This window comes from Corynebacterium sp. HMSC056F09 (genome assembly GCF_001815785.1).
Taxonomy (GTDB): domain Bacteria; phylum Actinomycetota; class Actinomycetes; order Mycobacteriales; family Mycobacteriaceae; genus Corynebacterium; species Corynebacterium hiratae.
Genome location: NZ_KV821968.1, coordinates 24,234 through 80,003, shown reverse-complemented (window position 1 = coordinate 80,003; position 55,770 = coordinate 24,234). Strand labels below are relative to the sequence as shown.

The following is a 55,770-nucleotide window of genomic DNA, read 5'->3' as shown; positions in this document are numbered from 1 at the left end:
GAAGGTCCCCGTTATCTTCCAAGATAACCAGGCGAACCCACAGGCCATCACTTCTCTCAAGGAAGCCGTAGAAACCCGCAACTGGACAGTCACCATCTCGGATGAAGAGCTCTTTGCCGATACCCTCGGCCCGGAAGCCCCAACCGATACCTACCTCGGAGCCTTCGAACATAACGCTAGCGCCGTGGCGAAAGCACTAAGCTAATGCTCAGCGTAGGAAACCTCACCGCCGGCTATCCCCGCACGCCGGTGCTTCACGACGCCTCCTTCACCCTCACCCCCGCGACTATCACCGGGCTGGTGGGTGCGAACGGGTCGGGAAAGTCTACTCTGGTCCGCACGCTGGTAGGGCTCCTTCCGCCTCTAGCCTGCGGGTCGATGACCTTCGATGGCGTCGATCTGGCACATTTTCGGCAGCGTCTCGGATATATGCCACAACATGCGGATATCGACTGGAATTACCCTGCCACCGCCTTCGACATCGCCCTGATGGGCCGCACCGCCGGGCTGCGCTGGTGGCAGTGGCCCAGCCGCGCTGACAAAGACGCCGCTCACGCCGCGCTTTCCCGCACCGGAATGCAGGCACACGCGCAGCTGCCGATTTCCGCCCTGTCTGGTGGTCAGCGCCAGCGCGTGTTGTTGGCGCGCACGCTCGTTAGCGAGCCGGAATTCATCATCCTCGACGAGCCCTTCGCTGGTGTCGATGCCGCGAGTCAGCGCGCCATCATGGATGTACTCAAGGAACTGCGCGAGAACGGCGTGACCATCCTGCTGGTGCATCACAACCTGGCGGAGGTCGCCGACTTTTGCGATGAGGTCCTCATGGTCGGCCACGGCCGGCTCATTGCTGCTGGCCCCACCGAGCAGGTACTTACCGAGTCCGCCATTGCCGACATGTTTTCCCTGCCATCATGAACCCACTCGAGCTTCTTCAGAACTACACCTATACCCAGGCACTCCTGGGCACCGTGCTCATCGGTGGCTGCGCTGGCGCGCTAGGCCCACTGGTATATGTTCGCCGCACCAGCCTGCTGGCCGATGCCATCTCGCATTCTTCCCTGCCTGGACTGCTCACCGCCTTCCTCGTGGCCACCGCCATTGGCTGGGACGGGCGAAATGTCTGGCTTCTTTCTTGCGGCGCCCTGCTCACCGGAACCCTCGCGGTGGGGTGCATTCACCTCATCCCGCGGTTAACTCCCCTGGGGCAAACCACTGCGATGGCGGCCACGCTAACCACATTTTTCTCGGTCGGAATGCTGCTCATGCAGTATATTTCCCGCCGACCATTGCCTGGCAAGGCCGGAATCCAGGATTATTTGCTGGGAAATGCCTCCACGCTCACTCGCGCGGATGTACGGTCCACACTCATCATCGGTGGCTGCGTGCTGCTTTTTCTTTTCCTCATTCACACCCGGCAGGCCGCAGTCACTTTTGATTCAAGTTTTGCCCAGGTAGCCGGCATCCGCACCTCGTTCCTCAACGCGGCTAGTTTCTTCGCCCTCACCGCCATCACGGTGCTCGGCGTCAAAGTCGTCGGCGTAGTGCTCATGGTCGCCGTGGTCATCAGCCCTGCCGCCGCTGCCCGCCCCTGGACCACGCGCTTGCTACCTTTCATCGCGCTCTCCGGGTTCTTCGGCGCGGCCACCGCTGCTCTCGGCTGCTATGTCTCCATTGCGCACGGCCCGCTGCCCACCGGTCCGGTCATCGTCCTGGCTCAGGCGGCGCTCGTCACTATCAGCCTCACCAGTAGAAAGCTAGCCTCATGACCCTCGCCGCGACCGCTTGTCTCCTTGCCGTTCTGACGGCCTTGGCCTGTGCTATCCCCGGCACCTTTGTTGTCCTCAAAGGCCAGGCCATGCTTATCGACGGCATCGGCCATGCCGTCCTTCCCGGAATTGCCGTCGGCTACCTCTTTACCGCAGATCTAGATTCACCCATCTTGCTCGTTACCGCGGCCGCTGGCGCCTTGGTGGTGGCGTTGGGAACTGACGCACTACAGCGCAGCCCGCTGGTGACTGCTGATTCCGCCCTCGGATTGGTCTTTCCCGCCCTGTTTGCCGCCGGAGTCATCCTGATTTCTACGCACATGAGCCACGTGCACCTTGATGTCCACGCCGTTCTCGTCGGTGATCTCAACCTCGCGGCCTTCTCCAATCCCAACTATTGCTACATCATGGCCGCAGTGCTGGGTATCAATGCTCTCTTCCTCGCCCTTACACTGCCGCGTTTATCCGCCACGACTTTTGACGCCGATTTTTGTGCCGCACGCGGGGTGCCCACGCGCGTTCTTCACATCATATTTATGACCGTGGTTGCCTGCACCGCCACCGCCGCCTTTCACGCTGCCGGTGCCATGCTGGTCATCGCTCTCATGGTATTCCCGACGATGACCGCGCGGCTGCTTACTCAGCGCGTGCCCACGCTGGTGTTGACCGCCTGTGGCGTTGCCGCTATCAGCGCGGTCGTGGGATTTTGGGTTGCCTATGTCCTTGACGCGGCTACCTCTGCCGCAATGACAGTCACCAATGCCGTTATTTTCGTTGCAGTGCTCATCATCTACCGCTTTCGCCAACGCACCAGCTCATTGCCGCAGCACACCACACCAGTGGCACAATAGTGAGCATGTCTGCCTATTCCGCCACTCCTGCCGATTGGCTCCAGGGTGCTCGCCCGCACACCTGGGCCAATGCCTTTGCTCCCGTTATCGCTGGTACCGGTGCCGCTGCCGCGGCCCACGGCCTGCACTGGGGCCGGGCGTTGCTGGCGCTCATCGTGGCCTGGGCGCTTATCATCGGCGTGAACTACGCCAACGATTACTCCGATGGCATCCGCGGCACCGATGATGACCGCACCGGCCCCCAGCGGCTTACCGGCGGCGGGCTGGCTAAGCCGCAGCACGTCAAATTCGCCGCCTTCGCTTGCTTCGGCGTGGCCGCCATTGCGGGAATTTCGCTCTCCCTGGCTGCCAACGCCGCCTGGTTCATCCTCGTCGGCGCCGTGTGTATCGCCGGCGCGTGGTTCTATACCGGTGGCAAGAACCCCTACGGCTACCGTGGATTTGGGGAAATCGCCGTCTTCGTTTTCTTCGGGCTCGTCGCTGTCCTAGGTACCGAGTACACGCAGGCCGGCCGCATCACGTGGACGGGCCTTGCCTTGGCCGTGGGTGTCGGCGGTATGAGTGCGGCGGTAAACCTGGCCAATAACATCCGGGACATCCCCTCCGATAAGTCCACCGGCAAGATCACTTTGGCGGTGCGCCTGGGTGATAAAAAGTCCCGCACGCTATTCATGACCCTCTTGCTGCTGCCGGTACTACTCACCATCGGCCTAGCCTTCGATTCCTGGGCCGCGCTCGCTTCGCTGCTCTACTTCCCCCTCGCGCTGGGTGCTATCCGCACCGTCAACCGCGGCGCACGCGGCCCGAAACTCATCCCAGTACTTGGCATGGCCGGCCGCGCGATGCTGGTGTGGGCGGTTATCAACGCTGTAGCGCTGGCTCTGGTTTAACCACCGATTTAGCGGCCAGCCAGCTCCTCTTGGACCCACTTCTTGTGGGCCTTGCGCTGCGCGGAGTACTCCGCCAGCGTCTGAGTGGCTTCCATGCGCCACGTGGAGAAGATCAGCATGGACAGCGGCAGCGCCACAAACAACGCCAACAGGGCGGAGACCAGCAGCGGAAAGGTCCCGAGAACCGCCATGGCCAGCAGCTGAATCACCGCGGTGAGCACAATGAACAGCACCACGCGGGCAGCCCCGTACTTCCACAAAGCGACGCGGGAGCGGCGCTTGAGGGCCGGATCCGGCTGGGGTGGTTCGGGGTTCTGCGAGGTGTTGATGGTGTTTTCTGTCTGACTCATAATTCTCACTTTTGCTTTGCGGGCATTCCGTAGAATACAACGCATGGGTCGATTGATACTACTACTCTTGTTTGTCCTCGCGGCGGTCCTCGTATGGAAGGCCTTTGGTCCGTCGAGTTGGAATAAGAAGGTGCAGCAGACACAGCAGCCGCAGCGCCCCGCAATCAAGGGCCCAGACGATGACGAAGAGTTCCTGTGGAACCTAGAGAAGCAGCGCTTCAAAGAGCGCCGCGCCAGGGAGCGGGAGGCAGAGCGCCAAGAAGAAGAGCGCCGCCGTCGCTCACAGGGTTCACAAGGTTCCCAGAAACCCAAGGCCCCCGAGGACAAAGACAATAAAGCCGACGAAGCCTAAGCCTTCGGCTCGAAGGTCATCTCAAGGCCGAGGGCCTCAGCCACCGCAATCACCTTTTCCCAGCGCACGCCAGAGCCGCCGTGCTCGATGGTGTGCAGCGTGGAGCGCGAAATCCCGGCCTTCTCAGCCAGCTCCTGCTGCAAGATACCGAGTTCTCGGCGGCGCTGCGCAAAGCCCTCACCGAGAGCGATGAGCTGCGGGTTATCGCCCGCCGGCTTGCCCTGTTTGTGCCGCGGCTTAGGGGTATCCGCCATTTAGTTCAGCCCCGCATAGGAGTGCAGGCCGGAGACAACCATGTTGATGAAGAACAGGTTGAAGATCATGAGCAGCATCGCCGCGATGTTGATATACGGCGCGGCCTTGCGGAAGGCCGGCGTCGCGCGGGCGTGCAGGTAGGCGGCGTAGAGGATCCAGGTGGCGAAGGATACGGTCTCCTTCGGGTCCCAGCCCCAGTAGCGTCCCCATGTGGACTCGGCCCAAATAGCGCCCAGTACAATACCCAGGCCCAGAGTCGGCAGCGTCACCACGCCCAAGCGGTAGGCCAAGCGGTCCAACTTCTTAGCAGAAGGAAGCGGGCGGGCAAGCGCACCAAAGAAACCGGACTCACTGCCCTTCGGCTGGAACTCACGCAGCACGCTGAGCAAAGAAGCGATACCGGAGACCACGCCGATGGACGCACCCAACGAGACCACAGTGACGTGGATGGGCAGCCAGTGAGACTGGAGTGCCGGAACCACCGGAGCGGATTCCGCATAGAGCTTGGTGGAGCCGTAGAACATCAGCGCCAGAATCGGCGTGAGCAGCCACGGCCACAGAGTGCGCCATTCCTTGCGCTGCATGGCGATGGTCGCCACCACCATGGCGCCGGCGGTCACCATGAGCACGTACTCGTAGAGGTTGCCAAACGGGAAACGCCCCGTGGCCAGGCCGCGCAGCACAATGGCCGCCAAGTGTAAGGCGATACCCAACCACAGGAGCATCTGCGTCATGCCGCCGAGCTTGTCGGCGTTCTCCCGCTTCTTCGACAGATCCGCGTCTAGGTCAGCATCGGGGCCAGTGCTGGCTGTCGGGGGGACGTCGCCAAGCGCGGCACTGTCTGCCGAGGCCCCCACGCTAGCGAGTTCGCGCTGCTGCGCCACAGCAGTCGTGCGGGAGCGCATCGCCTCGATGATGCTGTGCATCCGGCCGTAGTAGACCAGGGACAACACCAAGGCGAGAGCATAAACGACGAACGCGGTTTGCACCGCGATGTCGGAAAAGTTGGACAGATTTTGATCAACCTGCATGAGTGGGAAACCTTGCCTTCACAATCGTGCCTACACCGTGCTTCACGCACGAGGCTGCATGAGCGGAGAGATTTATGGTGCTCATCAGAGTACCCCCCTTCAGCGGGAGTATCCAACTTTTGACGGATAGCTTTCTCACCTTTAGTCGGCGGAGTAGAGTTCGTCCTCCTCCACCTCATCGGGATCCGGCAGTTCCAGGAGCTCGCGGTGCAGCTTGTGGAATTCCTCAGACCAGCCCGCGCGGTCGGTGCGGGCAAGACCGCCCATCTCAATATCGGTGCCACCATTGGCCCCCGGCCGGATGCGCACCCACACGCGGCGGCGCTTGATCACCAGCGAGCCAACCAGGGATACCAGCATGACCAGCGCGGACACGAGAACCCAGCTCTGGAAGGGGTCATAGGAAACCTGGTAGTTCGCAAACTCGGAGGCACCGTCGAAGGTGATCTTCGTGCCGTCGTCCAGCGTGACCGATTCACCCTGGTTCAGGTTGACGCGGTCGATCTTCTGCAGCTGGCCCGTGTGGACCAGGTTGGAATCGAGGGAGAAGAGGGACTGCGGGGTACCCGTGTCCAGGCCGGCATCGCCGCGGTAGATATCGATAGCCACGGCCGGATCCAGCATCGCCGGGTAGGAAGACTGCAACAGCTTGCCGCTCTCGCCGGACCACTCGGCGGTCGGGGCAAACAGGCCCTGGATGGCGATCTGGTTCTGGCGGCGCTCAAACAGGTCCGGGTACATGCCCGCCGGCGGGTCGAAGCGCATCACTCCCGACGAGAGGAAGAACGTGGTGTCAGTGGGCTGAAATTGGATGGTCTGCGTGCGCTTCTCACCGTTAGGCCACTCCACCGTCATGGTCGGCGCAAAACCGTGGCCCTGCAGGTAAACGCGGTTTTTGTCAATGCGCAGCGGGTGATTGACCTGCAGCTGGTAGTCCTCCCAGGTCTCCGGGTCCGTGAAGATGTCGTCGCCGGCGGCATAGGACACGTTCGAGGTGAACATCTCCGCCTGGCCATTGGGCAGGTAGTCCGCGGTGAAGTCGTGGGCCAAGAAGCAGAAGGGGTGCAGGCCGGTGCCGTCGAATAGCGGGCCGGCGCGGAAGGAGTCATAGACGGAGGTGGAGGTGTTGCAGAACTCCGTGGATTGCGCCTGCTCTTGGGTCTGCCCCTGGGAGTTCTTCTCCGTGACCACGATGACCTGTCCCTCGTAGTGCACCAGGCGCCCGGCTGCCATGGTGAGCAAGATTGCCACCAACGCGATGTGGAAGATGAGGTTGCACAGCTCGCGGGCATAGCCGCGCTCCGCGGAGAAGGATTGCGCACCCGCGCGGTCCTTCTCGGGCGAGACCTCGGAGACCCGCCACTTCTTCAGCATGGTTGTGGTGGCCGCTGCGATCTCCTCCGGGGACTTTTCCGAATGCCCGGTGGCGTTGAGCGGCATCTTTTCCAGATACTTCGGCGCGCGCGTCGGCGGTGTGCGGTAGGCCTTGTAGTGATCCCAGGAGCGCGGGATGATGCAGCCCACCAAAGAAATCATGAGCAGGACGTAGATGGCCTGGAACCAGACGGAGGAGAAGACGTCAAAAAGCTGCAGCTTGTCGTAGATCTCCGCCACCTTGCCATTGGTCTCAATGAAGTCATTGACGTTGGATTCATTGAGCGAGCGCTGCGGCAAAAGTGATCCGGGGATGGCGGCGATGGCCAGCAAGAAGAGCAGCGCCAGCGCGGTGCGCATGCTGGTCAGCCAGTGCCAGGCCTTGCGGATATATCTCACGAAAAATCTCCTTTACAGCAGCGTCGCGCCATAGGACACGGTCCACTGGCGGATGGCGTTGATGAAATCTCCCCACAGCCCGGTCAGCAGCGCCAGGCCGACGAGGATCATGGCGATGCCCCCGAGAATCTGGATGGTCCGGGAGTGCTCCCGCATCCAGGTCACGGTGCGCATGGCCTTAGCGGAGCCCAGTGCCACGAGCAAGAAGGGCAGGCCCAGGCCCAGGCAGTAGCCAATAATGAGGATGGTGCCGCGCAGCGCGGTGGTTCCCTCGGTGCCGGCGGAGACAGACAGGATGGCAGCCAGCGTGGGGCCCAAGCACGGGGTCCAGCCCAGGGCGAAAACCCCGCCGAGCAGCGGCGCGCCCAGCCACGTGGTCCAGCGCCGCGGCGCCATGCGCGTGTCCTTCTGTAGTACCGGCACCACGCCCATGAACACCACACCCATGAGGATGGTGATGACACCGCCGGCGCGCATGAGGGTATCCGCGTTGAGCGTCAGCGCCGAAATGGCGCCGAAGACTGACACGGTGGCTAGGACGAAAACGACGGTAAAGCCCAGCACGAAGAGTGCTGCGGCACCGACGACGGCCCAACGCCGGCGCTTGCCGACGCCCACCCCCAACTCCTCGTCATAGCTCACCTCACCGCCGACCACGGAGGCGAGGTAAGAGATATAGCCAGGAACCAGTGGAACCACACAGGGTGAGGCGAAGGAGACCAATCCGGCCACGGCCGCGGCGAGCACTCCGATCAGGAGCGGGCCGGACACGGCGGCATCGGCAAAGCTTTGCCCCATACCGGCAGCGGCAAGGATCACTGTTCTTTCTCCAGCTCGTCGACGACCTCGAGGACATCCTTCTCCGTGATCTCCGTCAGGAAGACCGCGGCGGGGCGGTGCTGCTTATCCAGCACGATGGTGGTGGGCACCACCGAGGTAGGCACGCCACCGAGGGCCGCAGCCGTCTTGAAGGGCGGGTCGTAGATGGAAGGGTACTCCAGGCCATTATCGGCCATGAAGTCCCGGGAGATCTCCGGGTTGAAGTCCTTGACGTTGATGCCAAGCACGGTGCCTACCTTGCGCTTCTGCAACTCCGCGTGGATGGCCTGGAGGTCATCCGATTCAGAGCGGCACGGCGCGCACCACTGGCCCCAGGAGTTGAGGACAACGATCTGGTCTTTGAAATCCGAAAGCTTGATCGTCGTGGACTCATCCCGCAGGTCCTCACCGGAGAAATCCTTGAGCGGCTTGCGGTCCTCCTCCGCATAGCGGATGGTGGTCTGCCCGCCGGGCGAGATGAACTCGAAGGTGCCGCCGGAAGCCACGGCGTTCTGCGCGTTTTCCTCGCTTTGCGCACAGCCTGCCAAGGCAAACACAGCAAGGACACCGGCCGCGGCGGCGCGGATAGTTCTGCGTCCCATTAGATGTCCTGCGCCGGTTCGGAGTAGAAGATATCGATGATCTCGCGGTCGCGGTAGACCAGCGAGGTCACCGAGGCCAGGTCGCATTCGCGGTCCCACGGCGCGTGGGCCAGGCGCTTGCCCAACACGGTGCGCTGCACCATGACGATAGGCAGCTGGTGGGACACCACGATGGCCTCGTGTCCCTCAGCCTTGGAACGGGCACGCTCGGCGGCATCCATCATGCGCGCGGCGATCTCCTCGAAAGGCTCGCCCCACGAGGGCTCAAGCGGGTTGACCATGAGCGGCCAGCGCTGCGGGTTCCACAGCTGCGAGTTCCAGCCCTTGGTGCGCAGGCCCTCGAAGCGGTTACCGGACTCGATGACGCCCTTGTCGACGTCCACCTCCAAGCCCGTCACCTTCGCAATCGGCATCGCGGTTTCCTGCGCGCGCTGCAACGGCGAGGCCGCCAGGTAGGTCACGTCATGGCCTTCGAAGGCTTTCGCCGTGCGTGCGGCCATGGAATGCCCACGGGAGGACAAGTGATAGCCCGGGATGCGCCCGTAGAGGATCTTATCCGGGTTATAAACCTCGCCGTGGCGGACGAAGTGGACGATGGTGGTGGACATATGCCTGTGTCTATCCCCTCAACATGGTTGGTTTATTGCGGGCGCTGCGCGCTGGCAGCGGCCTGGGCGGCAGGCTTGAGAGCTGCCTCGATTACCTCAAAATCATTGTCCGTGAGCGCGTCAGAGACAAACCAGGTCTCGAAGGCTGACGGCGGAACGTACACGCCGCCTTCCAGCAGTGCGTGGAAGAAGGGAGCGAAACGCCAGGTATCGGCTGCCTGCATATCGGCGAAGTTACGGCCCTGGCCCTCGGCGAAGCGGATGGAGAACATCGTCTCCGCGCGCTGGATGTGGTGTGCCACTCCGGCGGCGCTCAGTGCCTCGGTGATGAGGCCGGTCAGGCGGTCCGCGTTGGCCTGCAGGCGCGGGTACAGCTCTTCGTTGGCCAGCTCCAGGGATGCCAGGCCAGAAGCCATCGCCACCGGGTTACCGGACAGCGTGCCTGCCTGATAGACGGGACCGGCAGGTGCCAGCGAGGCCATGACGTCGGCGCGGCCGCCAAAGGCGGCTGCGGGCAGGCCACCGGAGACCACCTTGCCGAAGGTCACCAGGTCACCCGCTACCCCATCGACGCCGAACCAGCCCTTGTAGGAGGTGCGGAAGCCGGTCATGACTTCATCGAGGATGAGCAGGGCGCCGTCGGCATGCGCGATCTCCTTGAGCGCCGCGTTGAAGCCCTCCTCCGGGGCCACGGTGCCCATGTTGCCGGCGGCTGCTTCCGCAATAATGCAGGCGATCTCTCCCGGGTGCGCGGCAAAGGCCTCGCGGACGGCGTCGAGATCGTTGTAAGGGACAACGATGGTATCTGCGGCCGAAGCGCCGGTCACGCCCGGGGAATCCGGGAGCGCGAAAGTGGCTACGCCGGAGCCAGCCGACGCCAACAGCGCATCCACGTGGCCGTGGTAGCAGCCTTCAAACTTCAGGACCTTGGCGCGGCCGGTGAAACCGCGGGCCAAGCGCACGGCGGACATGGTGGCCTCGGTACCGGAGTTAACCAGGCGCACCTGCTCCACGGCGGTGCGCTTGACGATGTGCTCCGCCAGCAGCGTCTCGCCCTCGGTCGGGGCGCCGAAAGACAGACCGTCGGCAGCCGCCTTCTGCACTGCCTCCACGATGGCCGGGTGGGCATTGCCGTGAATCATCGGGCCATAAGAGCTGACCAGGTCGACGTACTCATTGCCGTCGATATCCCAAAGGCGGGAGCCCTCACCGCGAGCGATAACGCGGGCTTGGCCGCCCACGGATCCGAAGGCGCGGACCGGGGAATTCACACCGCCCGGGGTGACCTTGGTGGCGCGCTCGAACCACTCGGCGGACTGGGACGTATTCTGCTGGTTTAGCTGGCTGGAGTTAGGCATAGCCCACATTGTATCGGTTTTAGCCCTATACAAAAGTTGGAGTCCCCTCGTGTCTTGCAGCCTCCTCTCCACCACCTCGCGAGCACCCTGAGCGCGCTCGCGCTGCGCACCCGCCATGGGAACGCTATGCTGGCAGCACACTGTTGATTCTGCCTTTCTTTAATTAAGCGCTGGGGTGCGCTGTGGGAGGCACTACTTAAGGGGGATTCCCATGGCATCGCGCCGTATTCTTGTCATTTTTGCTTGCCTTCCGCTTTCTGCCTGCGCTGCCACGCAGGCAGAACCTGCTCCGCGAGCCGAGCCCAACCCCACCACCTCGGCCCAGCTGCCTTCCTGGAAGCCTGATGCGGTACCCCAGCCGGTCAACCGCTTGGGTGACACCACCTCCATCGCGCCAGCTCCGGCTGAACCGGAACCTACGGCCGAAGCACCAGCTCCCGCACCCGTAGTAGCCGAAACACCCACGCCACGCGTCGAAGTAGAAACCGTCACCGTCCGCGCGCCAGCGCCCGCACCAGCACCGGCGCCACGCCCGGCCCCACCGCAGCGGCCCAAACCCAAGCTAGAACTGCCCGAGCCTCCGCAGATTCCCCTCCCGCCGGAAGTCCAGGAGGGTCTCGATCAGCTACCCAAACTGCCGCCTTTGCCGAAGGCGGAGGAGATCTACATCGATGTGCCCTTCTAAAAGTCAGATGCCACATACGTTTCGATCAAATAGTGGCAGAAAATCACCCATTTTCGGGACCTTAATTGATCGAAACGTCACCAGACCTCATAGCCTCGCACCATCTAAGGGTAGACCCTGATCTACCTCCTATATTCCCCCCACTGCGCATGACAAGACACATGCCCGAGAGTTAATCTGAACCCGATTTCAATGACGGCGTTAACCTGACAGTAAGGGATTCATGAATAAGAAAGCTCTCGGCATCACTGCTGGCGCTATCGCTGCGGTTCTCCTCGCAGGCGGCGGTGGAATGTACGCACTAACCAGTGGGTCTTCCGATATTCAGCTCACCGCAACCGATGTCACGAAAACCACCAAAGAAGACCTGATCAGTTCCGTCTCCGCCTCCGGAACGGTTTCTGCCGAGCGCGAACTCTCACTGACCACCTCGCTGACCGGCCCCATCCAGTCTTTAGACGCGAAGGTGGGCGATCGCGTCGAAGCCCAACAGTTGCTCGGCCGCATGGACACCACCGAAACCGAGCGCGAGCTCGAGGCCCAGCGCACCTCCCAGGAGGCCAGCAAGCTCGAGGCCGTCCACCAAATCGAGGATGCCCAGCTCCAGCTGCGCCAGCTTCAGGATTCCCTCGACCAAGGCCTCAACCCCGAGGTCAACAGCGCCCAGTCCGCCGTGAACTCGGCGCAGACCGAGTACGCCGAGGCACAGCGCAAGCTCGATGATGCCCTCGCTGCCAAGGGCGACCGCCCCGAGATTGCCGAAGCCCGCGCCGCCGTCGAGCAAGCACGCTCCGGGGTGCGCGATGCTGAGTCCAAGTCTTTCCAGTCCGCACTGGCCTCCCTCGGCACCGCCACCGAAGATCCTTCCGGAATCAACACTGCCAGCGCTTTCTTGAGCTACCTCGATTCTGACGAGGCCGTGCAGGACTCCGAGCGCCAGCTCAAGCAGTCCGAGGAATCCTATGGTCGCGTCCTCCGCGGCATCGACCGCGAGCTAGGCGAACAACAGCGCGCCACCGCCGCCTCCTACCAAGCGGTTGCCGATGCCGAACGCGCGCTGCAAGCCAGCAACCTCGCCATCGAACAGCAGATTTCCTCCCAGTCCCAAGCGGTGAACCACGCGGTGGAATCGGCGGCGTCGGCAAGCGCGAACAACGCCAAGGAAAATGGGCCACTGGAGTACCGGCTCTCCCAGGCCGACCTGCGCTCCCCACTGGCGGGAGTCATCACCGCCGTCAATGGCGAAGCCGGTATGCCCGCCGAAGGCCCCATCCTCACCGTGGCGGATGACTCCTCCCTGTTGGTGAAGTCCACGGTCAAGGAGGGCGATATCGCCCGTATCAAGGTCGGCGATGAAGTTTCGTTCACCTCGCCGTCGAGCCCCGGCAAGGAGTTCAAAGGCAAGGTCACGTTCATCTCCCCCACCGCTGAGCAGCCCGACGCCGAGGCTGGCGCAGGCGGCGGGTCCGGCAAACCAACTGGCTCCTCCAAGCCCGAATTCCCAGTGCACATCCGTGTCGATGGCAACCGCGAGGGGCTGCGCCTCGGTTCCACCACGAAGGTAAAGATCATTACGAAGAAGGACAAGAACGTCATCACCGTGCCGCTCTCCGCCATCTATGAAGAAGGCGGCAAGAAGAACGTCCTCGTCGTCGACAACGGCACGATCCAGGCGCGCGAGGTCAAGGTCGCCAGCGAATCTGATTTCTCCGCCGCCATCTCCTCCGGCCTCAAGGAGGGCGAGACCGTCATCAGCCAGGCGGATACGCACAAGGACATGGTCGGCATGTCCGCCTCCGTCGATGGATCCGATGCTGCGGAAGAGAACGCATGAGCCGCCTCATTGAGATGCGGGGAATCGTCAAACGCTTCAACGAGGGCCTCGACAGCGAGCTGACCGTCATCCCGGGCCTCGACTTCAGCGTGGAGGAGGGCGAGTTCGTGGCCGTCGTTGGCCAGTCCGGATCCGGCAAATCCACGCTGATGAACATCATCGGCTTGCTCGACCGTCCCACCTCCGGCGAATACCAGCTGGCAGGCGTGGATGCGCTGGCGCTTGGCGACGACAAACTAGCCTCCTTCCGCGGCCAAAAAATTGGTTTCATCTTCCAGAACTTCAACCTGATCGGCCGCATGTCCGCGCTGAAGAACGTGGAGATGCCCATGGTCTATGCGGGCGTTTCGGCCCACGAGCGCACCCAGCGCGCGGAAGAGCTTCTGGAGATGGTCGGTATGAGCGACCGCATGAACCACCTGCCCAATGAGCTCTCCGGTGGTCAGAAGCAGCGCGTGGCGGTGGCCCGCGCCTTGGCCAACCAGCCGGAGATTCTCCTAGCGGACGAGCCCACCGGCGCGCTGGATTCGCAGACCGGCCGCATGGTCATGGACCTCTTCCACGAACTGCACCGCACGCATGGAAAGACCATTTTGTTTATTACCCACAACCCGGAATTGGCTGATGAGTGCAGCCGCACCGTCACGATGAAGGACGGTGTGCTGTCATGAATTTCGCTGAATCCACCAAGATGGCGCTGACCAGCCTGCGCACCAACAAGATGCGCTCGGCGCTGACGCTCTTGGGCGTCATCATCGGCATCGCCGCGGTCATCGCCATCGTCACGCTCGGCCACTCCTTGCAGGCTTCCGTGCAGAAAGACTTGGACAAGGTCGGCGCCAATAACTTCACCGTCCAGGTCAAGGAGCGCCCTGAGGAGGGCGAAGAGGAAGAAGCCGATGATCCCTTCATGGGCGGCGGCTTTGTCGAGGACGAGTCCTCGATGCTCACCCCGGACATGCTGGACCGCGCCAAGGAGGTCTTGGGAGATCAGATCGCCGGCATCAATATCGGCGAGTACAGCTCCTATTCCGGTGCCCTCGTGGTCGAGGGCACGTCCGGGGAGGAGACCGCCAACCTCCTCGTCCGCCCGACCAACCCGGACTATGTCTCAGGCTCGTCCTATTCCATCGTGGCCGGGCGCTTCCTCAGCGAGGATGATATCGACTCCAGCCGGGCAGTAACGATGCTGGATAAGGAAACAGCCACCAAGCTTTTCGGCGCCCCTGAAGACGCCATTGGCCAATACGTAAGCTTTGAAAGCCAGGAGGCCTCCCCGATTGAGCTCGCCGTTGTCGGCGTTTTTGAAGAGCCCCAAACCGGACCTCTGGTGGGCGGTGGTCCCAGCCAAACCGCCTTCGTTCCTTACCCGCTGGAGGCCGAGTTCTCCGATTCCCCGGGTGCTGGCACCGCGTTCAGCGAAGTCACCGTTCGCGGCAACCCGGATTTGGACAAGGCCGCGGTGGCTAGCAACCTGCAGCGCGTCTTCGATAGCTACTACGAGGACAACCCTGACTACATGGTGAAGGTGTCTGACTTCAGCGATGACCTCGCATCCTTGAACCAGATCTTCACCACGATGAGCTTGGTGCTCGCGGCTATCGGTGGCATCTCGCTGCTCGTCGGCGGCATCGGCGTGATGAACATTATGCTCATCACCGTCACGGAGCGCACCCGCGAGATTGGCATCCGTAAGGCGCTTGGCGCACGCCGCCGCGATATCCGTATCCAGTTCATCACGGAGGCCATCGTGGTCTGCCTCATCGGCGGTCTCATCGGCATCGCCATCGGCACCGCCGCCGGCATGGCGGGCGCGGCCGCCATCGGCTCACTCGTAGCGCCGCCGCTGTGGGCGGTCATCCTCTCACTGCTCTTCTCGCTGGCTATTGGCCTCTTCTTTGGCTACTACCCCGCGGGCAAGGCCGCGAAGCTGGACCCGATTGAGGCGCTGCGCTACGAATAAGTGTCGCGTCGTCGTTTCAAACGACGGCGCCCCCTAATGCACCACCTTCAGCCCCACGATCCCACCAATAATCATGGCGAGGAATAGCACCTTCCATACCGTGGCCGCCTCGTGCCCGGCGGCGAAGGAATAGATGACGGTGACCACCGCGCCCACGCCGGCCCACACCGCGTAGGCCGTGCCCACGGGGATAGACTTCATGGCCCAGCCCAACCCGCCCATCGAAATGGCGCAGGCAACGAAAAAGACCACCGAGGGCCACAGCCGGCTGAAGCCCTCCGACTTATCCAGCGCCGCCGCCCACACGGCCTCGAAAGCACCAGAGAAAATCAACACGAACCACGACATGGCCAGCCCTTTCTGGCCGTCTTGTCGCGTCACCGGGTACGGCTCCCTCGTCCGGGGCTCGCATAAATCGCGGCGAGCCTGCCCACAATAATGGCACACTGGGCGGCATGAAGATTGCATTTCTAGGTACTGGCCGCATGGGCACTGAACTCGCCCGACACCTCCTCAAGAACCATGAGCTCACCGTGTGGAACCGCACCGCCGAGCGCGCGCAGCCGCTGGTCGATGCCGGCGCTACCCTCGCCGATTCCCCCACCGCCGCCGTAGAAGGCGCAGAGGTCATCATTACCTCGCTCTTTGGCCCCGATGACATCCGTGAGCGAGTCATCGAGACCAATCTCATCCCGGACGGCGTGACCTGGATCGATACCACCACCGTCTCCCCTGACGCCGCTCGCGAATTCGCCGCCGCGGTCGACTCTTATGTCCACGCGCCCGTCGTTGGCTCTCTGGGCCCGGCGCGCGAGGGCAAGCTCGGCGTCTATGTGGGCACGCCTGACGACGACCGCCGCGAACTCGCCATGACCATCGCCGAGTCCTGGGCCGATGAGAACAAGCTCATCGGCGTGGAATCCGCCGCCACCGCGGCGATTGGAAAGCTCCTGGCCAACCTAGCCCTCGCCGTTACCGCCGAGGGCGTACTGGAAGCACTGCACCTCGGCGAGTCTGAGGGCCTCGATTCCGAGGTCATCCTCGAGATGCTCGACATCACTGGCCTGGCCTTTATGAAGAATATGAAGGGGCCGTTCATCACCGGCGAGCGCAACACCACTCCGGGTGACTTCACCGTGGATGCCCTGTGCAAGGACGCCAAGCTCATGGAGATGACCGCCAACAAGCCGCTGCCTGCAGTGGCCGCCGCCATCGAGCGCTTTGAGGAGCAGCAGGCCATGGGCCACGGCGACCAGGACTTCTCCTCCATCTTCGTCTTCCGCAACAAGGGCTAGGCCCGAGCGTTTAGACGGCCCGCTTTCCGACGAGCCCGCGCAGCACCTCCTCCAGCTGCGTGTTATCCCCCGTGTCCTGGCTGTGAAAGCGCGCGGCAATAAACTCCGCGCGTACGCGGCTATCACTCGCTAGCCGCTCCACATTAAGTTGGTATCCTGCCGCCGTAACCAGCGCGTCAAAGAACACCGTCTGTGTGCGGGTGTTGCCTTCTCTAAAGCTGTGCACCACATTGAGCTCGCCCCACAGCTCCGCCAGCTTGGCCACAAACTCATCAATCTCTAGGCCGCGCAGAAAATCATCCTTCGCCAGCCCCGCAAACAACTTCTCTGCTGCCTTCGTCATTTCCGGCCCCGCCGGATAGTAGGCATGCCCAGCCTTAATCATGAACTGGTCTGTAGGGGCAGTCCGCTCTTCACCCGCCCATTCATACACATCCTGAAAAAGATGTCGATGTATGTCCTTGAAGTGCGCGTAGTCAAAAGCACCTTCCAGAGGAACTATGTAAAGCTGAGCAATTCGAGCGTTGACGGCAACGGTTTCAAGATGATTCAGTCGTTCTAAGTCTGGCTCCCCAAAGGGATGTTCCTCACTTAAGAAGAGATTGCGCAGAGTCCTCGTACCTGGAATGTAGTAGTCATCCCAATTCTTTTGTCTCATCCCCCGATTCCTCCCATAACTTAATTGAGCTGGGACTTAGCCTTCGTGATAGCTTCATCGACCGTCATCTCTCCTGAAGCGACGGCACGGACAAGCGCTTCCTGCTCCGCATCCATATCGTGCCCAGCCAACAGCGATACCCCCTTGGCAAACGTCACGCTATCTTCAACGCTCTTCCCTGTTCCTACTGTGCTTGTCATGTGGGTATCCTCCCGAGTTTTCAACTACATTTTCTCTCATTTTAGCAGCTCACAACACCAATCCCAAGGGCGCTTCCCATCTCGAGAACAACGTTCAGGGCGTGCATTTTGCTAAACTTCATCAATAAGTTTTGACTATTGTCAGCCGCCCAATGCAAGGAGTTCGCCGCCCACCAATGCTTTCCATCGACGCCGATTATGGGCATTCCACGCCCCTTGGACATCTTGAGAAGGACTTCGCCCCAGGCCGCATCTATGGCCTCGCTGGGCCCAACGGTTCAGGTAAATCCACGTTACTTGCCACGCTCGGCGGTGAGCTTGCGCCTCTCGAAGGCTCAGTGGAGTGCGACGGCCGTCCCGTCGGCACGAAGGAGCAGCCGGGTGCTGTGATTACGGTAGCCGAGCCGGTTTTTCTCCCCGACCTCACCGTGGGCGAGCACCTGGACTTGATAGGAAAGGCGGCAGGGGTGGACGTCGCCAAGCTCTGCGAGCTCTGGGCGCTTGAGCCTCTCCTTCCACACCCTGCCTCGCGCCTGTCCTCGGGCCAGCGCCAGCGCGTGTTTCTGGCTGCCCAGCTGTACCAGCCGGCGCGTGCTTTGCTTATCGACGAGCCCGAGCGCCACCTCGACGCCACCTGGACCGAGTTCCTCGCAAGCGAATTGCGCTACCTAGCCGACGAGGAGAATCGCTGCATCGTCGTGGCCTCGCATTCCGACACCATCACCCAGGCCTGCGACGAGGTGGTGCAGCTGTGATGCGCGTGCTATCGCGGCTAGGTGATGGCATTTGGTACCTCATCCTCGCCGGCATCGTCTTCGGCTTCGGTTATACAGTCTGGCAAGAAGTCGGCGCAGTCCTGCCTATCATCCCGGCGCGAATCACGCTGACTGGTGTCGCTCCTATTGCCGGCATCGTGGGACTGCTCGCTCTCATCGTGTTCGCCGAGACTCTTTATCCCCTACGGGCGCTATCCCGGGAACGTTGGGTGTACGTTGATCGCCCGCGCGGCAGGCTCCGCGGCACGGACTGGATCACGTGGGCGCAGCTGATCAGCTTCGGGGTGTTGGGGCTCGGCATCTGCGTGTCCACCGGGCTATCCCCGTGGTTCGCGCTGGCAGTCCCAGCCCTGCGTTTCGTCGTGGGGTGGCGCTCGTTCACGCTGGCTTCGCTTCTCAGCGCTGGGCGCACGCGCCTGGTCGGTGGATCTGGCCTTGGCCTGCTTGATTCGGAGGTCACCTCCGATGCCATTGCGAGCCAGTCCGCCTGGATTCCTCGTCGCGCCCATGCGCCCTCCACGTTGACGGGTCTCTTCTTCCGTCGTCTGGGACGACGGTGGTACATCGGCGTCGGTGCGCTCGCGGCCCTCGGCTTGACATTGGGGTTCGCCCCACAGCTCGGGGCGCTGGCTATCGTCGGATTCATGTCCGCGTGGAGCATCGTCGGCGCGGCGGTTGGGCGCGCCGCCTCCTTCGGCCGCGTCAGCGACGATGCATGGCCAGACTGGGGCCTTCCCCTTATCGCTTCTGTGGGCACGGCGCTTCTTGGTGCCGGTGTCCTCCTCTTGGTGTGGAAGCTCTCCGCCATCGCAGTGGCGCTCATTGTTGCGGGCCTTAGCTGGGCGTCGTTTAAGCGTTCCCGCCCGGCACAGGTAGACAGCATGTCCATGCTGGACAGCGGCGGCTTCGGCGTCTCTTTCTCCCCCGAGGTGCTGCACTACATTGCCCGCGGCACTCTCGGCCTTGGCGTGGCGGCCCTTGCGCTGGGGTATTAGCCGGGGCTAGTCTTTCGGACATGAAGATTTTTTCCTAATTCGACGTCACTCTTTTACGCGACTTACTCGAAGGTGGATTTCTTCATGCCTATTTCTTTTTCTCATCTCACCGTCATCTGGCCCGACGGCACCCCTTGTTTCACGGATCTCACCGGAACGTTTTCTTCCCACTTCACGGGCTTGGTGGGGGCGAATGGTTCCGGAAAATCAACGCTAACCAAGGTGCTTGCTGGCCTCGTTGCCCCGACTTCGGGAACGGTATCCGCGGATTCAGTCCTCTATGTCGACCAGGATCTAGGCCTCCATACGTCTGACACCATCGCCGATGTCTTTGGCGCAACAGATGTCCTCAGCGCCATTGCCCGTATTGAGGCTGGCGAATACTCGGAAGAGCTCGCTGCCGCTGTTGGTGAGCAGTGGGACTTAGCAGAGCGTATTGAAGCAGCTCTCGACGCTGCGGGTATCCCCTTCCCGCTGGATCGCACTATCGGCACATTGTCGGGTGGTGAAGCCGTGACTGTGGCGCTGACCGCCGCCTTCTTCCGCAAACCGGATTTCCTGATCCTCGACGAGCCCACCAACAACCTGGACTCCGAATCGCGCCAGCGCCTGCTCGAGCTCATTCGCACCGCGCCGATGCCGGTTCTCCTCGTCTCACACGACCGCGAGCTCCTCGAGTACGCGGACAGCATTGCGGAGCTCTACCACGGAACGCTGCGCGAGTTCGAGGGAAACTACTCCTCTTACCGCGCAGCGATTGATGCCGAGCAGGATTCCGCACAGGCCAAGGTCAGGGAAACCAAGGCCAACCACCGCAAACAGATCCGCGAGCGCGCCGCTATGCAGACCCGCATCGCCCGCGATGCCCGCCGCGGCAAGAACTTCGCCGCCTCGAAGCGCAAACCCGGCATGGCCATGGGCTTGGACAAGAACCGTTCCGAGCGCTCCGCCGCTGGGCGTTCTCAACAGGCCAACGATGCAGTGTCTGCCGCCCAGTCGGCGCACGACAAGGCACAGCGCGCGCTTCGTGACGACACCCATGTCCACATCGACCTCCCCGGCACAGAGCTGCCCGCGGGCACCCGAGTGCTCGTCAGCGATCTGCTCAGCATCACTGGCCCCGAACGCGTTCGCCTCGCCGGGCCCAACGGCAGCGGCAAGACCACCTTCCTCAACCGCATTGTCCGCGGCGACGTCGAATACGCGCTGCCCTGTGGATACATCCGCCAGCGCATCGTCTTGCCTGAAGAGAAATCGGTGTTCGACATCGTGCGAGAGGCCAACCCCAGCGCCGACCCCCAGTTCCTGCGCGACCAGCTGGCCCAGATGCTCTTCATCAACGACAAGATCCACCAGCCCGTGGGACAGCTTTCTGGTGGCGAGCGCTTCCGCGTCGAAATCGCCCGCGTCCTGCTCAGCGATCCAGCCCCGCGCTTCCTGCTTCTCGACGAACCGACAAACAACCTCGATATCCCCACCACCGACTGGCTGATTGAGGTGCTCACGAGCTACCGCGGGGCATTCATCCTGGTCAGCCACGACGAGCACGTATGCGAGCGGCTAAACCTAACGCGCACTGTTCACGTGGCCTCATAAACTGAAACCTCTCTAGCGCTCATCCCCTTTTCGTTGTACAGTTTCTTGTACAAGAAGGGAGATAGCTTATGAAAACCATGTCTTACTCGGAATCGCGAGCAAGATACGCCGAGGTCCTACAGTCGGTCGTTGATGACCGTGAGGAAGTCATCATCACTCGCAATGGTCATGAGTCTGCAGTCATCGTTTCCTTAGATGACTACAACTCTCTTCGCGAAACCGCATACCTTCTGCGTTCCCCTCGCAATGCCCAGCGCCTGCTTGACTCCATCGAGAGTCTCAACGCCGGGGAAGCAACGGAGCACGAGCTCGTTGAGGAAGATTAAGCTTCATGATTCTTTCGTGGACAGAGGAAGCATGGGAGGACTACCTCTGGTGGCAAGCTCACAACAAGAAGATCCTCAAGAGAATCAATAGCCTCATTAAAGACATTGCACGAAACGGCAATGAAGGGATAGGAAAGCCCGAACCACTCAAGTTCGAGTTGGCCGGGTTCTGGTCTCGGCGAATTACCGAAGAGCACCGACTGATCTATCGCATTAAGGGCGCGACCATCGAGATTGCTGGGTGCAGATACCACTACTAGCTAGTTGACGAGCGCCTGCGCGGCAGCGCGGGCACCCGCGATGACGGCGGGCACGCCGACTCCATCAGCCCAGGCGCCGGCGGTGGCGATACCGGGGACGTCGGCAAGCTTGGCGCGGACCGCGGCAACGGTGGCCAGATGCTTTTCGTCATAGCGGGGGATGCCGCCGAACCAGCGCTGCGTGTAGATCTCCTCCACGCCGGCGGCGCGGCCGTCGAAGCCTGTGATCTTCTGCAGGTCATCGAGGGCGTAGTCCACCAGGTCATCCTCCTCCGCGCGCACGAGGGCGTCATCGCCGAAGCGGCCGAAGGAGGCGCGCACGAGGAAGCCCTCGCGCTCGTTCAGGTGCGGCCACTTATTAGAGGAGAGAGTGAAGGCCTTGGCGCGCAGGTCAGGCTCATCGGAGGCGACGAGGATGCCGGTGGCCTCCGGAAGGGAGTTGCCCTCCGGATCCGTGGCGGAGGCGAAATTGAAGCCGACAACCACAGAGGAAGCCAGCTGGACGGTGGACAGCTCCTGGGCGGCCTCGGGGGCTACGGCCTTGAGCAGGCGCGCGGTGGTCGGTGCCGGGGTGGCAAAGAGCACGCGGTCGAAGGGGCCGATAGCCCCCGGCGCGCCCTTGACCTCGAAGGCATCGCCCTTGCGCGTCACGCCGGAGACGAAGGTGTCCAGGTGGATCTGCGCACCGGACTTGTCAGCCAGGGCCTCGTAAAGCTCGGCGTAGCCGCCCTTGAAGGTTCCAAAGACGGAGCCTTCGGCCGGGCTGCGGCCGGACTCGATCTGCTTGATTGCGGCCGACAGCGTGACGGGGCCGTCCTTCGCCAGTGTGTCCAGCGTGGCCGCCAGGTGCGGAACCGTGGCGCGCAGGCCTAGGTCGTCGGCCGTACAGGAGTACACACCGCCGAGCAGCGCGGAGACCACGTGGTCCACCACGTCATCGCCGTACTGCTGGCGAACGAGCTGACCCACAGAGACATCCCCGCCGATCTCCCACTCGAAGGGCTGCTCGTTGGTGATGCGCTCGTTGGTCGCCTCGGAGAAGAAGTCCTGCGGCTCGGAAGGAATACCCATGACCCCGCCCTGCGGCAGGAAGTGCAGCTCGCCGCCGGTGTACACGCGCGGGCGCAACTCCGGATTGGGCTCCACAAAGGAATCCTGCAGGCCGAGCTCCGTGAAGAAGTCCACGGCGTCCTGGCGGCGGCGGATGAAGGCCTCCGCGCCCATGTCCGTCGGACCGCCGTTGAAGGCCACGGTGTGCAGCTTGCCGCCGATGCGATCCGCTGCTTCAAAGACGAAGATGTCGTGGGAGCCCTCAGTGTTCTGCTTGATTTCCCATGCCGCGGTGAGGCCCGCGAGGCCCGCACCGATGATCGCGATCTTCATTTAGCCCTCCTCGTGGATGATGGCGACGGCACGGGTAATGGCCTCCGCCTCCGTGGTCGGCAGCACGCCGTGGCCAAGGTTCCAGATGTGTCCACGCAGGTTGCCTGCCGCGCGGGCGGCATCTATTTCTGCCTTGATGGCGCGTACTTCCTTGCGCACCGCATCCTCGCCGGCGAACAGCAGGGCTGGGTCGAGGTTGCCCTGGAGAATGTCCGCGTTGACGCGGGCCGCGGCGGCATCCATGCTCACGCGGTAGTCCACGCCCATGACCTCAGAACCGGCCTCCGACATCGCGCCGAGCAGCTCGCCAGTCCCCACGCCGAAGTGAATGCGCGGCACGCGGCCTTCTGCGACCTTAAGGATCTGCTCCGAATAAGGCAGCACGAACTCGCGGTAATCGCGCTCATTGAGGTAACCCGCCCAGGAATCGAAGAGCTGCATGGCGTCGATGCCGGCATCCAGCTGGAGCTCCAAGAAAGAAATGATCGTCGGGGTCAGGCGCTCCATGAGCTGGTGCCAGGTCTCCGGATCGGAATGCATGAGTGCCTTGGTACGCTCGTGGTTCTTCGAGGGGCCGCCCTCAATGAGGTAGCTGGCCAAGGTGAAGGGTGCGCCGACGAAGCCGATGAGGGCCTGCTTGTCGGTGAGCTCGCTCAGAATGATCTCAATGCCTTGGCGGACCTCGGGCACATCCACGTCGAGGATAGGCAGGTTGTCCACGTCCTCCGTGGTGCGCACGGGTGCATCCATGACGGGGCCGCGGCCGGGGACGATCTCCACGCCAACGCCCGCGGCTTTGAGCGGGACGACGATATCGCTGAACAAGATGGCGCCGTCGACATCGTGGCGGCGCACCGGCTGCAGGGTGATCTCCGCGAGGAGCTCCGGCATGAAACAGGAATCCAGCATGCTGATTCCCTCGCGCACCTTGCGGTACTCCGGCAAAGAGCGCCCCGCCTGGCGCATGAACCAGACGGGCGGGCGGGAGGGCGTGTGGCCAGTAGCGGCAGCAATTAGCGGCGCATCAGACAGTCGAGACATACCGTCCATTATGAATCAAAAGTTGGAGTAGGCGCCAATCAGGAGTTTTGGGCGCGACGGGCCTTGATGAAAGCCGTTGAATCCGGGTGAAAGAGGAAGTAGATGGCCACCATGAGCGCCATCGGGATAAGCAGCAAGAGCAGCCCGCCCACGCCCGCGATCAGCGCCGCAATGCTGACGAACATGGTGTAGGCAGACACCGCGGTGATGATGCGGCGCGCCCATACTGAGCCGCTTGCCAGCTGCGCGGAGCAGGCCGCGATGATGACGGCACCCACCACGTTGGAGATGGCCGCAAAACGCGTGTTGAAGCGGATATAGTCCACCTGCTCCGGGCTGAGCTGGGTGTTCGTCACCGATGTATAGGAACCAAAGATCCCCACCATTCCGGCGGTGAGCATGACAATTGCGGCAATCACGCAGACCCAGTAGGCAATGCGCAGCTGCGAAGGCCAGGTGGAAAAGTCTTGCTCACCCTGCTTCTTAGGGCGGCGTGGGCGGCGGTTATAGTCCGCGGGACCGGGGCGCTCGCTCATCGCTTGCCGTCCTTGTTGTCTTCTTTCTCCCTGTCCTTTTCTTTATTGTCCTTGTTCTTCTTCTCGCGCTCCTCCAGGTTTTCCTGGCGGCGCTGCTCCTCCATCTCCTTGCGCATCTGGCGCAGCTGCTCCATCTCGCCGGTGTACTCGAGCACCTCTTCCTTGGTGGAGAACATCAAGCCCATCACGGCCGCCACGCCGACGAGGATCTGCACGGCACCATCGAGTAAGAAGAGCCAATCCGGCGCGCTCGCCCCGGCGGGGCTGCTGATGAAGACGATGAGCACGCGGAGGCCAAAGTAGAGGGAGAAGGCGAACCACAGGCGCCGGCCAGTACCGGCTGCCTTGGAGTTCTTGTGGATAAAGCCCAGCATGATGCCCAACAGCACCACGATGGCGAGTGAAATCAGCGAGCTAAACGCCACCGAGCCATAGCCCACGAGCTGTACGAGGGCATCGCTGACGTCCTGCCCGGACTTCTCCGCTGCGGACTCCGCCGTAGTGCGGGCCTGGGCAAAGAGCTCCTCCCTATTCAGCAGGGTCAGCACGATGCTCAAGACCAGGTGCACCACCTCGAGCACCAAGGCAACGGTCCACACCTTGAGCATGAGGGAGACGGCTTCGGTGCGCTTGGCCTGCTCCTTATCCGGCTCCGTATCCTGCTTCGCCGGCTTGTGTGCCGACGGCGTAGTGTTCGGGCTGAACGTCACGATTCTCCTTTTACTTGAGCAAGCGGGCGGCGTCCGTGGCGAAGTAGGTCAGGATCTGATCCGCGCCCGCGCGCTTGAACGCGGTCAAGGACTCCAGCATAACGGCCTCGCCATCGATCCACCCGTTCTGGGAAGCGGCCTGAATCATCGCGTACTCGCCGGAGACCTGGTATACAGCTACCGGCACGGAGGAGCGCTCGACAGCACCGGCCAGCACATCGAGGTACGGCAGGCCAGGCTTAACCATGACGATGTCCGCGCCTTCCTCGATGTCCAGGTCCACTTCCAGCATGGACTCGCGGAAATTACGCGGGTCCTGCTGGTAGGTGCGGCGGTCGCCCTCCAGGGAGGAGCCCACGGCATCGCGGAAGGGGCCGAAGAAGGCCGAAGCGTACTTGGCCGAGTAGGCCATGATGGCAACATCCTCGTGGCCGGCCTCATCGAGGGCCTCGCGGATCGCGGCAATCTGACCATCCATCATGCCGGAAGGGCTGACCATGTGCGCGCCAGCACGGGCCTGGGAGCGGGCCATATCCTGGTAGAGCTCCACGGTTTCATCGTTGAGCACGCGGCCCTGGTCATCGACCACGCCGCAGTGGCCGTGGGAGGTGAACTCGTCGAGGCAGGTATCCGCCATGACGATGAGGTCATCGCCGAATTCCTGACGCAGCTCCGCAATCGCCACGTTGAGGATGCCCTGCGGGTCCCAGGCCACGGAGCCGGTCGCGTCCTTATCCTCTTCGCGCGGCACGCCGAAGAGGTCAACGCAGGTCACGCCCGCATCGAGGGCCTCGTGCGCGGCACGCTTGAGGGAATCCAGGCTGTGCTGCTGCACGCCCGGCATGGAGGGGATATCACGGGGTTCGTTCAGACCGTCGACCACGAACATCGGGAGGATGAGGTCGGAGGGGCGCAGCGAGGTTTCCGCAACCAAATCCCTAAAAGCCGGGTTCTGACGTAGGCGGCGGGGGCGGCGAGCAATGCTCATGAGTAAAAACTCTCCTTTGAGCTACGAGAAAATTGAACTACCTTCTCGACTCTAGTCGCCCCTCTCCTGCCCGCCCAGAAGCGGTCTACGCCGTCTTCTTGCGCGAGCGGCGCTTCTTGCGCGGAGCAGGAAGGTTGCCGGCAGCGCGCAGGGCCGCGACGTGGTCAGCGAGGGCGTCGACAAGCATCGGCACGTCCGCGACCTCCGGGACCACGTCCACGCGCAGGCCCACCTCCTCGGCCGCCGCCTTGGTGGAGGGGCCAATGCAGGCGATGATGGTGCGGGTATGCGGCTTGCCCGCAATGCCGACGAGGTTGCGCACCGTCGACGGCGAGGTAAAGGCCACGGCGTCGAAGCCGCCGGTCTTGATCATGTCGCGGATCTCCGCGGCCGGCGGGGCCGCACGCACCGTGCGGTAGGCTACGACATCATCGACTTCCCAGCCCAAGTCCAGCAGGCCAGTCACCAGCGCCTCGCCGGCGATATCGGCGCGCGGCAGCAGTACACGCCCCACGGCGTCGATATCCTCAACGTAGTTGGGGAAGACCTCCACGAGGCCCTCGGCGTTCTGCTTCGTCGCCGGCGGCAACAGCTCCGGGACCATGCCTTTGGCGCGAATAGCATCGGCGGTCTTCTGCCCCACCGCAGCTAGGTGCACGCCGGCAAAGTCGCGAGCGTCGAGGCCGAGTTCCGCGATCTTCTTCCACACTGCGCTCACCGCATTGACGGAGGTGAACACGACCCACTTGTAGCGGCCCTCGACAATGCCCTTGATGGCGCGATCCATCTGCGCCGGGTTGCGCGGCGGCTCCACGGAAATAGTGGGCACCGACTGCGGAATGGCGCCGTGGCCGGCCAGGCGAGCGCTCATCGCCGCGGCCTGCTCCTTCGTGCGCGGCACCAGCACGCGCCAACCATAGAGCGAACGATTCTCCCACCAGGAGTACTTCGAGCGGTCATCAAAGCTGCGCCCCAGCGTGACCACGAGCTCGCCCGGCAACTCAGCATCGAGCTTGCCGAGTGTTCCCAGCGTGGTTTCGTGGGTGCGCTGCAGACGCGTGGTGCCGTGCACGGTGACGTACGCTTCCGTCTCCGCCGGCATCCCGCGCTCCACCAGCTCGGCGGAAATAACCGGCAGGTCATCTGCCGTGGCCTGCAAAACCAGCGGCTGCGTCGCGGTGGCCAGTGCGTCCCAGTCCGCGCCTTCCGTGATATCGGCCTCGGTATAGGTCGCACCAAGAGCAATGCCCGCGAAGGACGGAACCGTCGAGGGCAGAGACATGCCCGGGACCACCTGGAATTCCATGCCAGCGGCGGCCACGGCGGTGATCTCCGCCTTGATGGACTCACGGTTGAGCGGGTTACCGGTAACCAGACGGATCACGTCGTGCCCCTCGGCGCGCTCGAGCGCGTTACGCAGTTGCTTGACGACGTCCCCCTCGACCTCCTCAAACACCGCCGCCGTCGGCGGTGCCGGGCGTGGCGGCTTGCGGCGCGCACCCGCTTCCTTGGCAGCGGCGCAGATGCGCTCGTACTCTTCCTCGGCGGCGTCGAGAAGCTCCTGCGGAACCGGCACCTGCTGCGCCACCATGTCACGCACGCCCTGCGAGACCCCCGGGTCGGTGACGACGTTGGCGGTCGTCTCCAGAACCTCGCGGGCGCGGACGGTCAGCAGGTCGGGATTACCTGGGCCGGCACCGACGAAGACGACTTTGCCCAGATCAGACTTACCCAGCTCAGGCTGGGTATCCGGCACGGCATTGCTCATAAGGTTCTTTTCTAGTTTGTAGATTCCGAGTGCCCCAGCGCCGAAGCGTGGCAGGCGCGGGAGTGGAGACAAGAAAGCCCCTCACTCGCGAGTTAAGGGGCCCTTAATCATTGCTCTCAATGATCGTGTGCTAGATACACACTAAAGGAAAAGGCCCGAAACCAAAAATCTACGTGCGATTACTCCGCTGCCAGTACGTCTGCAGCTCCCTGCGCGAAGAGCTCCTTGGAGACCGCGCGCCCCAATTCTTCAGCCTCGTCCGCTGCTCCTTGAGCCTGAGCGATGAGCTGGCGGGAGCCGTCGAGGGCGAAGACACCGCCACGAACGACCAGCTGCTCGCCTTCCCAGTGGGAAGTGGCAGCGACCGGCGCGGTGCAACCGGCCTCCAGTTGGGAAAGCACGGTGCGCTCGGCGCGGGTGGCGGCGGTGGCGGGGCCGTCGGCAAGCAAGGCGATGGCCTTCGCTGCCTCGGTTCCCTTGACGGCCTCGATAGCCAGCGCGCCCTGCGCAGGCGCAGGCATGAAGACCTCCGGATCGAAGACCTCGGTGGCGCGGTTCGCGTAACCCGCGCGCACGAGGCCGGCGTAGGCCAGAAGGACGGCGTCGAGCTCGCCGCTGGTGACCTTGCCCATGCGGGTATCGATGTTGCCGCGCAGCGGACGGATATCCAGGTCCGGGCGCATAGCGCGCAGCTGACTGATGCGCCGCGGCGCGGAGGTCCCCACACGTGCGCCCTCCGGCAGCTCCTTGAGGGTCAGGCCATCGCGGGCAATGAGCGCCTCACGGACGTCCTGGCGCTGCGGAACCACGAGGTCGAAACGGTCATCGGCAGCCGTGGGCAGGTCCTTAAAAGAGTGCACTGCGATCTCGCACTCGCCGCGGGCGACGGCCTCACGCAGGGCCTGGGTAAACACGCCCACGCCGATGCGCTCCACGGGAGCCATATTGACGTCACCCTGCGTGGTGACGATGTGCAGCTCAGCCTCATAGCCTTCCTCTTGCAGCCACTCTTGCACGTGGCCCGACTGAGTCGTGGCCAGGAGGGATCCTCGGGTACCGATCTTCAACATCTATGCGTCCTTTTCTTCCTTAGTGCTTTCCGCGGCTTCCATCTGCGCGGCGTCCGGCAGCTCCGCCACGTCCACGGCGACGCCGCTGCCCTCCAGGTGGAGTCCAAAAAGCTCCTGCAGTGCGGTCTCGTGGCTCACGGTGCCAGAGTTCGCCGCGAGCTGCTTCGCGCGGACCGTGGGCTCGTGCAGCAGCTTATCCGCAACGCGCTTGAGGGCGCGATTGATATCTCCCATCTGGCGCTCATCCAGCTCCGGGTGCTTCTGCTCCAGCCGCGCTACCTCGCACTGGACCAGGTTCGCGGCCCGCTTGCGCAGAGCTGAGACCGCCGGGACGACGTCGCGGACGCGTTGCTCAGAGGCATAGGCTTCCAGCTCTTCGCTGACGATGCGCCGCGCCTGCGCGTGCGGGCTGGTACCGGCGGCCAGGTCGGTATCGGCTGCCTGCAGGGAGTTGCTGAGCCTCTCGATGTTGACCAGATCGACTCCCTCGACCTCTGCCACAGCGTCATCAATATCGCGCGGCAGAGAGAGATCCACGAGCATCAGCTCGCGGTCGGCTACGTGATAGCGCTCGACGTCGGCCGCCGTAATAGTGAAGCCCTGGGCTCCCGTGGCGGAAATTGCCACGTCCACATCGCGCAGGGCCTGGGCGCGCTCCGAGAAGTCGATAACGTCCGCGTACACGCCCGCCTCATGGGCATGCTGTGCCACGCGCTCCGCACGGGCAATGGTGCGGTTCGCGATAATTAGCTGCGCACCCAGGCGCCCCGCGTGCGTTGCCGCGAGCGAGGCCATCGCGCCTGCGCCCAAGATGAGCACGCGCTTGCCCGCGAGATCTTCCCTGCCCATGCGGCTCAGCGCCTGATCAAAAGCAAAGGAGACCATGGAGGAGCCCGCCTCATCGATCTCGGTTTCGGAATGCACCCGCTTGCCGGTGCGCAGCGCGGACTGCGCCAGCGCATGGATGCGCGGGCCGACGGTTCCTTGCTCCGAAGCAAACTGGTAGGCGGTGCGCACCTGGCCGATGATCTGCTGCTCCCCTACCACCATCGAGTCCAAGCCTGAGGCCACCATCATGAGGTGCTCAGCGACGGCGTCGGCATAGCGCACATAGAGATAGGAGCGCAGCTTCTCCTCCTCCACCCCGGAAACGTCAGCGAGGTTGCGCACGACATCCTGGACCCCGGTGTGGAAAGAGTTGGTGACGGTGTATACCTCGAGGCGGTTGCAGGTGGAGATAATCATCGCCTCGCTCAGCGAGCCCGCCGACACCATGGCCCGGCAAGTGTCATTCTGCACGGTCTCGTCCATGCTCAGCTTTTCCAGCAGCGCCACCGGCGCCGACTGATGCGACATGCCCACGACGAGCACACTCATGCACAACCCTCCAGTTTTGCATCATCCCTTTGGATGACATAGATCATCCAAAAGACTACTAGTTGTCATCTCGTTTCCGAAACTCACGGAAGTGCCCACAGAAAGCTAGTCCGCCAGCGCCTGCGCTAGCTCCTCATTGTCCACTTCCCAGCAGGAGAATTCCTCTCCATCAATAACCACAACAGGAACGCGATCGCCGTATTCCATGGCCAGCTCCGCATCCTCATCGACGTTGCACACTTTAAGCTCTGCCCCAGCGTGACGGACCACCGGGGTAATCTGCTCCAGAACGCGCGCGCAGGAGCCGCACGTGGTACGCACCATCAGTTCGACGACGTGGGACATAAAGCTCTCCTCGGTAGGACGTAGAACGTTTCGCGGTTTACTATGGACACGTTAGTCCGCCCACCCTATGAAAGCTGAACGCGTGCCCCTCCCGCTCCCTCCTGGTATGCCCGATTCTCCCCGCGAGTTCCTTGCCAATTGGACCGCTAGCAGGGGAAACTTGCGCAATTTCCTGGAGCAACAGGCTTTCGCCCCGCTCGGCGAAGAGCACCAGCGTACGGCCGGTGAGGCGTCGGCAGCCGCCGCCGTGGAGCACCTCTTCGGCATCGACCTGGATGCCTTCTCCTCTGGCATCGATTCCGTCCAGGGTTCCTTCGAATCGGCGGGGTCGCGCTCCATAACCGAGCCCGACCCAGACATCCCCCAAGACGCCGGCGCTGCAGCCTTCTTTGATGTGGACAACACCTTGGTCCAAGGGTCCTCGCTCGTGTCCTTTGCCTTGGGCCTCGCGCGGCGTCGCTACTTCAAGCTCTCAGAAATTCTGCCCATTGCCTGGAAGCAGCTCAAGTTCCGCATTTCCGGATCGGAGAATGCCGCCGACGTGGCTGCTGGGCGCGTGCAGGCGCTCGAGTTCGTCAAGGGCCGCTCGGTAGATGAGATGGTGGCCTTGTGCGAGAGCATCGTGGACCAATCGATGGCCCGGAAGGCCTACCCGGGCACGAAGCAGCTGGCGCAGATGCACCTCGACGCCGGCCAGCAGGTGTGGCTGGTCACCGCCACCCCCGTGCAGCTGGCGCAGATTCTGGCGCAGCGCTTCGGTTTCACGGGCGCGCTCGGCACCGTGGCGGAGGTGAAAGATGGTCGCTTCACCGGCCGCCTCGTCGGCGATATCCTCCACGGCCCAGGTAAAAAGCACGCCGTGGCAGCGCTGGCCACCTTGGAGAACCTCGACCTTGAGCGTTGCACTGCCTACTCCGACAGCGCCAACGATGTCCCGATGCTCTCCATGGTGGGGACCCCCGTGGCCATTAACCCGGATTCCAAGTTGCGCGATATCGCCGAAGAAAAAGGCTGGCTCATCCGCGACTACCGCTCGGTACGCAAGGCCGTGCGCACCTACGGCCTCCCGGCACTCGCCACCGCGCTCTTCTCCTATGGCAGCTGGCGGTTCGTGCGCCGCTAACTGCTGTTTTGAGCCTTAGTGCGCAGCATGTCCATGCACATGACCGCACCAATCAACCCTGCATGCTGCTGCGGGTCGAGCCCCGGCGCGATGCTGAGGCGGTAGGTATTCTTACCGGCTAGGAACCTGCCCACGCCTCCCCACTCGTTGCGCACCTCTGCCAGCGGCTGCCCCTGGCTGGTAATCGTGATATTCCAATCCCAGACATCGCCTTCAATCTCGATCTCCGGAAAGCCCTCCATTTCTAGGCTCAGCCGCGTCTTGAACATGGCAAACCGCTTGGTCACGATCGCCATGGGCTTCTCGACGCCCGGCAGATACACCTCATAGGTATCCTGCACGAAGTTGGGCGGATCCTTGATCACCATGAGCGGCTGTTGCGGGTTTCCCTGCTCATCCGTGAAGGCAACTTGAAGGCTGCGGGAGGCGTTGAAGAACATGTCCTTCAGGCTCGTCGACTGCAGAATCGTCCCGACGGGCACGCCCTCGTCATCGGCGATCAGGAATTCATCCTGCATGAAGGACTTGGTCTGCGAAATAACCAGGCTGTTAAGAGTGAGGAGTCGAGGCAACATAGTTCGCTATTTTACGTACGCGATGAGCTCCTGTGGGGTGAGAAGGATGGCACTCCCCACTCGGTGTATAGCGACAAATACAGGCTCCATAACCCCCTCCCAGATATCCCAATAATGCCAGGTAGAGATAGATGTCCGGGGCATATTTTATAGTGCGTTTAGAACATATCATCGACACGTCAATCTCGGGGGATACCGTGAATACCGCCACCCAAACCGCCTACTTTTCCCATATGAACCCTGACTGCGCCCTCGCCGTGGAGCGCAGCGCCGCTCGCCGTGCAGACTACCGCTCGTGGGTAGCCGCCATGCCAGACCTCGATGAGGATTTCGGGGTCGCGTGCCAGAGGCTCGTCGCCAAGCTTGGCGTCGGGGACTACACCGTTAGTGAATGCTGTCTAGCCGTGCACCGCCTCACGGAGCTACCGCAGGTCAAGGCCCTGCAAGACAGTCAGTTCTTGCTCGATATGAAAGCGCTCATCACCATCGACCGCACCTTGACCAAACTGGGCGCGCTGCCTGCGGAAACACTCGCGCTTATCGACGACGCCCTTGCCACCTTCTTCACCCCTACCTCACCGAACCAGGTCTTTCCTACCCCGGCGCAGATTGGGCGCAAGGTGCGCGATATCTGCAAGAGCATCAACAAGTCCTTTTCCTTCCGCGATTCCCCGAAGAAGGACTCATATACTTTTACCGATACTGGCGAGCGCGGCATCCTCGAGCTCAATACCGATAGCGCCACGGGCATGATTTTGGATGGCTACATCAAGCAGGCAGCAAAGGAAAACGGCCTTTCACAGGCCGATGCCCTGAAGAAGCTCATCGCCGGCAGTATCTCTCCGCCCGCGACCGTCATTCTGCACACCTATCAAGCCAGCGATATCGACAACGCTCCCACCTTCGTCCAAGGGCATGGTTGGACGTCACAGGACATTCCCGCAACACGCACGCGCGACCTTTCCTCGCAGCCGCCGGAGTCAGCCAGCTACGTTTGTTCAGAGCTCATCCGCAAATACGTGGAGGGCCGGGACGGCACCTGCCGCGCTCCGGGATGCAACCGGCCGGCCTACCTGTGCCAAATGGACCACCGCATTAACTACGCCGATGGTGGCGCCACGCACCCGCGCAACTTGGCCAGCCTGTGCCAGCACCACCACAACATGAAGACTGATGGGCGCGCGCACTACATCATGGATCCGCATACTGGGGACATCGTGTGGCTCTACGAGGACGGAACGTGGGCCATGACGGAGCCGACTGGCCCGCTGGCAAAGAAGACGAAGCGTTGGGCCCAGACGGTAGCCCAAAAGATCACGGCCACCCGCGAGCGCGCCTACGAGGAAGCACAAGAGGCTCACAACGCGCACGACGCTGCCGAGGAACCCCGCACCCCCAGCACCCCGCAGGAAGATATTCCGTTCTAAGCGGTGTCGTCGTTTGAAACGACGGCGCGGTCATCTGAAATGACGGGAAGGAGAAAAGATAACAGAAACTCCCCGCCACGATCCCAAAAGGACCATGCGGGGAGTTTGCAGGCGAAGCTTTACTTGCCCAGCTTACGGCGCTGAACGCGGGTGCGGCGAAGCATCTTGCGGTGCTTCTTCTTGGACATGCGCTTGCGGCGCTTCTTGATGACAGAACCCATAGCAGGTTTCCTCACTTTCGGTATCAGTACGTACGTAACCCGGCCGGCAACGCCTGGAATAAAACCACCCACGGTGCACTCGAGGCGGCCCCCGCGAAACGGGGAGACACAGGCATACCAGTGCCGAAACGAATGTTCACTATCTTACCTAGTGGCCTGCCCAGCACCAAAACTAACGGCAGCGCCCACCGCCGTGGACCGCGAGGGTCCGCAGTGGTGGGCGCTGTCAGAGAGAGGTGCGCGCTAGGCTCCGTACACGGAAGCCTCAAGGTATTCCTTGACGGCGGATTCGTGAACGCGGAACGAGCGTCCCACGCGCACTGCCGGCATGTCACCTGCATGAACCAACCTGTACACCGTCATCTTGGAGACACGCATGATCTCCGCAACTTCGGCGATGGTCAGGAAGGTTCCCTTATCTTCATTCGTCATAGTTTATTTAACCCTTCAGCACGTGACGCGCTGTAGGCTTCCCCTCCCACAGGACTATCACGCACGCGCTCCTGCCAGCTTAGCGTGAAACCTGTGACTAATGCGACCCAAGTGCTAATTTTTTCCTCTTTCGCACCGTTGTTCCCCATCAAGCCCGAATGACAACAGGTGTCACATCGCTCCCAGGGCGGTGGAGAACTCTAGGCAAGTTCCTGCGCACGCTGGGAACATGCCTCAGCGGCGCGGAAAAAGGCGCCTCGAAGTCCGGACTCCTCGAGCTCGCGAAGGGCAGCGGCAGTGGTTCCCCCCGGGGAGGTTACCCCTGCGCGCAAAGCGACCGGATCCTTACCGGATTCAGCCAACATTTCACCCGCGCCCTGTGCAGTGCGGGTGGCCAGCTTCTCGGCAACGTCGCGGGTGAGGCCGAGTTGGACGCCGGCATCAATGAGCGCTTCGGTGACCAGGAAGTAGTAGGCAGGCGCAGAACCCGCCAGGGCGGTAGCGGCATCAATGTGCTTTTCTTCGATGACGGCGACCTCACCGACGGCCTCCAGCAGCTTGACCACGCCGTCGAGCTGCTCCTTCGTGACGTGGGCACCACCCGCGCAGGTGCACATGCCCTTGCCCACCAGCATGGGAGTGTTCGGCATGACGCGGACGACGGGAACGCCCTCACCGGCGGCCTTCTCCAGGGTGTCGAGGGTCAGACCAGCCGCCATGGAGGCGACCACAGCTGTCTTGGGGATGTCGAGGCCCTCGAGAAGCTCGACGATGGCATAGGGCTTCACACACGCAAAGATGTAGTCGGCGCCGTCGATCGCCGCGGCGTTATCGCTGGTAACACTCACACCGTAAGCGTTCTTCAGCTCCTCACCGCGCTCGGAGCGGCGGTTAGTCACCACAATGTCTGCGGCCTCGTAGCCTGCATTCACCAGCCCGGAAACTAGGGCCTCGCCGATTTGTCCTCCACCAAGTACTGCAATTTTTGTCATGCATCCCAGGGTGCCAGAAAGGCTGGAACGCGGCCACCAGGTCAAGGCTTTGCCCGCAGGTTGACCCCGCGCATGCAAAAGGCATCTGCCAGAAGGCGTTTTCTGCTCTAAAAACGCCCTTTGCAAGGGATAAAAGGCGTTTGCAGGGGCAAAGATACCTTTTAACAGATGCCTTGTGACAGATGCCTTATAGAAAGTGTCTTGTGGAACAGGTGATTACATCACAACGAGCAGCGGGCCGAAGGTAAGCACGAGGCCAGCGACGGCTGCGAGGAACATCGACAAACCATCGCGGCTGGTGCGCAGTGCGTGGACGATTCCGACGATGACGCCGGTGACAACGACGCCGAGCACGACGACGACGAGGCGGTCGAAGCGGTCCCAGAGAATCTCAAAGCCCTTGAACACGATGGCACCGAGCACGATACCCACGAGGGCGAGCAGGACGACGGCAAAGGGGTTGAGCTTGCCCTCCTCCTCGTCGTCGTAGTCCTCGTCGTACTCTTCAAGGTCCTGATCGACTGCTTCGAGCTCACCGGTGGTGACGGTGTCATCCTCGGTTGCTACCAGAGCCTGTGGTGCGGGCTTGTCTGCGACCTTTGTTTCGGCCTTATCGTCGGTCTTTTCTTCGACCTTCGGCTCGGCCTTAGCCTCAGTCTTCTTTGCCTCAGCCTTCTTCTTAGGCTCGTCCTTGATCTTTTGGATAACGCGCGTGTCCTCGTCAGAGGGCTGGGAGCGCTTGGTCTCCGACTCAGCTGGCTTCTCTACGGGGACAGCGGCGGCCTGAGGCTTGTCAGCCTTCTTCTTGGATTCCTCCTGCTGAGGAGTCTCCTGCTTAGGCTGTTCCTTCTGCTCCTTTTTCGGCGCGGGAATGACCGGGGCCGTTTCATCGATGGAGACGTTCGAGTGCTTTGCCTCAGCCGGGGTTGCCTTGACCTTTTCGAGATTGCCGGTCAGCTCCGCAACTGAGATGCCGCCTTCATCGAGGCTCCGGCGACGGCGGCGGGGGCTCTTCTCCTCGCCGGGTCGGTCCTTCGCGTTACGGGCCAGCAGCTCCGCAACTGTCAACTGTTTCTTGTCAGCCACGTTTCTTTCCTATTCCAGTCCCTTATCGGTACGGCGCAAAATGACACCTTCTCGGAGAGCCCAGGGGCAGATCTCCAGCTTTTCGATTCCCAGGGCACGCATGCTCGCCTCCGCCACTAAAGCACCGGCGACGATTTGATGCGATCGGGTAGAACTTACACCCTCAAGGTCCGCCCTGTCAGCTGCAGTCATACGGGAGATGAAGGAAATCAGCTGACGCAAACCCGGCGCCGTGAGGGTGCGCTTGACGTAGGGACCCGCCGAAGACGGTGCAGCACCGGTCAAACGGGCCAGCGTGCGGAATGTTTTCGAGGTGCCCACGGCCAAACCCGCGGGGCCCAGCGCACGCATCTTATCGGCCACGCCGACCAGTTCCGCATCAATGTAATCCCGCAGCAAATTCACCTTGGATTTCTGCGGCGGATCAGTATCGAACCAGTTATGGGTCAGGCGGCCAGCTCCCAAGTCCAGGGAGAAAGCCATTTCCGGATGCTCGTCGGTACCAGTGGACAGCTCCAGCGAACCGCCACCGATATCGAGGTTGGTGATGCGGCCAGCGGACCAGCCATACCAACGGCGGGCGGCAAGGAAGGTCAAGCGCGCTTCCTCCTCACCCGACAAAATCTCTAGGCGGACGCCGGTTTGCTTCTCAACTTCATCGAGGACCTTGGCCGAGTTCGTGGCCGAGCGCACGGCAGAGGTAGCAAAGGCGATGAATTCATCACAGCCCAGCTTCTGGCCCAGCTCAGCGGCCTCACCCACGGCGGAGATGAGCTTCTTCATGCCCTTCTCGTGGATGTTGCCGTCCTTGTCTAGCTGTTCCACCAGACGCAGCGGGGTCTTCCAATCGCTCATCGGCGAAGGCCGCCCACCGGTTGCGGCATCGACCGCAACGAGGTGGACGGTATTACTTCCGACGTCTAATACACCTAATCGCACGCCTCTAGAGTAGTAGGTCTACCGTGGGTAGGTGTGAATCGCCCGAAATCAAATGAAGTTTACCTGGGTTTTCCCGCCTCCTCCCCAGCGGCGGCTTCCATCTTGGCCGGCCGCGAAAAGGCCCCCGATTTTCCCAGAGAGTGGTTTGAATTTACGGATCCAAACGATCCACTCCACGTCTTTTCCATCGACCTGACCTGGCTCGAATCGCACTATGCCTGCCAGTTTGGAACCGAGAGGTGCCACGGCATCGATAAGCAACAGCCCGACGTCGGCTGCTGCGTCCACGGCGCCTACATGGCTGATGAGACAGACAGGGAGCAGCTTCACGACGCCGTCTCCCGCATGCCCGCCCGCTTCTGGCAGCACCGCCCTGAGGGGGTAGATGAGTTCCTTCAACACGGTGAGCCCGAGGAGCTGGAACCGTGGCTGGAGTGGGATGAGCTCGACGGCGATGACGGCGAGCCGGAACCCGCGCTAAAGACGCCGCTTGTCGACGGCGCCTGCATCTTCGCTAACCGTGCCGGCTGGCCCACGGGCGCGGGCTGCGCTATCCACCAATGGGCGCTCGAGGCGGGCGAGGAGCTTACCGTGGTCAAGCCCGAAGTATGCTGGCAACTGCCGATTCGCCGGCACGAAGACTATGAGGAGCGCCCCGACGGGGAGGAAATCCTGCGGACCACTATCGGCGAATATGATCGCCGCGGGTGGGGCAACGGCGGCGAGGACTTCGATTGGTATTGCTCGGCGGATCCCTCCTGCCACATAGCGGATGAGCCGCTGTGGAAGTCACAGAAGACCGAGCTCATCGCGCTACTTGGCGAGGAGAGCTACGAGATTCTGGCCAAGCACTGCGAGGCCCGGGCGCGCTCCGGGGTCGACTTCCCGCGGCACCCGGCGGATCCTCGCGCTTAAGCCTCGAACTTGTAGCCGAGGCCGCGCACCGTCACGAGCTGCTGCGGGTGGGAAGGCTCGGCTTCGATCTTGGAGCGCAGGCGCTTGACATGAACGTCGAGAGTCTTGGTGTCACCCACGTAGTCGGCGCCCCAGATGCGGTCGATGAGCTGTCCGCGGGTCAACACGCGCCCAGCGTTGCGCAGCAAGTACTCGAGAAGGTCGAATTCCTTGAGCGGCATGGAGACCGGTTCACCGGCGACGAGCACGGTGTGTCGCTCGACATCCATGCGCACACGGCCGCCTTCTAGAATCTGATCGTCCGGTTCCTCCTCGGCGTTGTCAGAGGAAACGTCGTGGCCGCGGCGCAGCACCGCGCGGATGCGGGCGATGAGCTCGCGGGAGGAATAAGGCTTGGTCACATAATCATCCGCGCCGAGCTCCAGGCCCACGACCTTGTCAATCTCTGAGTCGCGCGCGGTCACCATAATCACCGGAACGGAGGACGTCGTGCGCAATTGCTTGCAGACGTCGGTTCCAGACATTCCCGGCAGCATAAGGTCCAGCAGGACGATGTCTACTTTATTTGCCGCAAACTGTTCGAGCGCGCTGGGCCCATCCGGGGCGAGGAGTACGTCGAATCCCTCCTTTCGGAGGAGGAAGGCGAGGGGATCGGCCAGCGACTCTTCATCTTCAACGATGAGGATGGTGGTCATTGCGCTTTATCCTTTCGACGAGCTGCTACACGCGCCACGGCGCGCTGCAAACCAGGGGCGGCAGAGCTGACGGCTCCGTCTTCTATATTATCCCGGTTAATAAGATTATCTGCTGGCTTCTCTTCCGCATATATAGGGAGCTCGATAGTGAACGTCGAGCCGGTGCCAGGACGCGACCACAGCTTGATGTTGCCGCCGTGATTAGCCACGACGTGCTTCACAATGGCCAGGCCCAGGCCCGTTCCGCCGGTCTGCCGGGAGCGCGCCTTGTCCACGCGGAAGAAGCGTTCAAACACCCGCTTTTGATCCTCTGGGGCGATGCCAATGCCGCGATCCGTGACGCGAATGTGAACGACCTTCCCGCCGACCACCTTCTGCGTTACCGACACCGGTAGTTCATCTGGCGAATAGTGGATGGCGTTGGAGATCAGGTTGGAAATCGCCGTCACCAGGAGGGACTTATCTCCCATCACCTTGACGCCTGCGGATTCGCCGCGGGTGAGCTGGTTGTGGTGGGAATCGGCAGCGAGTTGGTTGCGGGTGATGGCTTCATCAATGACCTCATCGAGGTCGAGCGGCTCCATCTCCGGGAGGGCCTCCGCACCCTGCAGCTTGGACAGGGAAATGAGCTCGCTGACCATGTCCGCCATGCGCGCCGCTTCCTTCTGCACCTTGCTACCGAAGTACTCGACATGCTCGGGGTCCCCGGTGTCCTGGAGGAGTGCCTCGGCCAGCAGGGCGATGCCTCCCACTGGGGTCTTCAACTCGTGAGAAACATTGGCCACAAAGTCGCGGCGAGCGGATTCCATGCGCACCGATTCGGATTCGTCGGTGCCGTAGACGATGACGAAGCGATCATCGTTGAGCGTCAGCGGCTGGACCACTGCGCGCACCTGAATCACGCGGTTGCCGGTGCGCCGTTTGGGGATAGCAAGGTCCAGCGTGCGGGTCTCTTTGTCTTCGAAGACCTCTTCCGCGACCTTCCGAATGTCGGGGTTCACCGCGCGGTCGTGCACCATCGACATTTCATGGGCAGCGGGGTTAGAGAAGATGACCTCTTTCGTGCGCGAAAGCACAGTCATTCCAGATGGGGAACCACCCACGGCTAGGTGCAGAACCTGGCTAACACTGGTGACCTGGTTAGCGTCTGCATCGCGGACGCGGCGGCGCTCCATCCGTTCACGGATCCGGGTGATCACCGGTATGGCCAGGCCGCAGGCCACCACACCGGCGAGGAAAGCGAGTACCAGTTCCACAATCATTCACACCCCTACAAAGAATCCCCAAGGAGTATAGGCTCCCTGGGGATCGTGCGCAGCACGCAGCTTCCTGGGCGGTTACTTCTTTCCGCCCTGGGCAGCCACGGCAGCGGCGCCGGCAGCAGCAGCTTCCGGATCCAGGTAAGTGCCGCCCGGGTTCACAACCGAACCGTCCTCGGTGATCTCGTAAACCAGCGGGATACCGGTCGGAATATTGAGCCCGGCAATCTCCTCATCGGAGATCTGATCCAGATGCTTGACCAGCGCGCGCAGGGAGTTGCCGTGCGCGGCGATGAGAACGGTCTCACCCTTCTTGGCGCGCGGCAGAATCTCTTCCTCGAAATAAGGAACGAAGCGCTCGACGACGTCCTTCAGGCACTCGGTGCGCGGAACCTGATCCAGGCTGGCGTAGCGCGGGTCACCGGCCTGGGAGTACTCGGCGCCATCCTCCAGCTCAGGCGGCGGGGTGCCGTAAGAACGACGCCATGCCATGAACTGCTCCTCGCCGTACTTATCCTTGGTCTCTGCCTTATTAAGGCCCTGCAGGGCGCCGTAGTGGCGCTCGTTGAGGCGCCAGTCGCGCACAACCGGGATCCAGTGGCGGTCCGCAGCGTTGAGCGCAATATTGGCGGTGCGGATGGCACGGCGCAGCAGGGAGGTGTAGACGATATTCGGCAAGATGCCCTGTTCCTTGAGCAGCTCGCCGCCACGCTTGGCCTCGCCCTCACCCTTGGCGGTGAGGTTGACGTCAACCCAACCGGTGAACTGGTTGGACTCGTTCCATTCGGACTGTCCGTGTCGAAGTAGAATCAGCTTTCCGTTACTCATAAACACCAGCATGCCACGTTTTTCGACAGCGCGTCAGGTGGTTTTAATATCCGATTGCCCGGCGCGCGTGGCAATCCGGAATCTCGACACTCATCGCATCGGCGTAAATATTCTCCAGCTGGGTGGCCGCCGCTGCCCAGCTGAACTGTTGGGCGTGATCGACGGCGGCTTCGCCCATGGCGATGCGGCGGGGATCGTCGTCAAGCAGCTGCTCCAATGCGTCCGCCCAGTCCTGCGCTGAGTGTGAGTGGACGAGCAAGCCCGTGTCACCGTCCGCGACGGCGATGGGCAGCCCGCCGACGGCCGCTGCCACCACGGGCGTTCCGGAGGCCTGCGCCTCCATGGCCACCAGCCCGAAGGACTCGTTATAGCTGGGCACCGCAACAATGTCCGCAGCCTGGTAGATGGCCACGAGCTCTTGGGGTGGGCGCGGGCTCAGGAAACGCACGACGCGCTCCACCCCCAGCTCGCGGGCAAGGTTGTGGTAGGCATCCGGCGAGGAATTCGCCCCGGAGGCACCGCCACAGATGACCACGCGCAGGCGGCGATCCGGATCGCGCTCCATCAGCTCCGCGGCGGCGCGGATGAGCACGTCGGGGCCCTTGAACTTTTGCAGGCGGCCCACGAACGCCACCACCTTGGTGTGCAGCGGGATGCCCAGCTGGCGGCGCGCGCGTTCCGTCATGCGGTCCGTTCCCGGGGTATACAGCTCGGTGTCCGCCCCCGGGGAGACCACGACGATATTCTCCGGCGAGGCGTCGTAATGCTCGATCAGATCGCGGGTTTCCTGGGCGGTGTTGACCACCAGGATGTCGGCGTTATCCACCAGTTGCTGCTCGCAAATGCGACGTGCCTCGGTTTCCGGGGTGTCATCGAGCGTGCGGTGCACGTTCTTCACGGCAGCCAAGGTGTGCGCGGTATGGACGAGAGGGATATCCCACAGATCGCGCAACAACCATCCCACCTGGCCGGAGAGCCAGTAATGGGAGTGGATGACGTCATACTCCACATCAAAACAGCGCGCGAAGTTGAAAATGCCGCCCGTGAACGCGGCCAGCTGGGTGGGCAGCTCCTCTTTACTGAGACCTTCATAGGGCCCCGCCACAATGTTGATGACGCGCAGGCGCTCCTCGACGTCCACCACTTCCCCCTGACTGGGGCGCGTGGCGCGAGTGAAAATATCGACCTCCACGCCGAGGCGCGCGAGCTGACGGGCAGTGTTGAGGACGTAGACGTTCATGCCGCCCGCGTCCCCGGCTCCGGGCTGCTCGAGGGGCGAGGTGTGCATGGAAATCATCGCGATGCGCATAGTTTTCCAGTGTATCCCGAAACAACCCGCGTTATACTGGCCCGTACCTTAACCTACGCGACCGAAAGGTGAATCGATGTCGGCATACGAGTCCAAGGCGTGGCTGAAGTACTACCCAGAATGGACCCCGCACACCCTGGAGTACGGAGACACCACGCTTCTCGACGTCTACGACAACAACCTCGCGCTTCATCCCGATAAGCCGGCAACCTACTTTTTCGGTCGCACGCAAACCTACGCCGAGCTGGACAAGCAGGTCCGCCGCGCAGCCGCCGGTCTGCGCGCCTTCGGCGTGCGCCCGGGAGACCGCGTTGCCATCGTCGCCCCCAACTGTCCACAGTTCATCTCTGCTTTCTGGGCCGTGCTTAAGCTGGGCGCCATCGCGGTGCTGCACAACCCGCTCTACACCGCCCACGAGCTGGAGGGTCTGTTTAAGAACCACGGCGCGCGAATCGCCATCGCGTGGGATAAGACGGCCTCCACGTTGGAGAAGCTGCGCCCGACGACCTCCCTGGAGACCGTCGTCTCCATCAACATGATCAACGCGATGCCGACTCCGCAGCGCCTGGCCCTGCGCCTGCCTATTCCGCCGTTGAAGTCCAAGCGCGATCAGCTCACCGCCCCAGCTCCGAATACGGTGCCGTGGGAATCCCTCGTTGGCAACGCCATCGGCGGCGATGGTTCCGATGTCATCACCCCGGAAGAAGTCACCAAGGACACCACCGCGCTCATCCTCTACACCTCCGGCACCACCGGCAACCCCAAGGGCGCGGAGCTGACCCACGGCAACCTCTTCTCCAACCTCTTGATGGGCAAGCACTGGGTACCGGGCTTGGGTGATTCCCCCGAGCGCATGCTCGCCGCACTCCCCTTCTTCCATGCCTACGGCCTGACCATGAACGCCACCCTGGCGCCGCTCATCGCCAGCGAATTGGTGCTGCTTCCTAGCCCGCAGATGCCGCTCATCATGGACCTGATGAAGAAGCACACCCCGACCTGGGTTCCGGGTGTACCGACCTTGTACGAGCGCATCGTGGCAAAGGCGGAAGAAGACGACGTTTCCCTCGACGGCGTGCGCGCGGCCTTCTCCGGTGCGTCCACCCTGCCGGTCAACACCGTGGAGAAGTGGGAGAAGTACACCGGCGGCATGCTCGTGGAAGGCTATGGCCTCACGGAGTGTTCGCCGATCATCGTGGGTAACCCCATGAGCGATGATCGCCGCCCCGGCTACGTGGGCATCCCCTTCCCGGACACGGAGATTCGCATCGCTAACCCGGACAACCTGGATGAAACCATGCCCGATGGTCAGGAGGGCGAGGTTCTCGCTCGCGGCCCGCAGATTTTCAAAGGTTACTTCGGCGATGAGGAAGCCACTAAGAAGGCATTCCACAATGGCTGGTTCCGCACGGGTGATATGGGCGTGATGGAAGAAGACGGCTTCATCCGCCTAGTCAGCCGCATCAAGGAAATCATCATCACCGGTGGTTTCAACGTCTACCCGGGCGAGGTTGAGGAAACGCTGCTGGACCACCCGGACGTCGCGGAGGCCGCCGTCGTGGGCCGCCCGCGTTCGGACGGCTCGGAGGACGTCGTGGCCTGCATCGTGCTGAACGACGGCGCCGCGCTCGACCCCGAAGGCCTCAAGAGCTTCTGCCGCGAGCGCCTCACCCGCTACAAGGTTCCGCGCACCTTCTACCACTTCGAGAAGCTGGCCACGGACCAGCTGGGCAAGATTCGCCGCCGCGAGGTTCAGCAGGATCTGCTCGAGCGTCTCAAGGCCGAGAAGTAGCACTCCATAACCCCGGAGCGATCCCTGCGTGATAAACGCACATCGCCGGGGTTATTGATTTGTCCCGAAAAGATTTCGTTACGTTAAGCAACTTTGCTAAGTTTTGCGAGACTTCTGTCACAGATTGGTTATACTGTTCCAAACATAACAAGTTTGACCACCTAAGGAGTTCGCGAACATGTCCGAATCCCCTGCCCAGGCATCCTCCGCCTTTGAGTCGAAAGCCTGGCTCCAGTATTACCCTGAGTGGACTAAGCCCAATCTGGATTACGGCACCGAAACGCTCTTGGACTCCTACCGAGAAACCGTGGAAGAGTTCGGCGAAAGGCCCGCCACGTGGTTCTTTGGCCACCAAATGACCTACCGCGAACTCGATACCCACGTGCGCGCCGCCGCGGCGGGCCTCAAAGCCTTCGGTATTCGCCCCGGCGATCGCGTCGCCGTAGCGCTCCCCAACTGCCCCCAGCACGTGGCGGTCTTCTACGCCATCTTGAAACTCGGGGCGACCGTCGTGGAGCACAACCCGCTCTACACCGCGGCTGAGCTCGAGCCCCTCTTCCAAGATCACGCCGCCCGCGTGGCCGTGGTGTGGGATAAGGCGAGCCCGGTCTTTGAGGAGCTGCGTGATACCACGCCGCTCGAAACGATCGTTACGGTCAACATGATCGAGGCCATGCCGCGCCCCAAGCAGCTGCTACTGCGCTTGCCGCTTCCCATCATTAAGGACAAGCGCGCCGAGCTCTCAGTTCCCGCCCCTAACACCGTTCCGTGGAGCACGCTCACCGGGCGCGCCATCGGCGGACAAGGCCAGAAGCTACAGGATGCCAAGGTCAACCGCGACGATACCGCGCTAATCCTTTACACCTCCGGAACCACCGGCAGACCCAAGGGCGCGGAGCTAACCCACTCCAACCTGTACTGCAACATGAAGATGGCAGAAGCGTGGGTGCCCGAAATAGGCAAGAAGCCCGAGCGCATGCTCGCTGCCCTCCCCCTCTTCCACGTCTATGGCCTCACCCTCATCGCAGCCCTCGGCGTACACATTGGCGGCGAGCTGGTCCTCACCCCGGCGCCAAAGATTCCGCTGCTCTTAGACATTATGAAGAAGCGCCGCCCCACTTGGATGCCGGGTGTGCCCACGATCTACTCCAAGGTCATGGAGGCAGCCAAGGAACAGAACATCGATCTCCACGGCATCGAAAACAGTCTATCGGGTGCAGCGGCGTTGCCAGCGGACATCGTTGAGGAATGGGAAACACTCACCGGTGGCCTACTCGTGGAAGGCTACGGGCTCACGGAAACCTCGCCGATCGTGGCCGCAAACCCGCTCAATAAGAACCGCCGCCCCGGCTATATCGGCATCCCCTTCCCGGATACCGAGGTGCGCATCGGCAACCCAGACAACCTCAGCGAGACCCAGCCGGATGGCACCGCGGGCGAGCTCCTCGTGCGCGGGCCGCAGGTATTCAAGGGTTACTTCAACATGCCAGAGGCCACCGAGCAGTCCTTCCACGATGGTTGGTACCGCACGGGCGACATGGCAATTATGGAGCCCGATGGCTTCATCAAGATCGTCTCCCGCATCAAGGAGATGATCATTACCGGCGGCTTCAATGTGTACCCGGCCGAGGTGGAAGACGTTATCCGCCAGCACCCGGACGTCACCAACGTGGCCATCGTCGGCCGCCCGCGCGCGGACGGTTCCGAGGATGTCGTGGCCTGCATCGTGCTGGAGGATGGCGCGGTGCTTGATCCCGAGGGGCTCAAGGACTACTGCCGCGAGCGCCTCACCCGCTACAAAGTTCCACGCACCTTCTACCACTTCGAGCAGCTCGCCTCCGACCAGCTGGGCAAGGTTCGCCGCCGCGAAGTGCAGAAGGATCTCTTGGAGCTACTTGGCGAAGAGGCCCCCGCCTAGGCCGCGCGGTCAATATAGCGCATCACGCGCGTGGGGTTGAAGGTTCGGTAGAACGCTTCGCCAGCCCGAACAAGCTGGCTCACCAACGTACTAAGCTGCCAATCCAGCTGTTCGTCGGTGTAGCCCCACTTCGTGGGAATGCGGGCCGTGGTCACTAAGACGAGGTCCTGCTCTTGGCCGCCATCGAGGTTTACCGCCTCGATGCGCGCGGAGTAGACATACTGATCATCGTTCATAAACTCAGCCCAGCGCACGAGCGCATCTAGGTCGCACGCGCAGCGGCCGGAGGGGGTGACAAGGCTGAGCTCAATATCCCCGGAGCCATCGCGGGCAGATTCAATGGTGATCGTGTGTTCATTGATGAGGATGCTCACGGCCCCATTCTTGTTATCCACGACGTGGATAGGCGTGCCGATCATCGCCAAGCGCGTGGCGCGCTCATACACCCGCCACATCCCCACGACCGAAACCCCATAGGCTTCGCTGAAATAGTGGGGAGAAACCGGCTTGAGCCCCGACCCTTTCCGCGGCTTTGACCGGTGTTCCGGAAACTGCTCATCTAAGCGTGCGAAGACCGCTGACATCTCGGCAGCATAGCCCGCAACAATGCTCTTGAGCTGAGCGTTCGTGGCCGTCGACGGCAGATAGGGCGGCGCGAAGACCCGCAGGTGGGTATGCATGTCGGAGCTTCCACACGGCTCGGCCACAAGGTTGCCGGAGATGCCACCTCCGTTGAGATCATTGACCTCCATGCGCAAAGGTTGGCGGTCCGGGTCAAAGCACACCGCGCCACCCCAATACCCAAGGACGCAGAGGCCGCCCATCTCTTCGTTGACGTCGATGCTTAAGAAGCCGCCCGCAATTTTGATGGTGGGCAAGCCGGTGGAGGAATCTTCCTCCAGCTTTCCGGCCAGCTTGGTCATAGTTTTGATAACTCGGCTTTTGCTGAGCCGAGCTGGTGTCTTAGTCGTTTTCTCTGGTGTTGATTGAGGCATAGTCCCCCCTAGTTTTTCTTTTCTTTCACGCTGCGCGAGCCGATGCTGAGCCACCCCTGCTCCTCCCCGAGCCGCTGCAGTGAGCCCGAGGATACAAAAGGTTGGGCAACTTCGCGCGGCAAGCGCTGAGAAAGAGTGCCCCCATCACCAAACGTGAGAAAAACCTCACATTTTCCGCGCGGGAGGCCGCTTTGCGCGAAGGCTTCGACTACGGTGGCACATCATGATTGTTCTGTAGGGCTAACTAATCTTGCCCACAGCTCTTCATAAAACCGTTCCCCATCAGCTCAAAAGAGGAAAGATGCCTGTTACTATGCTGCATTCCATGCCCCGCCCGGCCGTGCTTTTCGCCGGACAAGGCTCCGATTGGCAGGGTTTCATCACCACCGCCGCGCAGACTGCCGCCACCGCTGACTCCCTGCGCGAGACCCTCGCCCAGGCCCGCAGCCTCACCGGCCCCGCCGCACGCACCATCGCCTCCACGTGCCCCGGCGCACTTGAGCGCCTCGAGCAGCTCATTGCTGGTTCCACCGAGCCCAACGCCCTCGATGCCCTGCCGGCGGTCTCCATCCCCGGCATCGTCCTTGGCCAGATTGCTGCCATCGAGCAGCTGCGTGATCTCGGCGTCGACATCGACGAGCGCGCTGGGCATTCCCAGGGAAGCTTGGGCGAGATGGCCGTCGACAAGCCAGTAGAAGCCCTAGCCCTAGCCATCCTGATGGGCACCGCAACCAGCGCGGTCAACGGCTCCGATCCGCGCCCCCAGATGCTGTCCATCCGGGGCCTGGAGCGCAGCTTCGTCACTGAGCACCTGCACAGCACCGCCGCCATCGCCGTGGTCAACGGCCGCCGCCATTTCGCGCTGTCCGGCAGCCCGGAGGACCTGGCTGCCACCCGCTCCGCCATCGACGAGGCCGTGACGAGCTTCAACGCCGAGCTGGAGAAGCGCACCGTCGGCGGCGATGAGCTCAGCCCGCGCTTTGATGAGCTGCCCGTAGCGCTTCCCTTCCACAACGCGGTTCTCGCACCGGCAGCTGAGCGCACCGTAGACCTGGCTCAGAAGTGCGGCCTCGACGTGGATGAGGCCCGCACCCAGGCCGAGGCCATCCTGGTCACCGAATACGACTGGCCGGCCACTCTGGCCGCGCTCAACTCCGAGCACCTCATCGTTCTCGACCGCGCCTTGGCGAACATCACCCGCCGCGTGGTGCAGGGAACCGGGGTGACCGTGGTCTCCGCCGCCACCCCGCAGGAGCTTGATGCGCTGGCGACGCCGGGCGCTGAACTGCCCAAGGCCCTGAACTACGCTGACTTCGCCCCGCGCACCATCGAGCTTCCCAACGGTCGCACCTATACCCAGACCCGCTTCTCCGATCTCACGGGCCTGTCCCCGATCATGCTGGGCGGCATGACGCCGACCTCCGCTGATGGCGAGATCGTGGCCGCGGCAGCCAACGCTGGCCACTGGACGGAGATGGCCGGCGGCGGCATGTACTCCGATGAGGTCTTCCGCGCCCACCTGGCCACAATGGAGCAGCACCTGCACCCTGGCCGCACGGCGCAGTTCAACACCATGTTCTTTGACCGCTTCCTGTGGAACCTGCACTTCGGCCAGGCGCGCATCGTGCCCAAGGCGCGCGCGGCCGGTGCGGCTTTCAACGGCGTGTGCATCTCCGCCGGTATCCCGGAAGTAGAGGAAGCTGGCGAGCTGCTGGACCGCCTCCACGCCGACGGTTTCCCCTTCATCTCCTTCAAGCCCGGTACCGCGAAGCAAATCCGCGATGTCCTGGCCATCGCCACGGCCTACCCGGAGGACCGCATCATCATGCAGGTCGAGGACGGCCACGCCGGCGGCCACCACTCCTGGGTCAACCTGGATGACATGCTGCTGGATACCTACGCCGAAATCCGCCAGCACCCCAACGTCTATCTGGCAGTCGGCGGCGGCATCGCCTCCCCCGACCGCGCCACCTCCTACCTCACCGGTGAGTGGGCGAAGAAGCACGGTATGCCGGCCATGCCTGTCGACTCCGTCTTCCTCGGCACCGTCGCCATGGCCACCAAGGAGGCCAAGGCCACTGATTCGGTGAAGGACCTGCTGGTCAACACCGCCGGTATCAGCCCGGAGCAGAACGACGGCTGGGTAGGCCGCGGCACCGGTGCGAACGGCGTGGCATCCTCGCAGTCCCACCTTTTGGCGGATATCCACGACCTCGATAATTCCTTCGCCGCAGCTTCTCGCCTGATTACTTCCTTGAGCATCGAGGAGTATCCGGCACACCGCCAGGAAATCATCGACGCCCTGGCCAAGACCTGCAAGCCCTACTTCGGCGATGTCGAGTCCATGACCTACGCCGAGTGGATCGAGCGCTTTGTGAAGCTGGCCCACCCGTTTGTGGATCCGAGCTGGGATGACCGTTTTCTCGATCTCCTGCACCGCGTCGAAGCCCGCCTGAACCCGGCGGATCACGGCCAGATTGAAACCCTCTTCGCAAGCCTTGAGGACGTTCACGATGCCCCCGCAGCCGCAGCGAAGCTGCTGGAGGCTTACCCCGCCGCACGCACCACCGAGGTCTCGGCGCGCGATGCCGCCTGGTGGATTTCCCTGCACTACAAGCACGTCAAGCCCATGCCGTGGGTGCCGGCCCTGGACGGTGACTTGAAGTCCTGGTTCGGCAAGGACACCCTCTGGCAGGCACAGGATGAGCGCTACACCGCTGACCAGGTGCGCATCATCCCCGGCCCCGTGGCCGTGGCGGGCATTACCAAGAAGAACGAGCCGGTTGCAGACCTGCTTGCCCGCTTCGAACAGGCCACCACGGATGCGCTGCTGGAGCAGGGCTCGACCCCGCAGAAGGCTTTCTCCCGCCTGAACTCCGCTGCCGATGAGGCCGCATTCCTGCGCACTTCTCCTACCCTTCTGTGGCACGGCCACCTCATGGCCAACCCGGCTTATGAGATGGATGAGAACGCCTTCGACCTGCGCCAGGATGCTGAAGGCAACTGGGAGATTGTTATCACGGCGGACTCCTATTGGGATGACCTGCCGGAGGAGCAGCGCCCCTTCTACGTCCGCGAGGTCACCGTCCCTGTGGACCTGCCGGAGGATGTAGCCACGGGTGGCTCCCCGGTGGTCTCCGAGGAGCGCCTGCCTAAGTCCGTCTTCACCCTCCTAGAGGGCCTGGCCGGTGTCGGCTCCACGGCGGAGCAGGGCGATGAAATCACGGAGATGCCCACCGTCGAGTCGGGCTACTCCTTCCACTTCCCTGCCTCGCTGCTCTCCGCACACAGCGCGGTGACCTGCGGCGATGCTGCAGCCGAGAAGGCCGGCACCCCCGACGTTCTGGTAGGCCCCTGCTGGCCGGCCATCTATGCCGCGCTCGGCTCCGGCCGCCTGGAGGACGGCTACCCGGTCATCGAAGGCCTGCTCAACGCGGTGCACCTGGACCACGTCATCGACCTGCGCGTGCCGCTGGAGCAGCTTGCCGACGGCCGCCAGATCGACGTCACCTCCTCCTGCACCGCCATCGAGGAATCCGTCTCCGGGCGCATCGTCACGGTGGAGCTCGAGCTCAAGGATCACGCCTCCGGCGACATTGTGGCCACGCAGATGCACCGCTTTGCCATCCGCGGCCGCGCCACCGGTACCGCCGCACCGAGCCAGGCACCGGAGTGGGGCGGCGGCAAGTCCGCCACCAAGGTGGTGCCGACGCCGCGTTCCTTCGTCGACCGCGCCACCGTCACCGCCCCGCAGGACATGACGCCCTTCGCTCTAGTCTCCGGTGACTACAACCCGATTCACACTTCCTATAACGCGGCCCAGCTGGTGAACCTACAGGCACCGCTGGTGCACGGCATGTGGCTCTCGGCCGCCGCACAGCAAGTGGCCGGGCGCCATGGCCGCGTGGTGGGGTGGACCTACTCCATGTACGGCATGGTGCAGCTGGGCGATGACATCGAGGTCACCGTCGAGCGCGTCGGCCGCAAGGGCATCCACCAAGCCCTCGAGGTCACCTGCCGCATCGACGGCGAAGTCGTCTCCCGCGGCCAAGCCCTGCTCGCCGCGCCGACCACGGCCTACGTCTACCCCGGCCAGGGCATCCAGGCAGAGGGCATGGGCCAGGATGACCGCCAAGCTTCCCCGGCGGCACGCGAGGCCTGGCGCCGCGCCGATGCGCATACCCGCGCGAACCTGGGCTTTAGCATCCAGAAGATCATCGATGAGAACCCGACGGAACTCACCGTCCGCGGCACCACCTTCCGCCACCCGCAGGGCGTGCTGCACCTGACCCAATTCACGCAGGTAGCCCTGGCCGTCGTGGCCTATGCCCAAACCGAACGCCTGCGCGCCGAGGACACCCTGGCGCCGACTTCTTACTTCGCCGGCCACTCTCTGGGCGAGTACACCGCGCTGGCTTCGCTGGCGAATATCTTTGACCTTGAGGGGGTCATCGACATCGTCTACTCCCGCGGCTCCGCCATGGGCAGCCTGGTCCCGCGTGATGCGGAGGGCAACTCCGAGTACGCCATGGCGGCTCTGCGTCCGAACATGGCCGGCATTGCTGCCGATAGCGTCGACGCTTGGGTGGCTGAGGTCGCCGAGGCCACCGGCGAGTTCCTGGAGATTGTTAACTACAACATCCGCGGCCAGCAGTACTCCGTCGCCGGCACCAAGAAGGGGCTCAAGGCCCTGGTGGACAAGGCCAATGCCATCGCCCCGCGCGCGGCCGTCATGGTCCCGGGCATCGACGTGCCTTTCCACTCCCGCGTGCTGCGCGAGGGCGTTCCGGCCTTCGCGGAGAAGCTCGATGAGCTGCTGCCGCAGGAGCTGGATCTGGATGCCCTGGTAGGCCGCTACATCCCGAACCTGGTGGCCCGCCCCTTCGAGCTCACCCAGGACTTCGTCGACGCCGTAGCTCCGCTGGCTCCCTCCGGCAAGCTGGACGGGCTGAAGGTGGAGGATCTTTCCGAGCACGAGCTCGCCCGCCTGCTGCTCATCGAGCTACTGTCCTGGCAGTTCGCTTCGCCTGTGCGCTGGATTGAGACCCAGGAGCTCCTCTTTGGCAAGGTCGAGCAGATCATCGAGGTCGGCTTGGCTTCTTCCCCGACGCTGACGAACCTGGCCACCCGCTCGCTGGCCGTCGCCGGCATCCCGGAGGGCACCATCCGCGTGCTCAATGTGGAGCGAGACCAGGAGCAGGTCATGCTTGCCGACGTCTCCGAGGCCCCCGCCGCCGAACCGGCACCGGAAGCCGACGCCGAGGAGGCACCACAAGCCAACGAGGCACCAGCCGAGGCTGCTGAGGCTCCGGCTGCGGCCGCGCCGGCTGCCGCACCTGCTCCTGCGCCTACCGCGGCAGCCGCCTCCGGCGACGCCCCCGAACTGCGCTTCGGCGCGGCGGAGGCCATCATGGTGCTCTTCGCCTTCCAGAACAAGATCCGCGTGGACCAGATCGCGGACTCCGACACCGTGGAAGAGCTGACCAACGGCGTATCCTCGCGCCGCAACCAGCTGCTCATGGACATGTCGGCGGAAATCGGCGTGCCGGCCATCGATGGCGCCGCCGATGCCGATGTGGCCACGCTGCGCGAGAAGGTCGCCACCGCCGCCCCGGGCTACTCCGCTTTCGGTCCGGTGCTGGGTGAGGCCGTGGGCGCGCGCCTGCGCCAGCTCTTCGGCGCTGCGGGCCTCAAGCCCACCGCCGTGGCTGACTACGTCACCGGCACCTGGGGCCTGCCCGAGTCCTGGGTTGCCCACGTCGAGGCGGAGATTCTGCTGGGCTCCCGCGAGGAGGACTCGGTGCGCGGCGGCTCGCTGAGCACCGTGCCGGCGAGCGCTACCTCCAAGTCCGCAGCACACGAGCTGATCGACGCCGCCGTCCAGGCCGTCGCCGCTACCCACGGTGCATCCGTATCCAAGGGCACGGCCGCCGGTGGCGCCGGTGGCGGTGCCGTGGTTGACTCCGCTGCGCTCGATGCCTTTGCCGAGACCGTCACTGGTGAGAGCGGCGTGCTGGCGACTGTCGCCCGCCAGGTTCTTTCCCAGCTGGGCCTAGACTCCGAACCGGAGCTCATCGAGGCACCTGATACCACCGTCATCGATGCCGTCGAGGCAGAGCTCGGCTCCGGTTGGCTCAAGTCCGTCACGCCGTCCTTTGATGCGAACAAGGCCGTGCTTTTCGACGACTCCTGGGCCATCGCCCGCGAGCGCCTCGCCCGCCTGGCACTGGGCCAGGCCGAGTACCCGGTGGACAGCTTCCGCGGTGCCGGCGAGGACCTAGCGCGTCAGGCCCGCTGGTGGAAGCGCGAGGAGATCGCGAAGGCCGCCGTGGACACCACCCCCGGCGCGTTCGCCGGCGAGGTCGCCCTGGTCACGGGCGCTGCTCCTGGTTCCATCGCCACCGCGCTGGTGGAGCGTCTGTTGGAGGGCGGCGCGACCGTCATCATGACCGCCTCCCGTGTCAGCCAGGCCCGCAAGGAATTCGCGCGCACGCTCTACGCAGAGCACGGCGCTGCTGGTTCCGCCCTGTGGCTGGTCCCGGCGAACCTGTCCAGCTTCCGCGATATTGACGCGCTCATCGACTGGATCGGCTCCGAGCAGCGCGAGTCCGTGGGCAACGAGGTCAAGATCCTCAAGCCGGCCCTTACCCCGACGCTGGCCTTCCCCTTCGCCGCGCCGAGCGTATCCGGCTCGCTGGCGGATGCCTCCGGCACCACCGAGGCCCAGGCCCGCTTGCTGCTGTGGTCCGTCGAACGCACCATTGCGGGGCTGGCGAGGTTGAGCCAGGAGGATGTGGACAAGCGCTGCCACGTTGTCCTGCCGGGCTCGCCCAACCGCGGCACCTTCGGTGGCGACGGCGCCTACGGCGAGGTCAAGGCAGCACTCGATGCCATCCTCAACAAGTGGAAAGTCGAAGCCGGTTGGCCGCAGGGTGTCACGCTGGCGCAGGCCAAGATCGGCTGGGTCGCCGGCACGCACCTCATGGGCGGCAACGATGGGCTGGTGCCCGCTGCCGAGAAAGCCGGCATCAAGGTGTGGAGCCCGGAGGAGATTTCCGCCGAGCTCATGGACCTGGCCAGCGCCGATTCGCGCGAGCAGGCAGCGCACGCCCCGGTGGAGAAGGACCTCACCGGCGGCTTGGAGGGCTTCTCCCTCAAGGAGCTCGCCGCAGATGTGGAACCGGCAGGAACCACTGGCGCAGCTGCACATGAGGAAAAGGACGCCCCCGCCACCATCACCGCACTGCCCAACCAGGTACAAGCAGTACAGCCTGGCCTGGAGGAAGAAATCGGCCAAGTCACCACGGACCTGGAGGACATGGTGGTCATCGCCGGTATCGGCGAGGTCTCCTCGTGGGGCTCCGGCCGCACGCGCTTCGAGGCCGAGTATGGCCTGCAGCGCGATGGTTCCGCGGAACTGACCGCCGCTGGCGTACTGGAGCTGGCCTGGATGACCGGGCTGGTGGAATGGCGCGAGGACCCACACCCGGGCTGGTTCGTCGTGGAGAGCGATGAGGAGATCGCCGAGGAGGACATCTTCGAGCGCTTCCGCGATGAGGTCGTCGCACGCTCCGGCGTGCGCACGCTGACGGATAAGTATCATCTCACCGACCGCGGTTCCATCGACCTGACCACCGTCTTCCTGGACCGCGACGTCACCTTCACCGTGGATTCGGAGGCCACCGCCCGCGATATCCAGGACGCGGATCCGGAGTTCGTCACCATCGTCGAGGTGGACGGCGAATGGCAGGTCACCCGCCGCCAGGGTGCGACCGTCAAGGTCCCGCGCAAGGCCACGCTGACCCGTACCGTCGCCGCGCAGATGCCGGATGATTTCGACGCCGCCAAGTGGGGCATCCCGGAGCACATGCTCGACTCCCTGGACCGCATGGCGGTGTGGAACCTGGTCAGCGCGGTGGATGCCTTCACCCAGGCCGGCTTCTCCCCGGCGGAGCTGCTGCGCTCCATCCACCCGGGCCAGGTGGCCACCACGCAGGGCACCGGTATCGGCGGCATGGAGTCCCTGCACAAGGTCTTCGTCACCCGCTTCCTCGGTGAGGAGCGCCCGTCCGACATCCTGCAGGAGGCCCTGCCCAACGTCATCGCGGCGCACACCATGCAGTCCCTCGTGGGCGGCTACGGTTCCATGATTCACCCCATCGGTGCCTGCGCTACCGCGGCGGTGTCGATTGAGGAGGCCGTGGACAAGATTGCCCTGGGCAAGGCCGATGTGGTCGTGGCCGGCGGTATCGACGATGTCCAGGTGGAGTCCCTCCAGGGCTTCGGCGATATGAACGCCACCGCGGAGACCGCAAAGATGACCGCCAAGGGAATCGATGATCGCTTCATCTCCCGCGCCAACGACCGCCGCCGCGGCGGCTTCCTCGAAGGCGAGGGCGGCGGCACGGTCCTGCTGGTGCGCGGTTCCCTTGCACAAGAGCTGGGTCTTCCGGTTCTCGCAGTGGTCGCGCACGCGGCCTCCTATGGCGACGGCGCCCACACCTCCATCCCGGCTCCTGGCCTGGGTGCGCTGGGTGCTGGCCGTGGCCGGGAGAACTCCCGCCTGGCACGCTCGCTGCGCGGTCTGGGCCTGACGCCAAACGACGTCAGCGTCCTGTCCAAGCACGACACCTCCACCAACGCCAACGACCCCAACGAGTCGGAGTTGCACTCCATCCTGTGGCCAGCTATCGGCCGCGACGCGGACCAGCCGATGTTCGTCATCTCCCAAAAGACGCTCACCGGCCACTCCAAAGCCGGCGCCGCGCTCTTCCAGACCGGCGGCATCATCGACGTCTTCCGCACG

The 55,770-nt window shown here is 63.1% G+C and carries 53 protein-coding genes and 1 riboswitch (1 of these 54 cut by a window edge); of the genes, 22 read left to right on the top strand and 31 right to left on the bottom strand.

Annotated elements, in window-relative coordinates; all coding sequences use genetic code 11:
• The 5 genes in view from HMPREF3056_RS11300 to HMPREF3056_RS11280 are tightly spaced (at most 5 nt apart) and all read left to right on the top strand, a layout consistent with a single transcriptional unit that may run on beyond the window.
• Positions 1–205, top strand: the final stretch of a protein-coding gene (locus tag HMPREF3056_RS11300; RefSeq protein WP_070521016.1) for a metal ABC transporter substrate-binding protein. The gene continues 722 nt to the left of window position 1, outside the view; only the last 205 of its 927 coding nucleotides appear in the window; its start codon lies off the left edge, out of view; it ends in the stop codon at positions 203–205.
• Entirely contained in the window at positions 205–915 is a 711-nt protein-coding gene (locus tag HMPREF3056_RS11295; RefSeq protein ID WP_010189751.1) for a metal ABC transporter ATP-binding protein, read from the top strand. The genes HMPREF3056_RS11300 and HMPREF3056_RS11295 overlap by 1 nt, the downstream gene beginning before the upstream one ends.
• Positions 912–1,766: a metal ABC transporter permease gene (locus tag HMPREF3056_RS11290; protein WP_010189752.1), complete on the top strand. Its 855-nt coding sequence runs from the start codon at positions 912–914 to the stop codon at positions 1,764–1,766. Before HMPREF3056_RS11295 ends, HMPREF3056_RS11290 begins: the two co-directional genes overlap by 4 nt.
• The gene (locus tag HMPREF3056_RS11285) at positions 1,763–2,617 is read left to right on the top strand and encodes a metal ABC transporter permease (RefSeq protein ID WP_010189755.1); all 855 of its coding nucleotides are present in this window, start codon (positions 1,763–1,765) and stop codon (positions 2,615–2,617) included. The genes HMPREF3056_RS11290 and HMPREF3056_RS11285 overlap by 4 nt, the downstream gene beginning before the upstream one ends.
• A 5-nt stretch (positions 2,618–2,622) precedes the next feature.
• Positions 2,623–3,507: a 1,4-dihydroxy-2-naphthoate polyprenyltransferase gene (locus HMPREF3056_RS11280; protein ID WP_070754872.1), complete on the top strand. Its 885-nt coding sequence runs from the start codon at positions 2,623–2,625 to the stop codon at positions 3,505–3,507.
• A gap of 8 nt (positions 3,508–3,515) precedes the next feature.
• Here HMPREF3056_RS11280 and HMPREF3056_RS11275 read toward each other — a convergent pair whose 3' ends face one another.
• Positions 3,516–3,857, bottom strand: coding sequence for a DUF4229 domain-containing protein (locus HMPREF3056_RS11275; RefSeq protein ID WP_070681474.1), 342 nt, complete (start codon positions 3,855–3,857; stop codon positions 3,516–3,518).
• 43 nt (positions 3,858–3,900) lie between these two features.
• Between HMPREF3056_RS11275 and HMPREF3056_RS11270 the strand changes: the two genes are divergently transcribed.
• Positions 3,901–4,209: a hypothetical protein gene (locus HMPREF3056_RS11270; RefSeq protein WP_049154847.1), complete on the top strand. Its 309-nt coding sequence runs from the start codon at positions 3,901–3,903 to the stop codon at positions 4,207–4,209.
• Here the strand turns inward: HMPREF3056_RS11270 and HMPREF3056_RS11265 are convergent.
• The 7 genes from HMPREF3056_RS11265 to hemL all read right to left on the bottom strand — a co-directional run bounded on the left by HMPREF3056_RS11265 (position 4,206) and on the right by hemL (position 10,664).
• A complete protein-coding gene (locus HMPREF3056_RS11265; protein ID WP_046647787.1) occupies positions 4,206–4,463 on the bottom strand; it encodes a helix-turn-helix domain-containing protein in 258 nt (85 codons plus the stop codon). The genes HMPREF3056_RS11270 and HMPREF3056_RS11265 overlap by 4 nt on opposite strands.
• On the bottom strand, positions 4,464–5,495 hold the full coding sequence (gene ccsB, locus HMPREF3056_RS11260) for a c-type cytochrome biogenesis protein CcsB (RefSeq protein WP_049154848.1): 1,032 nt from the start codon (positions 5,493–5,495) through the stop codon (positions 4,464–4,466).
• A gap of 141 nt (positions 5,496–5,636) precedes the next feature.
• Positions 5,637–7,268: a cytochrome c biogenesis protein ResB gene (locus HMPREF3056_RS11255; protein ID WP_070513407.1), complete on the bottom strand. Its 1,632-nt coding sequence runs from the start codon at positions 7,266–7,268 to the stop codon at positions 5,637–5,639.
• 12 nt (positions 7,269–7,280) lie between these two features.
• Positions 7,281–8,066: a cytochrome c biogenesis CcdA family protein gene (locus HMPREF3056_RS11250; protein ID WP_046647905.1), complete on the bottom strand. Its 786-nt coding sequence runs from the start codon at positions 8,064–8,066 to the stop codon at positions 7,281–7,283.
• Positions 8,067–8,083: 17 nt separating this feature from the next.
• Positions 8,084–8,689: a TlpA disulfide reductase family protein gene (locus HMPREF3056_RS11245; RefSeq protein WP_046647790.1), complete on the bottom strand. Its 606-nt coding sequence runs from the start codon at positions 8,687–8,689 to the stop codon at positions 8,084–8,086.
• Positions 8,689–9,297, bottom strand: a complete 609-nt coding sequence (locus HMPREF3056_RS11240; protein WP_070547311.1) for a histidine phosphatase family protein — start codon at positions 9,295–9,297, stop codon at positions 8,689–8,691. The genes HMPREF3056_RS11245 and HMPREF3056_RS11240 overlap by 1 nt, the downstream gene beginning before the upstream one ends.
• 32 nt (positions 9,298–9,329) lie before the next feature.
• On the bottom strand, positions 9,330–10,664 hold the full coding sequence (gene hemL, locus HMPREF3056_RS11235) for a glutamate-1-semialdehyde 2,1-aminomutase (RefSeq protein ID WP_070754850.1): 1,335 nt from the start codon (positions 10,662–10,664) through the stop codon (positions 9,330–9,332).
• 202 nt (positions 10,665–10,866) lie between these two features.
• Between hemL and HMPREF3056_RS11230 the strand changes: the two genes are divergently transcribed.
• From HMPREF3056_RS11230 to HMPREF3056_RS11215, 4 genes are all read left to right on the top strand, one after another.
• A complete protein-coding gene (locus HMPREF3056_RS11230) occupies positions 10,867–11,340 on the top strand; it encodes a hypothetical protein (protein ID WP_010189769.1) in 474 nt (157 codons plus the stop codon).
• A gap of 223 nt (positions 11,341–11,563) precedes the next feature.
• Positions 11,564–13,174, top strand: a complete 1,611-nt coding sequence (locus HMPREF3056_RS11225; protein WP_070754848.1) for a permuted SH3 domain-containing protein — start codon at positions 11,564–11,566, stop codon at positions 13,172–13,174.
• Positions 13,171–13,845, top strand: a complete 675-nt coding sequence (locus HMPREF3056_RS11220; RefSeq protein WP_070513416.1) for an ABC transporter ATP-binding protein — start codon at positions 13,171–13,173, stop codon at positions 13,843–13,845. The genes HMPREF3056_RS11225 and HMPREF3056_RS11220 overlap by 4 nt, the downstream gene beginning before the upstream one ends.
• Positions 13,842–15,137 carry an ABC transporter permease gene (locus HMPREF3056_RS11215; RefSeq protein WP_070754846.1) on the top strand — a complete coding sequence of 432 codons (1,296 nt, stop codon included), beginning with the start codon at positions 13,842–13,844 and terminating at the stop codon, positions 15,135–15,137. The genes HMPREF3056_RS11220 and HMPREF3056_RS11215 overlap by 4 nt, the downstream gene beginning before the upstream one ends.
• 33 nt (positions 15,138–15,170) lie before the next feature.
• On the opposite strand, the gene HMPREF3056_RS11210 is transcribed toward HMPREF3056_RS11215, so the two are convergent.
• Positions 15,171–15,485, bottom strand: a complete 315-nt coding sequence (locus HMPREF3056_RS11210; RefSeq protein WP_046647795.1) for a DMT family transporter — start codon at positions 15,483–15,485, stop codon at positions 15,171–15,173.
• 11 nt (positions 15,486–15,496) lie between these two features.
• Positions 15,497–15,567: riboswitch (guanidine-III (ykkC-III) riboswitch) on the bottom strand.
• 25 nt (positions 15,568–15,592) lie between these two features.
• Here HMPREF3056_RS11210 and HMPREF3056_RS11205 point away from each other — a divergent pair.
• The gene (locus HMPREF3056_RS11205) at positions 15,593–16,432 is read left to right on the top strand and encodes an NAD(P)-dependent oxidoreductase (protein WP_070547309.1); all 840 of its coding nucleotides are present in this window, start codon (positions 15,593–15,595) and stop codon (positions 16,430–16,432) included.
• 10 nt (positions 16,433–16,442) lie between these two features.
• Here HMPREF3056_RS11205 and HMPREF3056_RS11200 read toward each other — a convergent pair whose 3' ends face one another.
• Together HMPREF3056_RS11200 and HMPREF3056_RS11195 are read right to left on the bottom strand one after the other, a co-directional pair.
• On the bottom strand, positions 16,443–17,090 hold the full coding sequence (locus tag HMPREF3056_RS11200) for a Fic/DOC family protein (protein ID WP_070513427.1): 648 nt from the start codon (positions 17,088–17,090) through the stop codon (positions 16,443–16,445).
• A 20-nt stretch (positions 17,091–17,110) separates the two neighbouring features.
• Positions 17,111–17,290 carry an antitoxin VbhA family protein gene (locus HMPREF3056_RS11195; protein ID WP_070513429.1) on the bottom strand — a complete coding sequence of 60 codons (180 nt, stop codon included), beginning with the start codon at positions 17,288–17,290 and terminating at the stop codon, positions 17,111–17,113.
• Positions 17,291–17,466: 176 nt separating this feature from the next.
• Between HMPREF3056_RS11195 and HMPREF3056_RS11190 the strand changes: the two genes are divergently transcribed.
• The 5 genes from HMPREF3056_RS11190 (at position 17,467) to HMPREF3056_RS11170 (ending at position 21,243) form a co-directional block, all read left to right on the top strand.
• Positions 17,467–18,045, top strand: coding sequence for an ABC transporter ATP-binding protein (locus tag HMPREF3056_RS11190; RefSeq protein WP_070516500.1), 579 nt, complete (start codon positions 17,467–17,469; stop codon positions 18,043–18,045).
• The gene (locus HMPREF3056_RS11185; protein ID WP_070754844.1) at positions 18,045–19,061 is read left to right on the top strand and encodes an ABC transporter permease; all 1,017 of its coding nucleotides are present in this window, start codon (positions 18,045–18,047) and stop codon (positions 19,059–19,061) included. Before HMPREF3056_RS11190 ends, HMPREF3056_RS11185 begins: the two co-directional genes overlap by 1 nt.
• Before the next feature lie 84 nt (positions 19,062–19,145).
• Entirely contained in the window at positions 19,146–20,657 is a 1,512-nt protein-coding gene (locus HMPREF3056_RS11180) for an ABC-F family ATP-binding cassette domain-containing protein (RefSeq protein WP_070754842.1), read from the top strand.
• Between the two features lie 68 nt (positions 20,658–20,725).
• Positions 20,726–20,983: a type II toxin-antitoxin system Phd/YefM family antitoxin gene (locus tag HMPREF3056_RS11175; RefSeq protein WP_046647800.1), complete on the top strand. Its 258-nt coding sequence runs from the start codon at positions 20,726–20,728 to the stop codon at positions 20,981–20,983.
• A 5-nt stretch (positions 20,984–20,988) separates the two neighbouring features.
• A complete protein-coding gene (locus HMPREF3056_RS11170) occupies positions 20,989–21,243 on the top strand; it encodes a Txe/YoeB family addiction module toxin (RefSeq protein WP_046647801.1) in 255 nt (84 codons plus the stop codon).
• Here the strand turns inward: HMPREF3056_RS11170 and HMPREF3056_RS11165 are convergent, their stop codons facing one another.
• From HMPREF3056_RS11165 to HMPREF3056_RS11125, 9 genes are all read right to left on the bottom strand, one after another.
• On the bottom strand, positions 21,244–22,626 hold the full coding sequence (locus HMPREF3056_RS11165; RefSeq protein ID WP_070547306.1) for a protoporphyrinogen oxidase: 1,383 nt from the start codon (positions 22,624–22,626) through the stop codon (positions 21,244–21,246). It lies immediately after the preceding gene.
• The gene (hemE, locus tag HMPREF3056_RS11160) at positions 22,627–23,667 is read right to left on the bottom strand and encodes a uroporphyrinogen decarboxylase (RefSeq protein WP_049154861.1); all 1,041 of its coding nucleotides are present in this window, start codon (positions 23,665–23,667) and stop codon (positions 22,627–22,629) included. It lies immediately after the preceding gene.
• 38 nt (positions 23,668–23,705) lie between these two features.
• The gene (locus tag HMPREF3056_RS11155) at positions 23,706–24,203 is read right to left on the bottom strand and encodes a hypothetical protein (protein WP_046647804.1); all 498 of its coding nucleotides are present in this window, start codon (positions 24,201–24,203) and stop codon (positions 23,706–23,708) included.
• Entirely contained in the window at positions 24,200–24,913 is a 714-nt protein-coding gene (locus HMPREF3056_RS11150) for a hypothetical protein (RefSeq protein WP_046647805.1), read from the bottom strand. Before HMPREF3056_RS11150 ends, HMPREF3056_RS11155 begins: the two co-directional genes overlap by 4 nt.
• Before the next feature lie 10 nt (positions 24,914–24,923).
• Positions 24,924–25,901, bottom strand: a complete 978-nt coding sequence (gene hemB / locus HMPREF3056_RS11145; protein WP_049154862.1) for a porphobilinogen synthase — start codon at positions 25,899–25,901, stop codon at positions 24,924–24,926.
• 85 nt (positions 25,902–25,986) lie between these two features.
• Positions 25,987–27,669, bottom strand: a complete 1,683-nt coding sequence (locus tag HMPREF3056_RS11140; protein ID WP_070754840.1) for a bifunctional uroporphyrinogen-III C-methyltransferase/uroporphyrinogen-III synthase — start codon at positions 27,667–27,669, stop codon at positions 25,987–25,989.
• Between the two features lie 179 nt (positions 27,670–27,848).
• Positions 27,849–28,739 carry a hydroxymethylbilane synthase gene (gene hemC, locus HMPREF3056_RS11135; RefSeq protein WP_070754838.1) on the bottom strand — a complete coding sequence of 297 codons (891 nt, stop codon included), beginning with the start codon at positions 28,737–28,739 and terminating at the stop codon, positions 27,849–27,851.
• On the bottom strand, positions 28,740–30,116 hold the full coding sequence (locus tag HMPREF3056_RS11130) for a glutamyl-tRNA reductase (RefSeq protein ID WP_070513453.1): 1,377 nt from the start codon (positions 30,114–30,116) through the stop codon (positions 28,740–28,742).
• 105 nt (positions 30,117–30,221) lie between these two features.
• Positions 30,222–30,461: a glutaredoxin family protein gene (locus HMPREF3056_RS11125; protein ID WP_070513456.1), complete on the bottom strand. Its 240-nt coding sequence runs from the start codon at positions 30,459–30,461 to the stop codon at positions 30,222–30,224.
• Between the two features lie 106 nt (positions 30,462–30,567).
• On the opposite strand from HMPREF3056_RS11125, the gene HMPREF3056_RS11120 reads away from it, so the two are divergent.
• A complete protein-coding gene (locus HMPREF3056_RS11120) occupies positions 30,568–31,584 on the top strand; it encodes an HAD-IB family hydrolase (RefSeq protein ID WP_070513459.1) in 1,017 nt (338 codons plus the stop codon).
• On the opposite strand, the gene HMPREF3056_RS11115 is transcribed toward HMPREF3056_RS11120, so the two are convergent.
• Positions 31,581–32,159 carry an LURP-one-related/scramblase family protein gene (locus tag HMPREF3056_RS11115; RefSeq protein WP_070681434.1) on the bottom strand — a complete coding sequence of 193 codons (579 nt, stop codon included), beginning with the start codon at positions 32,157–32,159 and terminating at the stop codon, positions 31,581–31,583. The two genes, HMPREF3056_RS11120 and HMPREF3056_RS11115, sit on opposite strands and share 4 nt — an antisense overlap.
• A gap of 152 nt (positions 32,160–32,311) precedes the next feature.
• Between HMPREF3056_RS11115 and HMPREF3056_RS11110 the strand changes: the two genes are divergently transcribed.
• Positions 32,312–33,586 carry an HNH endonuclease signature motif containing protein gene (locus tag HMPREF3056_RS11110; RefSeq protein ID WP_246818658.1) on the top strand — a complete coding sequence of 425 codons (1,275 nt, stop codon included), beginning with the start codon at positions 32,312–32,314 and terminating at the stop codon, positions 33,584–33,586.
• 119 nt (positions 33,587–33,705) lie between these two features.
• On the opposite strand, the gene HMPREF3056_RS13205 is transcribed toward HMPREF3056_RS11110, so the two are convergent.
• The 5 genes from HMPREF3056_RS13205 to HMPREF3056_RS11090 form a co-directional block, all read right to left on the bottom strand.
• Positions 33,706–33,807: a 30S ribosomal protein bS22 gene (locus HMPREF3056_RS13205; protein WP_003855542.1), complete on the bottom strand. Its 102-nt coding sequence runs from the start codon at positions 33,805–33,807 to the stop codon at positions 33,706–33,708.
• Positions 33,808–34,050: 243 nt separating this feature from the next.
• Positions 34,051–34,239: a helix-turn-helix domain-containing protein gene (locus HMPREF3056_RS11105; RefSeq protein WP_010189818.1), complete on the bottom strand. Its 189-nt coding sequence runs from the start codon at positions 34,237–34,239 to the stop codon at positions 34,051–34,053.
• Positions 34,240–34,439: 200 nt separating this feature from the next.
• On the bottom strand, positions 34,440–35,231 hold the full coding sequence (gene proC, locus HMPREF3056_RS11100) for a pyrroline-5-carboxylate reductase (RefSeq protein WP_070701452.1): 792 nt from the start codon (positions 35,229–35,231) through the stop codon (positions 34,440–34,442).
• Positions 35,232–35,447: 216 nt separating this feature from the next.
• Positions 35,448–36,317 carry a hypothetical protein gene (locus tag HMPREF3056_RS11095; RefSeq protein WP_070754834.1) on the bottom strand — a complete coding sequence of 290 codons (870 nt, stop codon included), beginning with the start codon at positions 36,315–36,317 and terminating at the stop codon, positions 35,448–35,450.
• A 9-nt stretch (positions 36,318–36,326) separates the two neighbouring features.
• The gene (locus tag HMPREF3056_RS11090; protein WP_012714802.1) at positions 36,327–37,256 is read right to left on the bottom strand and encodes a Ppx/GppA family phosphatase; all 930 of its coding nucleotides are present in this window, start codon (positions 37,254–37,256) and stop codon (positions 36,327–36,329) included.
• A gap of 33 nt (positions 37,257–37,289) precedes the next feature.
• On the opposite strand from HMPREF3056_RS11090, the gene HMPREF3056_RS11085 reads away from it, so the two are divergent.
• Positions 37,290–38,171, top strand: a complete 882-nt coding sequence (locus tag HMPREF3056_RS11085) for a DUF3109 family protein (RefSeq protein ID WP_049154643.1) — start codon at positions 37,290–37,292, stop codon at positions 38,169–38,171.
• Here the strand turns inward: HMPREF3056_RS11085 and HMPREF3056_RS11080 are convergent.
• The 4 genes from HMPREF3056_RS11080 to mshA form a co-directional block, all read right to left on the bottom strand.
• The gene (locus HMPREF3056_RS11080) at positions 38,168–38,866 is read right to left on the bottom strand and encodes a response regulator transcription factor (protein ID WP_070701446.1); all 699 of its coding nucleotides are present in this window, start codon (positions 38,864–38,866) and stop codon (positions 38,168–38,170) included. The genes HMPREF3056_RS11085 and HMPREF3056_RS11080 overlap by 4 nt on opposite strands.
• Complete coding sequence (locus HMPREF3056_RS11075; RefSeq protein WP_070754832.1) at positions 38,863–40,128, bottom strand: sensor histidine kinase; 1,266 nt, start codon at positions 40,126–40,128, stop codon at positions 38,863–38,865. Before HMPREF3056_RS11075 ends, HMPREF3056_RS11080 begins: the two co-directional genes overlap by 4 nt.
• A gap of 75 nt (positions 40,129–40,203) precedes the next feature.
• Positions 40,204–40,953: a phosphoglyceromutase gene (locus HMPREF3056_RS11070; RefSeq protein WP_049154647.1), complete on the bottom strand. Its 750-nt coding sequence runs from the start codon at positions 40,951–40,953 to the stop codon at positions 40,204–40,206.
• Positions 40,954–40,996: 43 nt separating this feature from the next.
• The gene (gene mshA / locus HMPREF3056_RS11065) at positions 40,997–42,262 is read right to left on the bottom strand and encodes a D-inositol-3-phosphate glycosyltransferase (RefSeq protein ID WP_070681417.1); all 1,266 of its coding nucleotides are present in this window, start codon (positions 42,260–42,262) and stop codon (positions 40,997–40,999) included.
• 76 nt (positions 42,263–42,338) lie between these two features.
• Here mshA and HMPREF3056_RS11060 point away from each other — a divergent pair, with 76 nt between their 5' ends.
• Together HMPREF3056_RS11060 and HMPREF3056_RS11055 are read left to right on the top strand one after the other, a co-directional pair.
• Complete coding sequence (locus tag HMPREF3056_RS11060) at positions 42,339–44,051, top strand: long-chain-fatty-acid--CoA ligase (RefSeq protein ID WP_070754830.1); 1,713 nt, start codon at positions 42,339–42,341, stop codon at positions 44,049–44,051.
• A gap of 178 nt (positions 44,052–44,229) precedes the next feature.
• A complete protein-coding gene (locus tag HMPREF3056_RS11055) occupies positions 44,230–45,969 on the top strand; it encodes a long-chain-fatty-acid--CoA ligase (protein ID WP_070754828.1) in 1,740 nt (579 codons plus the stop codon).
• On the opposite strand, the gene HMPREF3056_RS11050 is transcribed toward HMPREF3056_RS11055, so the two are convergent.
• Positions 45,966–46,892: a hypothetical protein gene (locus tag HMPREF3056_RS11050; protein ID WP_070754826.1), complete on the bottom strand. Its 927-nt coding sequence runs from the start codon at positions 46,890–46,892 to the stop codon at positions 45,966–45,968. The genes HMPREF3056_RS11055 and HMPREF3056_RS11050 overlap by 4 nt on opposite strands.
• 373 nt (positions 46,893–47,265) lie before the next feature.
• On the opposite strand from HMPREF3056_RS11050, the gene HMPREF3056_RS11045 reads away from it, so the two are divergent.
• Positions 47,266–55,770: type I polyketide synthase (locus HMPREF3056_RS11045; RefSeq protein WP_246822519.1), on the top strand; the 8,505-nt coding region annotated here is incomplete at its 3' end.

What these genes read in the sequence shown, in the direction of transcription:
- HMPREF3056_RS11295 (WP_010189751.1), top strand. Translation starts at nt 205, where the DNA reads ATGCTCAGCGTAGGAAACCTCACCGCCGGCTATCCCCGCACGCCGGTG.
- HMPREF3056_RS11290 (WP_010189752.1), top strand. Translation starts at nt 912, where the DNA reads ATGAACCCACTCGAGCTTCTTCAGAACTACACCTATACCCAGGCACTC.
- HMPREF3056_RS11285 (WP_010189755.1), top strand. Translation starts at nt 1,763, where the DNA reads ATGACCCTCGCCGCGACCGCTTGTCTCCTTGCCGTTCTGACGGCCTTG.
- HMPREF3056_RS11280 (WP_070754872.1), top strand. Translation starts at nt 2,623, where the DNA reads ATGTCTGCCTATTCCGCCACTCCTGCCGATTGGCTCCAGGGTGCTCGC.
- HMPREF3056_RS11275 (WP_070681474.1), bottom strand. Translation starts at nt 3,857, where the DNA reads ATGAGTCAGACAGAAAACACCATCAACACCTCGCAGAACCCCGAACCA.
- HMPREF3056_RS11270 (WP_049154847.1), top strand. Translation starts at nt 3,901, where the DNA reads ATGGGTCGATTGATACTACTACTCTTGTTTGTCCTCGCGGCGGTCCTC.
- HMPREF3056_RS11265 (WP_046647787.1), bottom strand. Translation starts at nt 4,463, where the DNA reads ATGGCGGATACCCCTAAGCCGCGGCACAAACAGGGCAAGCCGGCGGGC.
- ccsB (WP_049154848.1), bottom strand. Translation starts at nt 5,495, where the DNA reads ATGCAGGTTGATCAAAATCTGTCCAACTTTTCCGACATCGCGGTGCAA.
- HMPREF3056_RS11250 (WP_046647905.1), bottom strand. Translation starts at nt 8,066, where the DNA reads ATGGGGCAAAGCTTTGCCGATGCCGCCGTGTCCGGCCCGCTCCTGATC.
- HMPREF3056_RS11245 (WP_046647790.1), bottom strand. Translation starts at nt 8,689, where the DNA reads ATGGGACGCAGAACTATCCGCGCCGCCGCGGCCGGTGTCCTTGCTGTG.
- HMPREF3056_RS11240 (WP_070547311.1), bottom strand. Translation starts at nt 9,297, where the DNA reads ATGTCCACCACCATCGTCCACTTCGTCCGCCACGGCGAGGTTTATAAC.
- hemL (WP_070754850.1), bottom strand. Translation starts at nt 10,664, where the DNA reads ATGTGGGCTATGCCTAACTCCAGCCAGCTAAACCAGCAGAATACGTCC.
- HMPREF3056_RS11230 (WP_010189769.1), top strand. Translation starts at nt 10,867, where the DNA reads ATGGCATCGCGCCGTATTCTTGTCATTTTTGCTTGCCTTCCGCTTTCT.
- HMPREF3056_RS11225 (WP_070754848.1), top strand. Translation starts at nt 11,564, where the DNA reads ATGAATAAGAAAGCTCTCGGCATCACTGCTGGCGCTATCGCTGCGGTT.
- HMPREF3056_RS11220 (WP_070513416.1), top strand. Translation starts at nt 13,171, where the DNA reads ATGAGCCGCCTCATTGAGATGCGGGGAATCGTCAAACGCTTCAACGAG.
- HMPREF3056_RS11215 (WP_070754846.1), top strand. Translation starts at nt 13,842, where the DNA reads ATGAATTTCGCTGAATCCACCAAGATGGCGCTGACCAGCCTGCGCACC.
- HMPREF3056_RS11210 (WP_046647795.1), bottom strand. Translation starts at nt 15,485, where the DNA reads ATGTCGTGGTTCGTGTTGATTTTCTCTGGTGCTTTCGAGGCCGTGTGG.
- HMPREF3056_RS11205 (WP_070547309.1), top strand. Translation starts at nt 15,593, where the DNA reads ATGAAGATTGCATTTCTAGGTACTGGCCGCATGGGCACTGAACTCGCC.
- HMPREF3056_RS11200 (WP_070513427.1), bottom strand. Translation starts at nt 17,090, where the DNA reads ATGAGACAAAAGAATTGGGATGACTACTACATTCCAGGTACGAGGACT.
- HMPREF3056_RS11195 (WP_070513429.1), bottom strand. Translation starts at nt 17,290, where the DNA reads ATGACAAGCACAGTAGGAACAGGGAAGAGCGTTGAAGATAGCGTGACG.
- HMPREF3056_RS11190 (WP_070516500.1), top strand. Translation starts at nt 17,467, where the DNA reads ATGCTTTCCATCGACGCCGATTATGGGCATTCCACGCCCCTTGGACAT.
- HMPREF3056_RS11185 (WP_070754844.1), top strand. Translation starts at nt 18,045, where the DNA reads ATGCGCGTGCTATCGCGGCTAGGTGATGGCATTTGGTACCTCATCCTC.
- HMPREF3056_RS11180 (WP_070754842.1), top strand. Translation starts at nt 19,146, where the DNA reads ATGCCTATTTCTTTTTCTCATCTCACCGTCATCTGGCCCGACGGCACC.
- HMPREF3056_RS11175 (WP_046647800.1), top strand. Translation starts at nt 20,726, where the DNA reads ATGAAAACCATGTCTTACTCGGAATCGCGAGCAAGATACGCCGAGGTC.
- HMPREF3056_RS11170 (WP_046647801.1), top strand. Translation starts at nt 20,989, where the DNA reads ATGATTCTTTCGTGGACAGAGGAAGCATGGGAGGACTACCTCTGGTGG.
- HMPREF3056_RS11165 (WP_070547306.1), bottom strand. Translation starts at nt 22,626, where the DNA reads ATGAAGATCGCGATCATCGGTGCGGGCCTCGCGGGCCTCACCGCGGCA.
- hemE (WP_049154861.1), bottom strand. Translation starts at nt 23,667, where the DNA reads ATGTCTCGACTGTCTGATGCGCCGCTAATTGCTGCCGCTACTGGCCAC.
- HMPREF3056_RS11155 (WP_046647804.1), bottom strand. Translation starts at nt 24,203, where the DNA reads ATGAGCGAGCGCCCCGGTCCCGCGGACTATAACCGCCGCCCACGCCGC.
- hemB (WP_049154862.1), bottom strand. Translation starts at nt 25,901, where the DNA reads ATGAGCATTGCTCGCCGCCCCCGCCGCCTACGTCAGAACCCGGCTTTT.
- HMPREF3056_RS11140 (WP_070754840.1), bottom strand. Translation starts at nt 27,669, where the DNA reads ATGAGCAATGCCGTGCCGGATACCCAGCCTGAGCTGGGTAAGTCTGAT.
- hemC (WP_070754838.1), bottom strand. Translation starts at nt 28,739, where the DNA reads ATGTTGAAGATCGGTACCCGAGGATCCCTCCTGGCCACGACTCAGTCG.
- HMPREF3056_RS11130 (WP_070513453.1), bottom strand. Translation starts at nt 30,116, where the DNA reads ATGAGTGTGCTCGTCGTGGGCATGTCGCATCAGTCGGCGCCGGTGGCG.
- HMPREF3056_RS11125 (WP_070513456.1), bottom strand. Translation starts at nt 30,461, where the DNA reads ATGTCCCACGTCGTCGAACTGATGGTGCGTACCACGTGCGGCTCCTGC.
- HMPREF3056_RS11120 (WP_070513459.1), top strand. Translation starts at nt 30,568, where the DNA reads ATGCCCGATTCTCCCCGCGAGTTCCTTGCCAATTGGACCGCTAGCAGG.
- HMPREF3056_RS11115 (WP_070681434.1), bottom strand. Translation starts at nt 32,159, where the DNA reads ATGTTGCCTCGACTCCTCACTCTTAACAGCCTGGTTATTTCGCAGACC.
- HMPREF3056_RS13205 (WP_003855542.1), bottom strand. Translation starts at nt 33,807, where the DNA reads ATGGGTTCTGTCATCAAGAAGCGCCGCAAGCGCATGTCCAAGAAGAAG.
- HMPREF3056_RS11105 (WP_010189818.1), bottom strand. Translation starts at nt 34,239, where the DNA reads ATGACGAATGAAGATAAGGGAACCTTCCTGACCATCGCCGAAGTTGCG.
- proC (WP_070701452.1), bottom strand. Translation starts at nt 35,231, where the DNA reads ATGACAAAAATTGCAGTACTTGGTGGAGGACAAATCGGCGAGGCCCTA.
- HMPREF3056_RS11080 (WP_070701446.1), bottom strand. Translation starts at nt 38,866, where the DNA reads ATGACCACCATCCTCATCGTTGAAGATGAAGAGTCGCTGGCCGATCCC.
- HMPREF3056_RS11075 (WP_070754832.1), bottom strand. Translation starts at nt 40,128, where the DNA reads ATGATTGTGGAACTGGTACTCGCTTTCCTCGCCGGTGTGGTGGCCTGC.
- HMPREF3056_RS11070 (WP_049154647.1), bottom strand. Translation starts at nt 40,953, where the DNA reads ATGAGTAACGGAAAGCTGATTCTACTTCGACACGGACAGTCCGAATGG.
- mshA (WP_070681417.1), bottom strand. Translation starts at nt 42,262, where the DNA reads ATGCGCATCGCGATGATTTCCATGCACACCTCGCCCCTCGAGCAGCCC.
- HMPREF3056_RS11060 (WP_070754830.1), top strand. Translation starts at nt 42,339, where the DNA reads ATGTCGGCATACGAGTCCAAGGCGTGGCTGAAGTACTACCCAGAATGG.
- HMPREF3056_RS11055 (WP_070754828.1), top strand. Translation starts at nt 44,230, where the DNA reads ATGTCCGAATCCCCTGCCCAGGCATCCTCCGCCTTTGAGTCGAAAGCC.
- HMPREF3056_RS11050 (WP_070754826.1), bottom strand. Translation starts at nt 46,892, where the DNA reads ATGACCAAGCTGGCCGGAAAGCTGGAGGAAGATTCCTCCACCGGCTTG.